This is a genomic window from Geminocystis sp. GBBB08 (assembly GCF_016743215.1).
In the GTDB taxonomy this organism is placed as follows: Bacteria; Cyanobacteriota; Cyanobacteriia; order Cyanobacteriales; family Cyanobacteriaceae; genus Geminocystis.
The window spans coordinates 1-57,671 of sequence record NZ_VRZC01000004.1 but is presented as its reverse complement, the minus strand read 5'-3'; the positions used below and the strand labels follow the sequence as shown (position 1 = coordinate 57,671).

The window sequence follows — 57,671 nt, the reverse complement described above, 5'->3', positions numbered from 1 at the left end:
GTGGTATTCAACAATAAAGTATATATTTTTTACATTGCTGAAGGAGATGATCAGATTAACTATATCACCCTTTCTGATCCTGCCAATGTGACGGAGTATGGTTATGATGAATTTAATCATATCAGTGGTCAACAATCTTATGATAAAGTTGGAGTAACAGTAATACCCAGCTCTGCCAATAATGGTGCAGGAAATCTCTTGGTGACGTATAAAGATAGTAGAGGAGAGTCTATTTATGTTACCACCTTTAATGGATCGAGTTGGAGTAGTGGTAAAACTATCCCCAATCAAGAAACCACTGATGGCCCTTCTTCCGTCACTGTAAACAATACAGTCTATGTGTTTTATGAGGCTACCAACCCCAACGATTTACGGTATGTCACTTCAACCGATGGAGGAAATACTTGGAGTAGTAGTGAAGCAATACCAAATCAGCTTTTAAATTTAGGTGCTTCGGCGGTTTTCTTCAAAGAAAATATTTATGTAGGATTTAGTTCACAAGCAGAAAGTAATAATCCCTTATCAGTGAGTGTCTCTAATCCTATTTATAACACTAACCAAACTCAACAATTAGGGCAACAATTACATAGTATCGGTGATTTTAATGGAGATGGTATCGAAGATTTTGCTGTACTTGCCTCTGGTTATATTGCAAATTTAGGCATTATGGAGAACAATGTACTAAAAAATAATCAGGGTGCAATTCTCATTTACTATGGTAACGTCAATGGTATTAGTAATTCTGCTCAACCTGATGTGGTTTTAGTCAATCCACCGGTTACGGATAGTAAATCTCTTTTCTATGAAATCAATAGTTTTACTCCCATAGGAGACATCAACGCTGACGGTTATGATGATATAGCTATTGCCTCTCCCACTACCAACAGTAACGAAGGTTCTATCTTTGTGGTGTTTGGAAGTTCAAATTGGCAATCCACTTATTCTGCTACTAATCCTTTTAACTTAGGCAGTCTTAGTACTAATCAGTCTAATGGTAGTAATGTTAATGGTTTTTTAATTACTGGTTTACCCTCATCTCAGGCGGGAATTTCCATGAGTGGAGGAGAAGATGTTAACGGTGATGGATTTAGTGATTTTACCATCGGTGCCCCTGGTAACAACGATAACTTAACCTATGTGATTTTTGGTAGCGATTTTAATAACACTGTCAATCAAACAGGTACGATCGGCAATGATAGAATGATTGGTACACTAACAGGAGAAAGTTTCTTAGGGGGTGAAGGGAATGATAAAATTTACACTAACGGCGGTATTGACGTAGTTTATGCCAGTCAAGGAGATGATTTCGTTACTGTCCATGATACCTATTTTCGGCGCTTAGATGGTGGCACGGGCATTGATACTTTAAAATTTAATGGTTATAACGGGCAAGACTGGGATTTAACTACCCTCTCCCCCAGTAGTCGTTTAGGCAACTTTGAGATTTTGGATATTGAAAACTATGGTGCAAATACCTTAACTCTCAACTCCCTTACCGTAACTCAACTTTCTTCTACTAACACCATCACTGTGTTAATGGATGAAAACGATATTGTTAATCTTAGTGCTGACTTTTCCTATAACGACACAATTTATCAAGACAATCAAACATTTTATCAATATACCTCCTCTCAATCCTCCGCAAAAGTACTCTTAAATCGTCATGTAGAGCAAACTAATACAGTTCAATTATTACTCAATGAAGAAGGTAGCCTCGTCTTACTATCTGAATCAGGGGAGCAAATTTGGACAGCAGAAAAAGATGGACAACAAGTTACAGATGCAGTTCAAGTCCTCATGCAAACCGATGGTAATTTTGTCCTTTATAATACTTTACAACCTGTTGACGTACCGGGTGACGCAGAATTTGCTTTATGGGCATCTGATACAGTGGGTAATCCGGGTGGATATTTACAATTAGGTGCTGATGGTGGTTTATACATTAAAAATTCAGCAGGAGAAATATTAACTACCCTCAATACTGGTAATGCTAACATCACTGATTTTGTGACTTTTAGTCAACAACAAGAGTTACTCAATAATCAATCTCTGATTTCTGAAGGAGAAGTGATTGCCAATGTGACTTTTAATGCACCTTTAACTAATACCCCCCAACCAATACTTAACCCCGAAGTTTCCTCTCAAATCTCCTCACAAAAACAAAATACTGCTTTATTCGCTATGGATGAATCAGGAAATATCGGCGCGGTTTCTACTTCCCTCTCCAGTAGTGATAATATTAATAATACTCCCACTCGTTTATCTGTATCTAATCCCATTGCTAACGAAGCTGATGGTAAGATAGAGTTTGTGATTCAACGCACGGGTAATTTAGATAAATATGTTCAATTTCACTATATCACTCAAGATGGACGAGGAAAAGCAGGAAGTGATTATCACCCCGTGTTAGGAAGGGCAGTTTTTCAACCAGGGGAAAGCAGTAAAACCATCTCTGTTGTTTTACCCTTAGATGATGTTTATACTGGCACAAGGGAATTTGGTTTACTCGTCACTAAGGAAAAAGAAAGCCATACCCCATTAACCGATGAATTTAATCTCTATGTTAATCCCAGTGATGGACAAATCCGTAATTGGAATCATATCATCAAAGAGCAACCCCATAGCATTATGGGAGGAATTTTAGAATTTCGTGTCACCACTACCGAAGGCAAAGGGGAGATAAAACTTTACTTTGAGGGAGAGAAAGAATTTAATAGTTATTACATCTTAAACAACGAAACCCAAAAATATGAGCCTTTCACCTTTAACGGTACAACAGGAGCAGAATTTTTCGATGAAGATGGTGATAATAAGTATGAGGGAGTAATTTTACATCTTCAAGATGGTGATAAATTTGATCTTGATGGAGTAGAAAACGGTTTAGCCTTTAAGCGAGGATTTTTCAGCAATGGGGAGACTCCAGAAATTTTGTTAGATACGCCTATGTATCGTTTCCGCAGTCTTGATACCCAAGGTAGTTATTTATATGTGGGTGAGGAAGAAAGAGAATCTATACTCAGTAATTACTCTAATAATTTTATTGAGGAGGGATTAGCTTTTTATGTGTCTGATACTCCAGAAGATGGTTTAATTGCCTTCAATCGCTTCCGTAATAGTAGCCTAGTAGGTTATATTTATGCCGGAGAGACTGAAAGTGAGTCAATTCGTGCTAACTATCCCCAGTTTATAGAGGAGGGTATCGCTTTTTATGCTTATGGTGCTGATTCTCAAATGGCGGATAATATTACCCGTTTTCAGAATAACACCGGAGGGGCTTATCTTTATACGGGGCAACCAGAAACAAATAATGTAATTACTAATTATGCCAATAGTTTTAATTTTGAGGGTTTAGCTTTTGAGAGTTTATTAGTTTAACGATGATTAGTCAATTCTCGAATTGAAAATAAGAAAATCAATTAAGATATATTTTTGATGAATTCTTGTTTCTTGGGGTTTAAACCCCTTGCCATACCCCAGCACTCCATACCGCAACACTTTTCCCCTACCCAAAATTTTACCTGAGTTCGACTCAGATCTTGCACCAATACAATAATACCAATAAAATAAAACGGGAAAAATCAATTTTAGGAGTTTTAAAATCAATTCTGATTACTTTTCCCTCTTCCCTCTTCCCTCTTCCGTATCCTCATCGAGAATTGATGATATAGATGCAAGATCTAAGTTCGACATAAAATTATCGGTGAAGATGAGACTAGGGGACTAGCGGACTAGAAGACTAGGAGAAAATTCACTTAAACATTATTAAAATTGATTTTCGACAATTATTTGCTAAATTTAATTCTTTTAGGTGGGTAAAATTTCGTCAACTAAGACTCTTAAACCCTGATTTTTAAAGGTTTCTGACATCGAACTGAGGTAAAATTTTATAGCTCTTAATGTTAATATTTAAGGCTTTTACTTCCAACTGTTTTTTTTTAGTTTTTATTTCAATTATGAGGTTAAATTAGGGCGTTTTGTATGCCAATTTGTCGCTTGTTGATAAGCGTAACCGACTTTAAATAATACATCTTCCCTTAAAACATTACTAATTAATTGCATTCCGATGGGTAAATTTTGATTATCAAAACCACAGGGAATACTCATACCGGGCAAACCAGCTAAATTCACGGGAATTGTCATTAAATCTGATAAATACATACTAAGGGGATCATCGGTTTTTTCTCCAGCTTTAAAGGCCGTGGTTGGTGCAGTAGGAGAAATTAACACATCAACGTCAGCAAAAGCGTTATCAAAGTCTTCTTTTATAAGAGTACGCACTTTTTGGGCTTTGAGGTAATAAGCATCATAATAACCAGCAGATAAAGCATAAGTACCTAACATGATACGACGTTTTACTTCTGCACCAAATCCTTGAGATCTAGTACTGGTGTACATTTTTAATAAATTATCAGCTTCGTTTCTAATGCCGTATTTAACACCATCATAACGAGCTAAATTAGCGGATGCTTCCGAAGGAGCAATTATGTAATAAATAGGTAAACCATAACGGAAACGTGGGCAAGAGATTTCTGTTACTTGTGCCCCTAATTTCTCTAATTCTTTGATACCTTGATTAACGCTTTCGGCAACGACGTTATCTAATCCTTCTCCAAAAGTTTCTTGAATAATGCCTACTCTTAAGCCTTTTAAGTCGGTGGTAAATAATTTTGTATAGTCGGGAATTTCTACTTTTAAACTGGTAGAGTCTTTACTGTCATATCCGGCGATCGCCTGTAATAAAATAGCGGTATCTTCGACAGTATAAGCAAAAGGACCAATTTGATCTAAAGAAGAAGCATAGGCAACTAAACCGAAACGAGACACTAAACCATAGGTAGGTTTTAAGCCCACCACACCACATAAAGAAGCAGGTTGACGAATTGAGCCTCCCGTGTCAGAGCCAAGAGATACTACACATTCATTAGCGGCAACAGCAGCGGCAGAGCCGCCAGAAGAACCACCAGGTACTCTTGTAATATCCCAAGGATTAGCAGTGACTTGATAACCAGAGTTTTCAGTTGAACTACCCATAGCAAACTCATCTAAATTAGTTTTACCTAAAATTACTGCACCTTGATCTCTTAATTTTTGGGTGACGGTAGATTCATAACTAGGGATAAAATTCTCTAAAATTTTGGATGCACAAGTGGTAGGAATACCTTTAGTGGACATATTATCCTTAATAGCAATGGGGATACCTTCTAAAGAGGTAATTTCTTCTCCTCTGGCAACTTTTTCATCGACTTTTTTCGCCGTTTCTAAGGCTAAATCTTTGGTGACGCACAAAAAACTCTTAATTTGTGGCTCTAATTTTTCAATAGTCTTTAAATATTCTTCCGTAATTTCTAAGGCAGAACGTTGTTTACTTTTTATCTGTTGATGTAACTCATTTATGGAGGTCATGAATTAATTACTTTTAAATTTAATTACTTTATTCTATTATTGAACGATTCTGGCAAGATGAAAACTTATAAGGTCTCAATTAGCAGAAGGTTAATTTTCCCATTTTAGTACAGCATGATCTTTTCCTTGTTCTTTTCTAGTTTTACTATCTTTTTCCATCCATCGAATAATATCATTGGTAGTTAAAGTATCTATAGAGACACTCAAATCTTGAGCGATAACTTGTAAAAGTCTTAAAGAAGAAATCGTTAAACGAGTCAAAAATTTTTCTGACGATGTAAGTAAGGCTTTTTCTACTTCTAAAGATTCTTCGGTAGTTAAATATTGTTGGTTATCCATAAGTAATTCAATTTAACACTTAATGCTCTTAATATATCAAGTAATTATAGTAATACCTGAGTTAAATGTAACAATGAAGCTGAAAACAATGTATATCAAGTCTTTTGACTTTGATGATAATTTTAAAAAACAAAATTGAAATTAATACTTCTCAAATTTTACCTGTTCATAAATACCGCCAATCTCCAACTATAAATTTAATGATTCTACAAATATACTTGCGTTTGCTGTTTCGTATTCTGTTAGTAGCCATTGCCCTTGACTATTTTTAGTAAACTGTTTAACCTTAACACTATATTAGTCAATAAGAATATACTCCTGTAGTTCAGGAATGGAGCGATAGTAACTAAATTTAGAGCCTCGATCGTAATCTTAGGTTGACTGAATTTTTTTATAGTGTACAAAAGTTACAAATGACAAAGTTGGCATATTTAGAACCAAAATTTAATACTCAAATTGCCCACGTCATTTTGCGCTTGAAAAGGAAATAAAAGATTGTATTTTAGGAGGAATTGTCTAATGGACATAATTTTATGCCATCAAACTGCAGATTTTGACGCTTTAGGGGCGGCGGTAGGTTTAACAAAATTATATCAAAGGGCAAAAATTGTCTTAACAGGAGGTGCTCATCCTTCCGTAAAACGTTTCCTTGCTTTACATCGAGATGAATTCAATTTAATCGAATTTCGTAGCGTTAACCCTCAAAAAATCTGCCGTTTATTTATTGTCGATACTCAAGATAGAGATCGATTAGGAAAAGCCGCACAATGGTTAGAGTTAAAAAGTTTAGAATCCATTACTATTTATGATCATCACCCTCAAAATGAGTCTATTAGTGAGGGTACTTTTAAATATATCGAAAAAGTAGGGGCTTGTTCCACGATTATTTGTGAACTTTTGCAACAAAACTTAATCACTCTCAATAAGATAGAAGCTACGGTTATGGCTTTAGGTATTCATGTTGATACCGGTTCACTTACTTTTGAACAAACTACCCCTAGAGATGCTTTAGCATTAGCATGGTTAATGAATCAGGGGATAAATATTCGTAGTTTAGGGGAGTATGTTGAGCCAAGTTTATCACCACAGTTACAGAAGTTATTTCCCGAAGTATTAAAAAATTTACAAACAGAAATGATTAATGGTAGTTGTGTTGTTTGGATTGTTTTAAAAACACCTAATTTCATCGCTGGATTGTCTAACTTAACCGAAAGAATTAGAAATTTAGTAGATATTGATGTCTTCTTATTCGGACATTTTTATCAAAAGGCAGGAGGTGAAGATGAGGATAAGTCAAGAAGTCAGGAAGACAAGAAAATAGGAAAATTGACGATAATTGGGCGTAGTAAGTTAGAATCTGTCAATTTAGGTTCTATTTTTACAAATTTTGGTGGCGGTGGTCATAGTAGTGCCGCTTCTTTTTGTTTACGCTGTGATAATCCTCAAAATGTGATGGATAATCTCTTAAATCGCATTAAACATTTAATTCCTCCTCCTCTTACCGCAACAGATTTAATGTCTTCTCCTGTGAGGACAATTCGCCCTTCTACTACTATAGAAGAAGCTCAACGAATTTTATTACGTTATGGACATTCGGGTTTATTTGTGGTGAATGGAGAAGGAAAATTACAAGGGGTTATTTCTCGACGTGATATTGATTTAGCTTTACATCATGGTTTTTCCCATGCACCTGTTAAGGGTTATATGACGAAAAATGTGCAAATAATTAACCCTGATACTTCTTTAAATGAAATTGAAAGTTTGATGGTAAATAATGATATTGGCAGATTACCTGTTATTGATGATAATGAGTTACGGGGTATTGTTACTCGCACGGATGTTTTACGGCATCTTCATCAAAATAGATTAAATTTTAGTAACTCCGATGATAAAGAAAATTTGCCCCTTTTGTCTTGTCTTTTTCCTTCCTTAGCAAAGCATTTACATCCGGCTGTCTGGAAGTTATTACAACAAGCGGCAACTTATGCCCAAAGTCAAGGATGGCATCTTTATTTAGTCGGAGGTGGTGTCAGAGATTTATTTTTGATAGAAGAATCAGAGACTCTCTCATTACAAGATATTGATTTAGTGGTAGATGGTTTTCATCGCACAGCCATAAGGGAAGCGGGGGTAAAGTTAGCCAAAGCATTACAAAGTTTTTATCCTCAAGTGCGTCTCAGTATTCATGGAGAGTTTCAGACTGCTGCGTTATTATGGCATAAAGATAAGTATTTAGGTTCACTATGGTTAGATATTGCTACCGCGCGCACAGAATTTTATCCTTATCCAGCCGCAAATCCAGAAGTGGAATCTTCCTCCATTCGCCAAGATTTATATCGTCGAGACTTTACTATTAATGCTTTAGCTATACGTCTGACTAATCCTCGTGGAGGTGAATTGTTGGATTTTTTCGGAGGTTTACAGGATTTACGATCGCATAATATCAGAGTTTTGCATCCTAATAGCTTTATTGAAGATCCTACCAGAATTTTTCGAGCTGTTAGATTTGCTGTGAGATTAAATTTCACTATTGAAGCACAAACGAGAGAATATATTAACTATGCTATTTCGAGCGGAGTTTATGAAAGAGTTTCCCTTGAAAAAACCTCTATTCCTGCTTTGACAACTCGCCTTAAAGGTGAATTAAGTTATATTCTCCAAGCCCAATATTGGAAACCTGCCTTAAAATTATTAAATGAAGTCGGTGCTTTAACTTGTTTACATCGTCATTGTCAATTAACTCCTCAATTATGGTGGCAAATTCGTTGTCTTGATCGATGGTTAAAATATTATTATTTAGATGAAGAAAATCAAAAAGCATCTTCTTGGTTAGTTAGACTAGAAATTATTTTAGCTTCTTTTGAGGAAGGCATAAAAGTAGCTGAAAATTTACTATTACCAAAAGAAAGTATCGAAAGATTAAAATATTTGTCAATTAATGAAAAAATAATTAAAAAGAAATTACCCTCTTTTCAATATATAAGTGAAAAGGTCAATTTTTTAGCATCTTATCAATCTATAACTTTATTACTTATCGCTTTAAAAAATAATAAACAAATCAGAAATATTATCTGGCAATATTTAATGAAATGGAGTAAGATTAAACCTCTTTTAAATGGTGATGATTTGAAAAAATTAGGCTATAAACCAAGTAAACAATATAAAGAAATGTTAACTATTATACAAGGTTTATATTTAGACGGAAAAATCAGTAATTCTCAAGAAGCAAAAGATTTTATTAGCAAAAATTATTCTATTTAGGGGCTACTGAATTAATCAGGAAGCTATAAGAATTTAGAATTTACGGCGTTGCTGATTTTGAGTATGAAAATGAGTTAAAGCACATCTTCTCTAGGAGCGAAACGGAATTGGTACATCTTTAAATTTTAGATAGTGAATCAATAGTGAAATAGAATACTTTAACATTTCCATTGATTTTGAATAACATAAGGTTTTGTAGAATCGTGGTCTAAATGTAAACTAAGCACCCTCAAATAATTACCGTCCCTTAAAGCCGTTGCCCTAAACTTTTGATTAATACGAAAGCTATAAATATTTTCGCCATTATTTCCTTTTTTAGAGTAGATTAATTCCCACTTTAACCCTTTACTTTTATAGAGACTATCCCAATCCATTTTAATTATTTTTTTTAAAGTATTTAAGACACTATAGGCATCTTCCTTACTCAAAGAAAATAAATCTTTTTGGAAAATAGGGGAGTTTAAATCCAGCAAAATATTAGCCATTCAATTAATATAAAAAAATCTTTAATCATTATCATCATTGACATTAAAGTGAGTAGATAAAGAATTTTCTAACTCCATTAAATCAGTGTGAGAGGGTTTATTTTTACTAGCCCAATCTAAAGCATCATCAAGTTTAGTGGCATTATCTTTTTCCAATAACCATTGTTCATTATGGGGAATAAATTTACCGATTTTAATAGTCCAAACACCATATTCAGGATTATCAATTAAAACATTTTCCCCTGCAAACTCTTTCCCTAAAGAAATTTGTCCATTACTCCCGATCGTCTTTATTTGTGCCATAAGAATATAATAAATTTGTGCCTTATGATTTTCATATTTTCATAATAGCAGTTTTTACTCCTCACTCAGTCAAGGCTAAATATATTAAGTCCTACATTATTCACTACTCAAGAAATAACTCTTTACTCCTAATTAGACGAGTTTGGGTAGCTTCTATAAACTGGGAAACCCTACTAGGATCAATCGTTTCATCAATCTTACCATGACGTTTCAAAGAACTTGAGACAATCACACCATTAGCAAAAGTCATCAAATCTGCTATATTTTCTGGTGTCGCACCACTACCTATTAATACTGGTGTACCTTTAGCTGCGGATTGTGCTAATTCTAAATCTTCTTTACTAGGTGGTAAACCTGTTGCCCAACCTGATAAAATTACTGCATCGGCTAATCCTCTTTCTATGGTATCTTGTACTGCTATAGTTAAATTTGGTGTCCCCAAAGGACGAGCATGTTTCACTAAAACATCCGCAAAAATAGCTATATCTTCTCCTAATTCTCGGCGATACTTTTGGATTTCTTGAGCTTTTCCTTCAATTAAACCTTGATCTGTTGCCATTACACCTGTATAGACATTAACTCGAATAAAACTTGCACCAACACAAGCTGCGATCGCCAAAGCACTTCTAGCGTCATTTCGTAGGACATTTAAGCCAATAGGTAACATAACTAAATTCATAATGCGATCAACAATCAAGGTAATAGAGCTAACTACAGCAGGATCTACATTATCCTTAGAAAAAGGGGCATCAAAAAAATTTTCGATAATAATACCATCAACTCCACCAGCGGCTAAAGCAGTAGCTTCTTGTTCAGCTCTTCGCATTACTTCCTTTAAACTACCTCCCCATCTAGCGGAAGTAGGTAAAGGTAATAAATGAACGACACCAATAATAGGATTTTGTTTCCCAAAAATTTTTTCAGTTATCATAAAAATTTAGTATATATTCTCTCAAAATAGAGAACTTAATCGATTTATATTATGCGAATTAGCAAGTTTTTATTTTATAGGTTTTGATAATTCTCTTCAAATATTTTACTACTCAAGTGTAGTTACTGATTTTGTAAACGAAAATACCTTGTATAATATTCTGATAGACAAAAAGTACCCCATTGCTGTGATGAACACTTCTAAACTATTTATTTTCAATTCTCGTATCTTCAAAAATACTGCCTTGATAACTAGCGGTAGTTTAACCTTGATAATTATTTTTGGTGTTTTGGGTGTAGGCAGAATAGTAAATAATATTGTACACGGGATAACAGAGATTTTTCATCAGGAAATTACGCCACCACAAATAAATAACCCTCATTTAATCGTTAAACAAATTCAAGGCGTTAGTGAATTAACCACCACAAAGTTTATCATGGATGCCATCGTTCCCACTTCTTCTAGTCGTAAACTAGGTAATATGGTCATCGGTGAAACAAATTTGCTTTATGTTGCCAGGGGAGAAGTAAAAGCAGGATTAGATTTAAGTAAAATCACCGCCGATGATATTGAGATAAAAGGGGATAAACTTCAAATCAGATTACCGGCACCAGAAATTTTAGACGAGAAAATCGACGTGAATCAATCTCAAGTATATGATTATGATCGAGGTTTTTTAAATTTAGGGCCAGATGTTGCCTCAGAATTACAGACTCAAGCGCAACGTCAAACTTTAGCAAAAATAAAAGAAACCGCCTGTCAGCAAAAAATATTAGATCAAGCTAACGAAAAAGCGGTAATTTTAATTAGCCAATTAATGCAAACGGCTGGTTATGAAAAAGTAGAAGTTTTAACTACAGAATCTCAAAATTGTTTATAACTACCTTAAAATCAATTTCACAGTGGTTTTAATTCCTAATTCTTCATTCCTAATTTTTAATTAAATTAAGCACTTCTTCGGCGGCAGTTAAAGTTTGTTGAATGTCAGCGTCTGTATGGGCGATCGAAGTAAAACCTGCTTCAAATTGAGAAGGTGCTAAATAAACGCCTCTTTCTAACATTCCTCGGTGAAAGCGTCCAAATTTTACAGTATCAGCTTGTTTTGCATCACTATAATTATGGACGGGATTACCTGTGAAAAATATTCCAAACATACCGCTAATATTACCACCTGTCACCTCATGACCTGCTTTTTTAGCGATGTCTAATAATTCCGTAATTAATTTATGAGTAATTTTTTCTAAATATTCGTAAGTGCCGGGTTTTTGCAATAATTCTAAAGTTTTAATACCTGCCGTCATGGCTAAAGGATTACCCGATAAAGTTCCAGCTTGGTACATAGGACCTGATGGTGCTACTAATTCGATAATTTCCTTTTTACCACCATAAGCACCAACGGGCAACCCACCGCCGATAACTTTACCTAAAGTAGTTAAATCAGGAATAACACCAAATTTTTCTTGAACACCACCGTAAGCAATACGAAAACCAGTCATTACTTCATCAAAAACTAATAAAGCATCATTTTCTTGAGTAATAACTCTTAAACCTTCAAGAAAACCAGCATCAGGAGGAATAAACCCAGAATTTCCTACCACTGGTTCTAAAATAACCCCAGCAATTTCCCCTTTATGTTCGGCAAATAGTTTTTTCACCGCTTCTAAGTCGTTATAGGGAGCGTTTAAAGTATCAGCAGTGACAGATTTAGGTACACCCGGAGAATCAGGTAAACCTAAAGTAGCAACACCAGAACCTGCTTGTACTAAGAACATATCACCATGACCATGATAACATCCTTCAAATTTGATAATTTTATTTTTGCCGGTATAAGCGCGCATTAACCGTAGCACAGATAAACAAGCCTCCGTACCTGAATTAACAAAACGTACCATCTCAATACTAGGCACGGCATCAATAACCATCTCAGCAAGAACATTTTCTAAGACACAAGGAGCCCCAAAACTTGTGCCTTTTTCTAAGGCTTCATGTAATGCACTAATAACTTCAGGGTGAGCGTGTCCACAAATTGCCGGTCCCCAAGAACCGACATAATCGATATATTGATTATCATCCACATCCCATATATAAGCTCCTTTCACTCTATCAAAAACAATAGGTTGCCCACCAACGGATTTAAACGCTCTCACCGGAGAATTTACTCCACCCGGCAGGAGTTTTTGAGCGGCGGCAAAAATTTGTTCAGACTTTGTCGTTTTAAATGATACGGTATTAACCAAAATTGTCTCCTTCTTTTTTTATTTTCATTTGATCAATCTATTTTACTTAAATCTTGCACTCCTATGGCATTTGTAAACAGGTTATTACCAAAAATGTTATTAAAAATAGGTTAAATTAAAAATAGGTAAACAAAATTATCTGTATGTTTGTAGTCTGTCTTTTAGGGCTTATTTTTGATTATTTTCCCCAAATACAATTCATGATTTCTTTTTAAATACAAAATCAAGCGCAGAATATGGGTTAAAATAGACATCTCGAGAAAATATTTATATAAGCTCCTAGTGAGGGCTAAAGCCCTTATTTTCGGAATTGTTGAAAAAGTATAAAATTTTTTTTGAAATTATATTTATGTCTTTAGCAAATTTTCAAAAAATTAACTTAACTTATTATAGATATAACGACTAAAACTACCTTCATTAAGATTATTCCAAGCATAAATACGATTGCGAAAAGTTTTCCATTGCTCATAAACAGTCTTAAAATCAGCATCTTTACCCGAAAATTCATCATATAAAGCAAAGGATGCCTTTTCTGCGGCCTCTAAAATTTCTTGACTATAAGGACGTAATTGTACTCCTACTTGTAATAAACGCTCTAAGGCCTCATTATTACGGGCATCATAACGGGCTAACATGGTGACATTAGACTCGAAAGATGCCACTTCTAAAGCACTTTGATAAGAAGGAGGTAATTTATTCCACTCATCTAAATTAATTTGTACCTCCAAAGTTGGTCCGGGTTCCCACCATCCGGGATAATAATAGTATTTTGCTACCTTGTTTAATCCTAGCTTTTCATCGTCATAAGGGCCAACCCATTCTGCCGCATCGATTGCACCTGTTTGTAATGCTTGAAATATTTCACCCCCCGGAAGATTTTGCACTGTTACTCCCAATTTTGCCATAACTTGACCTCCCAACCCCGGAATCCGCATTTTTAAGCCTTGTAAATCATTGACAGTATTAACTTCCTTCCGAAACCAACCTCCCATCTGTGCTCCCGTATTTCCTGCAGGAAATTGAATCACATTAAACTTAGTAGCATAAATTTCTTGTAACTTTGTCAAACCTCCCCCTTCGTATAACCAAGCATTCTGTTGTTGTGCCGTCAAACCGAAAGGTAAACCCGTACCAAAAGCAACGGCAGGACTTTTGCCAATATAATAATAAGCCGCAGTATGTCCACATTGTACTGCACCCTGAGAAACTACGTTTAAAACTTCTAATCCGGGAGCTATTTCCCCTGCCGCACGAGGTTCTATAATAAATTTACCATTAGTAAGACTTTTAACTCGATCGGCTAACACTTTCGCACCTCCAAAGATAGTATCTAAAGAAAGAGGCCAACTGGTTGCCATTTGCCAGTTTACATTTGGTAAATTGTTAGTGTCGGCGTTTACTGCCTGATTTTGTGCTTTCTGACAACCGCCCACAACACCCACAGTAGTAGCTGCGATCGCACCTTGAGATATACTTTTAATAATATTACGACGTTTCATTTTAAAAATTATTATTATTTTAGATCTTGATACCCAAAAATTATAGATGAAGTGAGGGAATTGAGAAAAATGATAATAGTTGAGTTATTATTAAATATCTCGAAAAGACTCAAAGGAGCAAAGTTTCTTTAATAAAAAATGGCTCACCGAAAAAGAATTTATTTAATTCAAAAATTATTAAAAATTTCCCAAATAATTGATAATTTTACCGATAAATTGGGATGGCTTAGTAACTGGCTAGTATTACTTACTGTTAGCGTTGGTTTTTTCAATGTCGTAGCTCGTTATGTAGGACGCTTTGTCGGAACACAATTATCTAGTAATGCTCTATTAGAGTTGCAATGGTATTTGTTTTCTCTTACTTTTTTATTCGGATTTGCTTATATTTTACGTCACGGAGAAAATGTACGGGTTGACTTTTTATATACGAATATGAGCGAAAAAAGACAGGCTTTAATTGATTTTATCGGCACAATTTTATTTTTAATTCCCTTTTGTATTCTCGGAATTTGGGTGACATGGAATCCTGTTTTACAATCTTGGGGGCTTCAAAATGACGGTAGTTGGGGAAATTGGGAAATGTCCTCTGATGCCAATGGATTACCTCGAGCACCGATTAAAACGATGATTCCCGTGGCGTTATTATTCTTACTTTTACAAAGTTTTTCTCAAGCCATAAAATATTTAGCAGTCTTATTAGATTATCCTGCAATATTAGATCGCTTACGTTTAGAAACATCAGAACATATTAACATTGAATAATATCAAGTTTGGATGATTACTGATAATAAAAATTGGCGAACTTCTTTGCGACACGAGCGCCTTTGCGTGAAATTTTACTATAACTATTTAATCGAACCTGATATAAGAGAAATTATGGGCTTTGAATGGTTAGCCATCTTAATGTTTGTTGGCTTTTTCTTTATCTTAATGAGTGGGTATCCTGTCGCTTTTTCCTTCGCAGGTACAGCCTTTGTTTTTGGCATAATTGGGATGTTAGTGGGTGCATTTAATCCCAGCCGTTTGCTATTGTTACCAAATATTTGGTTTGGCACGATGTCTAATTTTACTCTCCTTGCTATCCCCTTTTTTGTATTTCTGGGGGCTGTTTTGGAAAAATCAGGATTAGCAGAAGAATTATTAGAAACCATCGGCATTATTTTAAGTCGTATTCGAGGAGGATTAGCCTTAGCAGTGGTGTTAGTTGGTACAGTATTAGCCGCTACCACTGGAGTAGTTGCCGCCACGGTAATCGTTATGGGGATGTTATCTTTACCTTTAATGATACGTTATGGTTATGATAAACAATTAGCATCAGGAGTTATAGTCGCTTCTGGTACTTTAGCTCAATTAATCCCTCCTAGTTTAGTCTTAGTCATTCTCAGTGATCAAATTGGCGTATCCGTAGGAGATTTATTTTTAGGGGCGTTAATACCGGGGTTAATGTTATCAGGGTCATATATACTTTATATTTTAGGACTAGCTATTATAAAACCCGAAAAAGTACCTGCTTTACCTGCTGATATACTGATACCTAAAGGTAATAAATTAGTTAAACAAATCTTCAAAGCCGTTGTACCACCGATTATACTCATTTTTGCCGTATTAGGAAGTATCTTCTTTGGTATCGCTACCCCGACAGAAGCTGGTGCTGTTGGTGCTGTTGGTGCTTGTCTGTTGGCTGGATTAAATAAACGTTTGACACCACAACTAATTAAAGATGCTTCTCATTCCACTGCTGTAATTACTGCTTTAGTGGTAATGATTTTATTTTGTTCTTCTTTATTTAGTTTAGTCTTTGATGCTTTAGGGGGTAAAACTTTAATTACCAATTTACTCACTGGCTTACCCGGCGGTTACGTTAGCTTTTTAATTGTCAGTAACTTAGCCATTTTTGCGTTAGGAGTTTTTCTGGAATTTATTGAAATTTGCTTTATTGCCATGCCTTTATTTGTACCAGCGGCTCAAGCCTTGGGTATTGATATGGTTTGGTTTGGGGTAGTAATGGCAATTAATTTACAGACTGCTTTTATTTCCCCACCAGTGGGCTTTTCTTTATTTTATTTACAAAGTGTTGCCCCTAAAGAAGTTAGTACACTAGACATACATAAAAGTGCTATTCCGTTCATGATTTTGCAATTTATTGTGTTATTAATTGTGATTATTTTTCCTCAAACTGTAAGCTGGTTGATTAATGTTTCAAGCATAACTTAAAATTATGATGATTATTTTATGAATATTTTTAATAAAATTAGTCAATTTCCCCTCTATATACAAATTGTTTTTGCTCTTATTTTAGCTGTTATATTAGGAATTATTTTAGGTGCGGGAAACCCTATTATTGATCCTTCATTAATAGAACATTTAGCTTTACCTTGTACCTTAATTTTAAAAGCTCTTAGAACTTTAGCTACACCTTTAATTTTCTTGGCAATTATTCATACTTTTTTAACTGCGGAAATTCCTAGTCAATCAGGTAAAAAATTAGCAGTTTTATTAATTACTAATACTCTTGTAGCAATTATTATTGGATTATTAGTAGCAAATATTTTACAACCCGGTAGTCATGGTACTTTAGAGTTAGGAATAGATACAAAACCATCGGAAAAAACCTTAGATCCTTGGGGATTATTACAGGATCTTATTCCAGATTCAATAGTAAAACCTTTAGTAGATAATAATGTTATTCAATTAATTATTGTTGCTTTATCTTTTGCTATTGTTTTAAGGGGATTAAAAACTAAATTTATTGAAGAAAATAATACTGATTATTTCCCCATTGAAAAGTTAATAACGGTATTATTTGAAGCAGTTATTATTATTGTTCATTGGGTAATAAAACTTGTTCCTTTTGCTGTTTTTGGGATAGTATCACAAACGATCGCCCTGAAAGGATTTGCCCCTTTTAAATCTCTAGGATTTTTCGTAATTGCGGTAATTATTGCTTTAATTTTACAGGCAATGTATTATTTAACTCGTGTTTATTTTGGTTCGTGGGTACATCCTATTGATCTTCTCAAAAAAGGTTCAGATGCTTTAATTACAGCATTTTCTACGGCTTCTTCTACGGCAACCATGCCTATAACTTTCAAGGTTTTAATTGAGAAAATAGGTTTAAGAGAATCCTCTGCTTCTTTAGGGGCGTTGGTGGGCAGTAATTTTAATAATGATGGCACAGCTTTATATGAAGCAATGTCAGCTTTATTTATCTCCCAAATTCTCAATCAACAATTAACCTTAACTCAACAAATTATGGTGATGCTAACTTCTATTATCGCTTCAGTGGGTGCGGCCGGAATCCCTGAAGCTGGTTTAGTTACCATGACACTGGTGTTTACCTCCGTTGGATTACCTACGGAATATATCGCTATTTTAGTTACCGTTGATTGGTTTCTTGATCGATGTCGTACCGCTATAAATGTAATGGGAGATATGACTGTTAGTGCCTTAGTGGATGGTAAAACGAGGAAAGCAAAGTTAGAGGAAGCATTTATCGAAACAGAAATAACATAATTACTTAACTTAAAATGTAAAAAAACCATAAAAGTTATGCAATAGTAGTTAGTCTCAGAGTATTCAGTATTAAAAGTTACAAAATATTAAGAATTAAATTTATAATCTGTTTTGCATAAGATCTACTAATTTAATTCATAAATTAATTATTGAATCAATATCGTCAATTTATATTTAAAGAGATAACGTCATGATTATTGCTACTGATACAAAAATTAAATTAAATAAAATCGAAAAAGTTAAAGTTGCTAAACATGGTTTAGATGTAAAACAAGAGTTAGAAAATTTTGCTAATATCGGTTGGGAGGCTATGGAAGAAGATGATTTAATTGTAAGATTGAAATGGTTAGGTATCTTTTTCCGCCCAGTAACTCCGGGTAAATTTATGTTACGATTGCGTATGCCTAACGGTATTCTTACTAGCAAACAAATGCGGACTTTAGCGGAAATTATTGAACGTTATGGAGATGATGGTAGTGCTGATGTTACTACCCGTCAAAATATACAATTAAGAGGTGTACATTTACAGGACATTCCTGAAATTTTCCAAAAACTTGAAGCCGTAGGTATGACTTCCGTTCAATCTGGCATGGATAATGTGCGTAACTTAACCGGTTCACCTGTAGCGGGAATAGATCCTGATGAATTATTTGATACGAGGGAATTAAACCAAAAGTTACAAGATTTAATTACAAATAAAGGTCAAGGTAGTTACGAATTTAGTAATTTACCTCGAAAGTTAAATATAGCTATTGACGGTGCTAGAGATAATTCTATTCACGCAGAAATTAATGATATTGCTTTTATTCCAGCTTTTAAAGATGGTGAATTTGGCTTTAATGTCTTAATTGGTGGTTATTTATCCGCTCAACGTTGTGCAGAGTCTATCTCGATGGATGTGTGGGTAAAACCGAATGATGAAGTTATTGAGTTAAGTGCGGCTATTTTAAAGGTTTATAGTGAAAATGGCTTAGAGGAAGGTTTGAGGGAGAATCGGGGTAAATCTCGTTTAATGTGGTTAGTGGATAAATGGGGTATGAATCGATTTCGCATAGAAGTGGAAAAAATGTTAGGGAAATCTCTGTATTTTGCCGCTTCTAAAGATGAATATACCATGGAAAAACGAGATCATTTAGGTGTCCATCCCCAAATCCAAGAGGGTTATAATTATATTGGTATTCATATCCCCGTTGGCCGTTTAGATGCTCAAGGAATGTATGATATTGCTCGTTTAGCTGACGTTTATGGTAAGGGTGAAATTCGGGCAACAGTAGAACAAAATTTTATCATTCCTTTTGTCGCTGACGAGAAAGTAGAATCTTTTTTAGCTGATCCAGTATTACAAAAATATCCGATCAATCCTACTCCTCTTGTGCGATCGCTAATTTCCTGCACAGGTGCTCGTTATTGTAACTTTGCCTTAGTAGAAACCAAAGAAAGAGGCTTAAAATTAGCCCAAGAATTAGATGCCGAATTAAATATACCTGAAAGAGTTCGTATTCATTGGACTGGTTGCCCCAACTCTTGCGGACAAGCTCAAGCAGGTGATATAGGTTTAATGGGTACAAAAGCGAAAAAAAATGGACAAGTAGTAGAAGGAGTTAATTTATTTACTGGAGGAAAAGTTGGTAAAGATGCTCATTTAGGTGTTGTTGCTCAGAAAAGTATCCCTTGTGACGATCTCAAATCAGTATTGAAAGATTTATTGATTTCCAATTTTGGAGCTACACATAAGTAATTGCGAATAGAGTATAACTTAATTTTATTAATCTGAGATCTTGCTTACATCAATAAATAAAAACTAAATAAAAGGTGGCAGGTAGTAGGTGTTAGGTTTGATTATTTTTGATTATTTTGAAAGTTGAAACAATAATAGACACGAGTGCAAAATTCAAAGTAAAATCTGTTGGTGAAAAATGTTGATTTTTTAACTCATTACTTATTACTTATTACTCGACTTGGTGCAAGAAGTCTAATTAAGAGTGTTTTTTGCAGCGGGGGCTTTAGATTACCTGAAGTTAGACTTTAATAAGCTGATAGAGGCAAGACAGGAAGGAGGGGGGTGAGAAGGAGAGGGGGAGATTGTTGTCAAAATGACTCAAACATCTGAATTAAATTTGATCAATAATTATCGAAAATCAATTTTAATCATGTTTAACTCTCCTTATCTCCTAGTCTTCTTTAAGCTGATAGCTGACGGCTAATACCTACCTCACGAAAATACTTTTTGAGCAACCCATACTTAGGGTTTGCTGAATAACTCAGAAAGCTATAAAAAACAACGGTTTAGATACACTACATTGCTCATAAAATGAGTCTTTAGGAGTTATAATCACCAAAAAACCCCGCACTTTTATGTATCGCAAGACTGAACATTTACACAATACTATCAGTGATTTTCAATTTCCCAACGGTTTTCACTTGGATGAAAATAATCGTTAAAACAAAAGTAAATGAAGAAGAAATATTGTCAAGAAAAGAAAGAGAAAAAATAGAAGTAGTCAAAGAATTATATAGACAACAATTGCAAATGTACTCAGAAAATAAACAGACAATAGAAAATAGAATAGTAAGTATAGAACAGCCTCATATTAGACCAATAGTAAGAGGTAAAGCAAGAGTATCAGTAGAATTTGGAGCGAAAATATCAGTATCTTATGTAGAAGGATATATATTTTTAGACTATGTAGGTAGAATGGTCAAATTTTGCCTCGGCAAAATACTTAAAAAAGCAAGTAGAAAAATATTATAAAATGTGGGGATATTATCCAGAATCGATACATGTAGATAAAATTTATAGAACGAAAGAAAATCGAAAATACTGTCAAGAAAAAGGGATAAGAATGAGTGGGCCAAAATTAGGTCGTCCAAAGAAAAATATAAGTATTTAAACAACAAAGATCAGCATAAATAGTATATGATTTTTTCATTATAATTATTTCCCACTTCAATTTATTTTAATATTTTCTAACACTTTTTTAAGTTCATCTATAGCAATAGGTTTCCTTATATAATCATTCATCCCAGCATTTAAACATAATTGTCTATCGCCTTCTAAAGCATTAGCAGTTAAAGCAATAATATAAGGTTGCGGTTTTGACAATTTACGAACCATTTTTGTAGTGGTAATTCCGTCCATTTCTGGCATTTGCATATCCATTAAAATTACGTCATAAAATTGTTTTTCTAACATCTGTAAAACTTCTAAACCATTGTTAGCAATATCAGCAGTATAGCCAATTTTTTTGAGGATTAATAAAGCTACTTTTTGATTAACTTTATTATCTTCAGCTAAAAGAATTTTTAACAAAGAAATTTCTGAGTTTAATTGTGCTGATTTGAGGGAAGATTTTTCTGTGCTAATTTCACTATCAGTAACTACTTGAAGATTGACAGTAAAATAAAAAGTTGCACCTTTGTCTTGAGATTTAAAAATCCAATTTTCAGGAGGATTTCCCCCAATATTACCAAAACTTTCTACCCACATTTTACCCCCCATTAAAGCTACTAAATTTTTACTTATAGCTAACCCTAAACCAGTGCCACCATATTTACGGTTAATGGAAGCATCCGCTTGGGTAAAAGGTTGAAATAATTTATTAATGCGATCGCTATCTATCCCAATACCAGTATCTTTAATACTAATCAACAACTCATATTCTTCCTGTCTTCCATTACTTCCCATCCTTTGAGGGGAGGATTGAGGAGGATTTTTCCATTGATTCTCCTCTTTTAAGGGGGAGTTAGGGGAGGTAACATCCACACAAATCAAAATCTCTCCATTATCGGTAAATTTAAGGGCATTGCTTATCAGATTTAAAATGATTTGACGAAGGCGAGAAGCATCACCTAAAAAAGTTGTTGGTAAATTATTACTAATTTCGTAGTCAAGATTGATACTTTTATCTGTGGCTTGTTTCGAGAGTAAATTACACAAAGATTTAAGGATGTCTTTTAAAATAAAAGGATGTTTTTCTAATTCCAATTTGCCTGACTCAATTTTCGAGAAATCCAAAATATCATTAATAATAGTTAAAAGTGCATCGCTACTATCTTGAATGGTATTAAGTAAATCTTTTTGTTCATTATTTAAAGGTGTCATCGATAATAACTGTGCCATACCGATGACTCCATTCATGGGAGTGCGGATTTCGTGACTCATATTCGCCAAAAATTCACTTTTAGCTTTTGTGGCTTTTTCCGCAGTTTCTTTGGCAATAATTAGTTCTTTTTCTGCTAATTTTCGATCAGTTATATCAATAAAGGTGACGATTACTTGCTTAATTTCTCCATCATTATCAAACTCAGGAAAAGCATTAACTAAAACCCAAACCCTTGAATTATCTTCTCTATTGATACCGACAATATAATTTTTCAGAGGTTGTTGAGTTTTTAAAACTTGATGAACAGGATAACACTCTACAGGCATAATATCACCATTTTCTAAGAAAAAATGCCAAATAGGATCAATTTTTGATTTACCTAACATTTGTTCAGAAGTTAAGCCTAATAAGTCACAAGCCATAGCATTGCATAAAATTATACTACTATCTTCTGTATGAACAACTACTCCAGCGTGTAAATATTCGATAAGATGACGATATTTTGCTTCACTATTTTGTAACTCTAATTCTGTCGCTTTGCGATCGGTAATATCAAAAATGACACCATCCCAAAAAACATTTCCGGGAGCATCTTTGTAAGGTTGAGCGATGACTTGAATCCATTTTATGTGGTTATTAGGCATAATTAACCGATGTTGCGAAAAAAAAGGCTTTAACTCTATGACAGACATATTTACTTCTTTTTGTAATCCTGGTACATCATCTGGATGTATTTTTTCCCATATATAACCAGAGTTTTCTATTGCTTTTTCAGGCTCAACTTCATAAATTTCTAAGGATTTACTACTTACATAAGTAAATTTATCAATGCCATTTGTATCTCTTACATATTGATAAATCATACCGGGTATATTTTCGCTTAATCGACGGAATCTAGTTTCACTTTTTTGTAGTGCTAATTCGGTTTTCTTCCGGTTCGTAATATCTATATAAGCAATAGCTACCCCATAATGAGGTAGAGGAATAGGGGCAGCACTAACACTTAACCAGTGAATACTACCATCAGGTTGAACAATACCTTTTTCTACATCATGAATAAAGCAATTTTCCCTTAATGCTCTCACACTGGCAAATTCTGATATAGACATTATAGTACCATCTCCATGAATTACTTGCCAAGAAGGATGACTATTTTCTAAATTTTCCATATATTCTTGGGGAGAAACTCCTAAAATCTCTCCTAAAATCGGATTTCCTTCGATTAATTTACCATCTTCATCGGTAATTAAAATACCAATGGGTAAAATTTCAAAGAGAATTTGATATTTTTCTTGAGATTCTTGTAAAGCAACTTCAACTTGATCAAAAGATTGAGAAACTTGTGCTAACATCTGATTAAAAGATATTGATAAAGTCCGAATTTCAGTAATAATATTATCTTCTGATAAAGGTTCATTAAATTCTCCTTCTGCTAAAGATTGACTAGCTTTACTTATGTTTAAAATAGGACGATTAATACTACGAATTGTTAAAATTCCTATGACTATTGCCGTGATAAAAGTCATTAAAGATAATAAAATTGTCCGTTGATTATTTTCTATTATTTTTGCAGTAAAATCCCCTTCTGGTACAACTGTGACAATTAACCAATCTAATCCTAAACCACCGTGATATGGAACAACTTGTACAAATTGCCGACGTTGATCATCATCTTTTAAAAAATCTAATTGTAACTTTTGATTGAGCTTTTTAAAATCATTAAATTGACTCAATAAATAACGACTTGTAGCTTGAATTAACGGATCTTCACTTTCTATAGCTTTAATTTTTTCGAGGATAATTTCACCATTTTTTTCTTTTTTCCGAAAGGGCAAATTATGACTAGAAGTACCAATTAAAAAGCCATTTTTATCAACAATAAATACTCGACCATTTTTACCAATCTGTAAACTAGAAATAAAATGACGAAAAAAAGTTAAATCCACTGCGGCGGAAAAAACCCCTAATAATTTACCAGTTTTCTCATCATAAATAGGACGGCTATTATTAAGAGAAAAATCAGTATTATCTGCTAATTGAAAAATCGGTATTGATATTGGTTTGCCTGTTTTTACCGCAGTTTCATACCAAGGGCGAGATTTGAGATGAAAATTTTTAATAGTATCAATTAAAGCTAATTTTTCCCCCCGATAATTAACACTATAAATCTTAAGTTCGGAAGGATTATCCGTATTTGTTTCTAGGATAGTGGGAAAAGGATTACGATTTGCTACTTGAAAAACACCTTCTTCCGTACCTACCATAATATGACTAACCGTAGGAAACTGTTGTAATTGAAAATAAAGATATTGCCTTAATTGAGATGTATTCTTAAGATTCAGGTATCCTAAACGAAAAGCGTCAGCATTAATGCGATTTATCAACGTGGGGGTGGCTAAATAGTTATCTAAATACTGAACTACGTTATCAGTGGTTTGTCGGTGAATTTCTAGGATTAATTTTTGAAGGGATTGTTGTTCACTACGATATGACAAATAACCTACTAATCCCACTGCCCCGACAATTTGCACTACAAAGGGAACAATTAACACCCATTGCAGAGAGATACTCGGAAAACGAGGTTTTTTTGAATTATGATCTTTTGATGGTGATTGCATTGTGTAAAACCATAAAATTATCGCTGAAATAAATAATAAATATCAAGTTTGGTTAATTACTTATAAAATCAATGTTAGTAGTAATACTAATGCAAAATTAATTGTATAGAAGTAATATAAGGCAAAGGCTTGAAACTCTTTGTTATCTTTTTGTTACCTTTTTGTTACTTTTTTGTTACTATAGCTTTGAAAAAAAAATATACTTGTATTTTATTAAGTTTTTACTTTACTTCAATTAAAGTTATTTGTTAGGTGTAAAATTCATTTTACAAGATTTAATCATAATTAAATTTCTTCTCATTCCTATATTTTGACATTTTCTAACGCCTCTTGTAATTGTGCCATGGCAATAGGTTTGCTAAGATAATCATTCATTCCTACCTTAAAACATAATTGACGATCACTTTCTAAGGCATTAGCGGTTAAAGCAATAATATAAGGCTGTAGTTTTGAAGATTCACGGATAATTTGTGTCGCAGTGACACCATCCATTTGAGGCATTTGCATATCCATTAAAATCACGTCATAAAATTGTGTTTCTAACATTGCTAAAACTTCTAAACCATTATTAGCAACATCCGCTTTATAACCTAATTTTTTCAGGGTTAATAAGGCTACTTTTTGATTAACTTTGTTATCTTCAGCAAGAAGTATTTTCAGATTTGATTTTTTGATTTTGGGTTGGGTAAAAAGGTTTTCTGATATTATTTTTAGTTCTTTTTCATTATTAAAAACTTCTTTGATAGGAAGGGTAAAATAAAAAGTTGAGCCTTTCGTTGTCGATTTTAAAATCCAATTATCAGGAGGATTACCCCCAATATTGCCTTGACTTTCTACCCACATTTTTCCCCCCATTAATTCAACTAAGTTTTTACTGATAACTAATCCTAAACCAGTACCTCCGTATTGACGGTTAATGGAAGCATCCGCTTGGGTAAAAGGTTTAAATAATTTATTGATGCGATCGCCACTAATACCAATACCATCATCTTTGATACTAATAATCAACAATTTATCTTCTGTTTTATTACCTTCCCCCATTTTTAGGGGGGATTGAGGGGGGTTACTTCTTCTTTTGTGAAGGGGAGATAGAGGAGAGATAACATTCACAAAAATTAAAATTTCGCCTTTTTCCGTAAATTTAAGGGCATTACCAATAATATTAAGTAAAACTTGCTGTAAACGAGAACTATCTCCTAAAATCTGACTAGGAACACAATCATCAATTTCATAGTTAAGATTAACGCCTTTATCGAGAGCCTGTTTACAAAAAAGACGACTCACCGATTTAATTATATCTTCTAACATGAGAGGATGTTCTTCTATTTCCATCATCCCCGATTCAATTTTAGAAAAATCAAGAATATCATTAATAACAGTTAACAGAGTATCAGCCCTTTTTTTAATAGTATTAACAAAATCTGCTTGTTCATTGGTTAATTCAGTCAGAGAAAGAAGTTGCACCATCCCTACCACGCCATTCATCGGAGTGCGAATTTCATGACTCATATTAGCTAAAAATTGACTTTTGGCTTTTGTGGCAGCTTCTGCTTCTTTTTTGGCTTGTTCTAAATCAATTTCTATTTGCTTACGTTCAGTAATATTAGTAATATAGCCATGCCAAATGATACTGCCATCAATTTCTTTTTGTGGTATTGAATGCCCTAAAACCCAAATAACTGTACCATCTTGATGACAAACTCTATATTCACAATACCAAGGGGTTAAATTACTGGCAGATTCAAGAATACTATCTAAAATCATATTTTGATCATCGGGATGAAGTACTTCAAAAACTTTATCAGCACTATCTTTTACATCTTCAGGAGTAACTCCATAAATATCTTCAATACCTCGACTAGCATAAGGAAAAGATGACTTACCATCAACAGATAAACGATATTGATAAATTACCCCCGGTATTTGATTCGCTAGTTTTTCCAAGCGATATTTTGACTCAATGGTGTCGGTTATATCTAACATCACTCCCGCCCATGCTACATTACCATCTTTTCTTAATTCTGGTCGGTCATTGGCTTGTAACCATTTTAGTTTACCACTAGGAGTTATCATACGCCATTCATAATGAAAGGGTGACATAGTATGAATATTCTCTAATACTGCTTGTTCAAAACCAGCGATGTCATCAGGGTGAAATTGATTGAAAAAACTCTCAGGATTTCTTAATACTTCTTCTTGGGTAATTTCTAATATTTCTTCGACTACCGAACTAATGTACTCAAAATATTGTGAACCATCAGGACGTTGCACTACAATATAAATAATTCCGGGAGATGATACGGCAATTTTTTGAAATCTAGTTTCACTTTCTTGTAACGCTAATTGAATTTCTTTCAGTTTAGTAATATCCCTTCCAGCCGATTGAATTTCGATTAATTTTCCTTGTTCATTAAAAATACCTTGATTAATCCACTGGGTCCAACCTATCTCTTTATTGCTTCTTTGATCTCGATTTTCCGCCATAAAGTTATTATTTTCAGGAGTCAGTAATGATATTTGTTCTAAGATACTTTCTAAATCTTCTTCATCAGCAAAATTTACCCATTTTTGTCCCATTATTTCTTCTAATTTACAACCTAAAGCATGACATAAAGAATCATTGGCAAAAGTAATTGTCGTATCAGGTAGCGATCGCAAAATAAAATCTGTTTGTTGTTCAACTAATTGATGATAACGACTTTCACATTCGTTAACAGTTTGTTGAATTTGCTTTGTCATTAAATTAAAAGATTTTGCTAAAATATTTAGTTCAAGTATTTTTGTATCTTCAGATAAACAATAATTAAAATTTCCTTGGGCGAGAGATTCACTAGCTAAACACAGACGTAAAATTGGACGATTAATCCATTTAGTAGTCCAAATACTTATAACAATAGCAATGATTAAAGTTAAAAAACAAAATAAAATAGTATTTGTAATATTTTGTTTAATTTCTGCTGTAAAATCTGACTGAGGGATAGCAATAATAATTAACCAATCAATACCATAATTATTGTGATAGGAAATAACTTGAACAAAAGTATTATTATCAGCAAGAAAAATATGATTTTCCGCTCCAGAAATTAAGGCGATATTAGCAAATTGATCATTAATAATTTTCAGACTTTTTTTAAGTAAAGAATCATCAATTTCTTTAACAGAAAGACGCTCAGATTTACCTTTTATTGATTTATAAGGCTTTATGGTCGTAGAACTTGCTACTAATAAACCTGATTTTTCCACGATAAAAACTTTTCCTGTTTTTCCCACTTTTAATCCTTGCAAAAAAGTGTTTATTTTCGACAAACTTAAATCAATACCCACAACCCCCATAATCTGATTAGATGAATTATAAACAGGCGCACTAGCAGAAATAGCTACTTCTGTCGGTATATCAGCCCAATTATAAATATTACTCCAGATAGGTTTACCCGCTTTTATCCCTTGAGAATACCAGTTAGCATCGTTAGGATTTTGTCCTTTGAAGATCATAGGCGGATAAATTTTATTACCTTTTTCATCAGGTTTATAACTGTAAAGAATGTCAAGATTAGGCTGTTTTATTTCCGCTATTTCAAGATTACCCTCAGCATAACCAACACCAATAAATTCGCCCTTTTCATTACCATAATTAATATAAGTAAAATCATGATTTTGTAGTTGTTGCCAAAAATATTTACTTAATTTATCAAAGTCTTGAGGCGAAATTAATTCTGATTCAATTACTTGCTTATTAATTTGATTAATTTGTTGTGCAACATCTAAGTAATTATTGAGACGATGTTCTATTTTTTCCCCAATTTCTGTCATTAATTTATCAGTAATATTTTTTACCGCTTTTTGCCCACTAAGATAAGAAATATAACCGACAAAACTCATCGCAACGACAATTTGCACTACAAAAGGGATAATTAATACCCATTGAAGAGAAAGATTCGGAAAATGTATTTTTTTTAAATTATTACCGTTTGATAATGGTTGCATCTTTTAACAATTTTTTAACGGTATGATTATCAAGAGGGCTTTGACTTTCATCATAGGCTTATTAACTCACATTCTACATATTTTTATGATTTTTCGTAAATATTTTATGGTATTATGCGTAGATTTTATTCACTTCATTATAATCTAAAATTTTCAAATACGAGATAAATTTACTATTTTTAAACCAGATTTTGGATGCAAACTAGGAATATTATCTAAACTTAAATTTTGGTTTTTTGCTAATTGCCAAGTATAATTACGCAATAATAATGAAGCAAAAATTTTCATTTCCATCTGAGCAAAAGCATAACCTAAACAAAAACGTGAACCACCACCAAAACCTACTAAACTAAAGTCTATTTTTTTATGTTCTTCTCTTTCTTTATTAAAGCGTTCAGGATCAAAAAATAAAGGATCAGAATAGATATTTTTATCCTTATGAGTTGATTCAATTCGATATAAAACTTGCCAACCTTCAGGCACATAATAACCATTAAAAACAAAAGGTTTTACAACTCCTCTAAAACCACCACCAACAGGAGGATATAATCTTTCAACTTCCTTTAAAACTTGGTCTAAATAAGGCATTTGTTTTAGTTGATTTAAGTTTAAATTATCTTCTTGATTTAACTTATTTTGTTCTTCTTTAGCCTTACTTAAAACATCAATATTTTGGGATAAAGCTAAACACAAAGAAGTCAACATCGAAGTAGTAGTTTCATGACCAGCAAACAACATTAATAAGGCTTGAAGTTTAATTTCTTCTATACTTAAACCGTTACCTTCTTCATCTTTAGTTTGAATCAATAAACCTAAAGCATCATTCTTAGGTTTTTCTTGTCTTTTTAAGATTTCTTTTTCTAAATGAGATAATAATAAATCTCTACTTTTTAAAGCCTTATGATATTTTGTTCCTAAAATGTTAATAGGAAAACTAAATAAACCAGAACTTAATTGACTAAAAAGTTTCGATAAATAAGTTATATTTTCACCTCTTTCACTACCTAATAATAACACACTAGCAATTTCAAAAGTCATTTGTTTAAGTTCAGTAAACCATGTAAAATTTTTTTGTTTTTCCCATTTTTCTAAATAACTTTGAATAATATTTAACATCGTATCAAAATAATTATTTAAAGCACTTCCATGAAAACTCGGCATCAACAATTTACGGTTGCGTTTATGTTCATCACCATCTTGTAAAAATAAAGATCTTCCCAGTAATTCATGAAAAGTTTTAGGCCAACCTTTTTCCCACGAAAAATGATCAAAATGAGTTTGTAAAATAAAACGATTTGCTTGAGCACCGCACATCATTACCGTAGGTTTTCCTAAAATATTCGTCTTAAAAATTGAGCCATATTGTGCTTGTTTTTTATCACCAAAATTAGGATCACTAATAAAATTTAAAGTTTCTCCGATAATAGGTAAACCGAAACTTCCTGGTGGTAAAAGATAATTAGGAGGTAATTTTTTTGTCATGATATTTGTTTAAATAAAATAAAATTAGTTAAAGTTTATCAATATATTAATATAGTACTATGTTTAAACAGTATCAGAGTAACAGTAATAATAACATTGAATTGGTGTTTGATCCCAATGGTTCAGCCCGTTTGAGTGCCATGACTCCTGATAAGCAAGAGGAGAGGAATTATTTTTGGATGAATGAAGAATCACCGACTTTTTTAACGAATAATACCTCAGTAAAAAGGGGAGAAAAATGTTTTCAAATTGAGTTTTCGATCGACGGAAATAAACGATTATTAATTACTGCAAAAGATTTAAAAACAGGTAAATTAACCCATAAAAATTACCCTGTGATTAAACTTAGCTAATTCGTAGGATGGGCATTGTTCACCAAATTCAACAAAAGGAGTGTTAAATAACGTTTAATATAACTCCAAACAATGAAGGATCGGATTTTCAGATAATTCTTTAATTACTTCTATCCTAGAACGTAGAATAAACTCAACCTTATTTGTGGTAGTATTTCCACCTCTTAACCAAATTACTTTTGGAGGTGAATCGTAGAGACGACTTTTTTCAGCAAAATCAGCATCTTGTGTCACAATTATAAAACCTGACAATTTTGCTAATTCCCAAATTTCATTATCATTTGCAGATGTCATCTCTAAAAATTGAACATGAGTAGAGTTAGGAAAAATATCAGCCAGTCTTCCGACTAATTTTCTACTCAAATTTTGATCAAAAAGTAATCTCACTCTTTACCCTACCATTGATACTAAACGATGTTCTCGATCGGCGGCAAAAGCTAAACAAGCCTTAATATCCTCTTGGGTTAACTCTGGAAAATCATCGATAATTTCCTCTATCGTCATTCCCTCCGCTAACCAACCTAAAACATCATAGACAGTTATACGCATATTGCGGATACAAGGTTTTCCTCCTCGTTTACCAGCTTCGACGGTGGTAATATCTCTATAACTCATAATTTCATTTCTCCCATAAATTACTACCATTTTAGTGTAATGAAGGAATATTTCCTTGATTTAGCCACTGGATAGCTAAATAGGGATGAATAATATTAATATTATGATTTGGCGAATGATAAATTCCATGTTTTTGGGGAATAATAATTTCTACATCTTTATTGAGAAAATCTTGAAAATTAGCTGTGATTAACATATCCGCTTTTCCTGCTAAAGCTGTTTCTAAAACCATTTGATCTTCAATGTCATCGATCGCAATCACCCCAGTGCCTCCGAGGGTTAGTTGAGGTGCATAATTGGCGATCGCACTCACATAAAAAGAAGCATCTTTCGCCAGAGGAGTTAATCTTAATAGTACCTTTTCCAAACGATTTAACATCCCCCAAGAAATAACTAACTCTATTTTTCCTGAAGCATATTTGCCACAACGAACCAAATTTACTATGCTTTGACAAGCAGAATTTTTATTTCCTTTAATATCTGCTAATAGCGCAGCACACCAAATATTAAGATCAAGACATAATCGTAAAGGTTTACACATCACGAGTTAATTCAATGGAGGCTAATAAAATATCATCTTCTGTTTCTAAAGTATTTAACCAGTCTCGATCAATATTTTGACTGATTTTTTCTTCCGCTAGTTTATATTGATGATCTAACAATACTCTGGTAATATCTTGAGCAATTTCTTGCCATTGTGCTTTTGATGCAGTATTACTTAGTTGTAATAATACTGACCAAGCATTAGATGGTAAAATAGAACCCAACTTAATGGAAGCACTGGCAATTTGAGATAGAGATCGATTTTCCAGTTTAGAGACAGAAGTTATACGCTCTGCCGTTTCTAGATCAACGTGAGCCGAAAGTGTTTTACCTGCCATGTTTCTATTGTTTTTATAAGTTCTATAGAAATTATAGCTTTTAACATCGAATTTTATTATTTCTCTTAAAAGAGTTATTGATAAATGTATCTATAGTGAGGAAAATACAGATGAATTACTATGATTTTAGTTACATTTTTAATTTCAATATAGAAAAAAATATTGAAATGTATTTAGACGCATTATATGAAGCAGGATGCGGAGATGCTATAGTTGGCATGGGGCAGAAAGGATCGATCGTACTAGATTTTATGAGAGAATCAGAATCAGCTTATCAAGCCGTTTATAGTGCCATTCAACAAGTAAAATCGGTTATTCCCACCGCCTTTTTAATACAAGTTTCCCCTGATTTAGTGGGAGTACTAGAATTATCAGAAATTTTGGAATGTAGTAAACAAAATGTTCAAAAATACATTAATAAAGATACATTTCCTAACTCATTTTTTAAAAGCCATCAGGCTATTTGGCACTTAGATGAGGTGTTAGAATGGTTTTGGATTAAAAATGAAAAAAAAGTTGATTTTAAATTATTAGAAATAGCCAAATTATCCCGAAATATTAATCTCACCTTAGAAACAAAAAAAGCTAATGATCAAATTTTAAAACAAGCTCAAGAATTGGTAGCAATTTAATCACCCTTATTTTTCATAAAATAATATCCTCTCTTTTTAGTGTTTAAATTATTATTTTTTCTCTTAAATTCGATCGAACTCCTCTGGTTGTTGATCAGAAACTTTGCTAAGTACTTTTTGGAATTTTTTCCAACTACCTTTTTTCGCTCTTTCCGCTAAATAATTTTTCCCAATAGAAGATAATTGATTTGATAAAGCGATACTAACTCATCGATCGAGATATTTTCGTCATCAGATATAATTTGTATTTGTTTATTCATCATAGTTAAATTTCTCTTAATAACCTATTATTGCTTATTGTGCTATTGCTATACTTTTAATAGGAAAAAACACCGCAGGAGAAACATGGAAAAATTCAGCTAACTCTTGAATATGACGATTAGTTAATTGACGTTTTCCCTTTAAAATATCTGAGATAATAGACTCCGTTTTAAAAATAGAAACAAGATTTTTTTGTTTTAAATTATGCTCTTCCATAAGAACTTTTAACAAATCAACTCCATAAATATCGGGAATTAAATCCCCTTGTTTTTGCTCATAGTTATATACCAAAGTGCCTAAAACTTCCAAATAATCTTCTTCTGCTGGAGTAAGAGATGATTTATCAAGCAATTGATTCATAACTTCTTGAGTCATTTCTAAATCATCATCAGTGACAATGGGGCGAGGAGGAAATTGGTTAACAAGTTCGAGATATTTTTCTGTGACTATCATATATCTTAAATAACTTAAAAGGAAAATAAAATTAATTGAATAAAACCACCCTGAATTATGATGTAAAGGAAAACAAAATGATTGAAATGTATAACTTTATTATTAATCTAAGATTAAATCTAAACTAGACTATTACTTAGAAAACCAAGAGTCTTTTTTCCATTTCTTTTTATCGTACTCCAAATGAGTTAAAACTGCCCGAATATAGACTTTTCCCCTAGAAAAATTAATCTTCGTAATCAGTCTATAATTATTTCCACAAATGTTAAAAACCGTTAGTTGCCCTACTAAGTCAGCAGTAGGGAAAGTTAGACGAACATCATTAAAATGTTGCCATTGACTTTGGCTTGTAATCTTATAGAACCCATTTGGTATCTTTTTTAGAATGGTTACATAATAATGATTTCAGAAGAAATACTTTAATCTCGTCAAAGCCTTTTGTTATTTGGGTTACAGGCGTAAATATCAAATAGGTTCTATACCAAAATCTTAAACCCGTTTCTGCATAACGATCAATAAGTTAGTATTTTAAAGTCAAGAAAACTATCATTTAGGAAATTTGTTAAAATTATCAATTATAGTCAGTATTAATTTAAGCAAAAAATGGTTAGTACAATCAGACAAAAAGCCATCGTAGGCAAAAATGGCAAAATAGAAATTTCTCAAAGTCAATTTAAAGAAGGTGCTTCTGTGGAAGTTATCATTGTCAATAACTCTACAGAAATTGAAGATGAAACAACTTATTTATTAAAATCAGAAGCCAATAAAAAACAGTTATTAGAGTCGATCGAAAATGTAAAACAGGGTAAAATTGTGTCGATAAATTTAGAAGATTATGAGAAAAATAACCTTTGAAATTAACGCATTTGAACAATTTAATTATTGGGCAAATACAGACAAGAAAATATTTAAAAAGATTTTATTATTATTAAAGGATACACAAAAAAATCCTTTTACTGGATTGGGTAAACCAGAACCTTTAAAACATGAATTACAAGGATATTGGTCAAAAAGAATCAATCAAGAACATCGATTAGTCTATCAAGTTGATGATGATTCCATTATCATTATATCTTGTCGCTACCATTATGATACTAAACAGTAACTCCCTCTAATTCATCCTCCGTCATCTCATAAAGACTTCTAATTTTCTCCAATTTCTCCTCATCCGCATCCCAAAAACCGCGCCCATTAGCTTCCAACATTCTCCCCACAATATTACGGAAGGCTTCGGGATTCGCTTCCCTCAACTTATTCGCCATCTCTTGATCCAATACATAAGTATCAACCGCTTGATCATATACCCAATTATCGGTAAAATCTGTTGTGCCTCCCCAACCGATTAAAGCCGTCATTCGCTGAGAGATTTCGTAAGCACCGCCCGAACCTTGATCAGCCATAGCTTTCGCCCATTTGGGGTTAAGTAACTTAGTGCGGTATTCCATCCTTAAAACCTGCTCTAATTTACGGGGAGTGGTATCCTTAGAGAAACTTTCCACAAAACTAGCCGTTACCTTCCTACCACTTTGTTTCTCCGCCGCCCGTTTCAAGCCTCCCGTGTTAGCATAATATTCCTGAATATCCGTTAAGCCATACTCCACCGAGTCGATTTCCTGCACAACGGTTGTGCTAGTTTGTAATAGTTTATCTAAAATTTCGGGGCGCGTCTCTCCTTTATCCTTCCTACCGTAGCTGAAAACATTGCGACTCTTCCATGTATCTGCTAACTCATCACCAGAATCCCAGTTACCATCCACAACTTGATCATTTACTAACGAGCCAAAATCGCCGTTAGGATTAGAAAACAGTCGTGCGGAAGGATTATCTATTCCTTTTTCCTTTAATTCAAGATAATGTTTCCGAATAAAGTTATTTTCGGGAGATTCATCGACGATCGAAGCACGGTAAAATAAATCATCTAACAATTCGATAATATTCAAAAAAGTATCTCGGAAAATCCCTGATAAATTGCCTAAAACATCAATGCGGGGATGCCCTACTTTTTCCAATGGCATTAACTCATATCTTACTATGCGCCCTGTGCCTTCTTTCACAGGTTGAGCACCCACTAACTCTAGTAAAATACCAATAGACTCACCCTTAGTCTTAATAGCATCCAATCCCCATAACATAACGGCGACAGTCTCAGGATAACAACCATTTTCCGCCAAATTCTGCTCAATAATCTTCTTACCAATCTCTCTACCTCTTAGATACGCACCCTGAGAAGGCATCCGATAGGGATCTAATGCGTGAATGTTACGACCTGTAGGAAGAACTCCAGCACCATCTCTGAGTAAGTCACCTCCCGGCGCAGGGGGGATATATTCACCGTTTAAGCCTCTTAATAAGTTAGTCAATTCGTCTTCTGTCTGCATTAACAAGTCAGTGATTAGCTGTTGTTGTGCAAAACGTTGCTTTAATTCTTCCTCTTTTTCCGCTTTCTTCTCCACTCTGGCAAATAAATCACTATTGCTTAACTCTTGGGCGAAGTTTTGTTGACTATAAGTATCATTAAAATAAGCCTCAAGGTAAGATTGTAGTTGCTCTGGGGTGGGTTTTTCTCCTAAGATGTGTAAACCAGAGGAAAATAATCTTTGCTCGACAATTTGCAAATAGTCATAAATTTGGACAAAATAATCATTAAGGGCTTGGTTACTAAATAATTTAGCATTTTCATCGGTAAATTCGATACCTAGTTTTTCCCCTTCGGTAAATTTGCAGTCTTTATATAAGCCACTATCGACTATTTTTTGGATAATATCCCCTTTTAATAGCTGATTTTTCTCTGTATCTTCTCGATACTCGTTAATTAACTCTTTTAATGCCATTAACTCTTTATATAACCCTGCCCTACCGTAAGGAGGCACATTATGAGAGATAATCACACCATAACCCCTTCTTTTTGCTAACATGGATTCACTGGGGTTGTTGGCGGCGTAAATGTAGAGGTTAGGAATATTGCCTAATAGTACATCTGGCCACGAGTAACCAGTATTACCTAAAGGATTACCGGGCAACCATTCTACTGTGCCGTGCATTCCGAAGTGGATAATCGCATCGGCTTGAAAGTCGTTTTGCAACCATTTATAAAAGGCTGTATATTGGGGATGGGGTGTTAAATCCTTTTCAAACATGAGTCGCATCGGATCTCCCGCTATACCAAGAGGTGGTTGTACTCCAATCCAGACGTTACCGAGTTGAATACCGCCGATTTGGAATTTATCACCGATGGTTTTAATGCCTGTTTGAGTGAGATTTCCCCATTGTTTTTGGATTTTATTAATCAGTATATACCCTAACCATCGATCGAGGATTTTTACATCAACGGTATTAGAGTTAATAGTTAATAGTGACTTGTCAATAGTTATTGAATCACCTTCTGCCTTCTGCCTTCTGCCTTCTGCCTTTCCTGAATAGGAGATGAAATCATCGGCGGTTTTGACTTGTTTAAGAATTTCTTCGCCGTCTTCGGGAATATTATCAACGTTATAGCCTTCTTCTTTTAAGGCGTGTAAGAGTTTATGGAGGGATTTAGGCACATTTAATAAGGCGGCTGTGCCAGTTGCCCCGTATCCAGGGGGAAAACCATATAAGATAATAGCAACTTTTCGATCGAACTTCTGTTTTCTTCTTAACTTAATCCAATTATTGACTCTACCAGTAAGACGCTTAACCCTTTCAGGAATAAGGTATATATCTTCACCCACTAAACCACCCAATGGTATAGTATCGATCGCACCATCTAACTCAGGTAAAGCGTATAATACCACACTTTGCAAACCACCGATACCCTTTCTTATCCATGAATGAATATCTTCGATTAACAGAGGCGCAGCCACAATGTAAGGAATGTTTTTCGCCGTTAAGATACGTTTTGCCACTTCTACCTGTCTTCCTGCTTCCATACTACCAGCAGGTCCGCCCACTAACGGAAATCCGATGGTAGAGATAACCGCATCTACTTTAACCGCATCTTTTGATAAAGAGGCAATAGGTTTAGATAAAGAGGCAATGGGTTTAAACCGATTGTTAATATTTTCTTGCTCATAATCTGTTGTAATCCAATCCCTTACAGCAACATGACCTTCTACTCCATTAATAAAAATAGGTAAGGGAATCAATCCTGCTTCTTCAAAGTAACGAATCAGTTGAGGGATATAAGGTTGTTTGCTAATAACGTGCTTACGATATAACAATATACCAACAACAGGAGTTAATTGAGATCGCCCCTCCTTAGCAAAGGGGGAAGTATAATTTTCGTTAGCAAGAGGGGAAATACTATTTTCGTTGTCAACAACTTTCTCTTTGATTAAAGGTAATTTATCCGAATTTTTCTCCTGCCTTATTAAGGGGGGTTGGGGGGGATCATTCCTCAAATACCAATTAATATATTCCCTAGGAGAGGTAAAATAACCCTTATAGTCAGGATGGAGTAACCCCATATTAGGAGTTTCGATAAGAGGAGGAATTTCTGATACCTTTAAGCCGAGATAATTTTCTGCAATAAACCAATTCATAGAGGCAACATTTTCTACCCCTCCTGCATTCCAATAACCGTAAATAATCAACCAATTGCGTAAATCTTGAACTTTTTTGACAGGAATGTATTTTAATAATTTAGGTCCTGTTTTTAAAAAGCTAATATATCCTGCAAGTTTATCTTCTTCTTTACTATTGGTAAACTTACTCAAGATGAATTGTACAGGTTTAGGCATCCCTTGAGGCTTATCGCCAATCGAAAATTTGCCTATCTGAGTCAAACTCATTAATTCTAAAGCCGACTCGAAAACAAGACGAATGGGAATATGGGCAACTTTTTCCCTTAACCACATTACTTGATCATAATCGAAAAGCAGACTGGCAAAAAAAACATCAGCAGTTTTTAAGGCAGATTCGACATTTTCCCTTTGAGTATTAATATCCGCATCGGTAAAAACGGTAACTTCTAAACCTTCACAGCGAGATGTAGCGAGAGTAGCTGATTGACGATATAAAGCACTATTAAAAGTCTCAAATCCTGTAATTAATACGATACGTTTCATCGGCTTTGCTTTCTCAAGAATAACTTTTTGTTAAGTAATGTAAACCATTTTAACAGGTGATGAAAAAACTTCACTTAATACCAATCATGAGGATAACCAATAAACCTTTGCGTCTTTGCGCCTTTGCGAGAGAAAACAAAATCTTTACTAGGTAATAGAAAAAAAAGACAAGCCACCTCCCCCCGAGCGCTACGGCTCAAGAAAAGGTGGCTTTTATTTTATATCTTTATAATAACAAAAACTTTTAAAACTGTCAATAGTTTATCTGTTCTTTTTTAGATTAATTATTGGTAATGAGAAAGGTACATTAAATTTGTCAGTTTATAAAGTAATCTAGCACCAATATTTCCATCCCATTGATTTTCAATGTCTTTACTAGGAGAAACTTCACAAAGATCAAACCCAATGATTTTTTTCCCTGATTTAACCAAAGTTTGGATTAAATAAATAGCTTGATTAAAATCTAAACCACCAGCAACAGGAGTGCCAGTATTAGGGCAATATCCTTGATTTAAGCCGTCAATATCAAAACTAATATAAACTTTAGGGGATAAATTATTGATAATATTTTGACATTGTTTTTGCCATGATATTCCTTGATAAAGATTATTTTTTAATTGCCAATCATCGAATAAAATAAGACGATCATCGGTGTTAATTTTATCCATTTCTTCCTGACATAAATCTCTAATACCAACTTGCACTAATTTGCTGATATTTGGTAGTTGTAAAACGTTGTACATTATCGAAGCATGAGAATAAGTAAACCCTTCGTAAGCGTTGCGTAAATCTGCATGGGCATCAATATGTAAAATGCTCAATTGTTGATGATGTTCCGTAAGAGCTTTAATGTAACCGAAAGGCACACTATGATCACCGCCAATTAAAGCGATGAATTTTCCTTGGGATAAATAATTTTGGCATTGATCATATACCCATTCATTTAACTCTATACTTTCTTGATTAACCATTGCTAATTCTGAAACGATAGTTTGATCATCAAGATCATTTCCTAATTCTAAATAGTCTATCACTTTCTTGGCGATCGCCCGTGTGGTGTCACTTTTGCTTTGAATGTAGGTATTAATGGGGATAGTGGCGTATCCTTTTTCCCATGCTTGAGGTAAGTCGAAATCATACCAGTCTAATTGATAGGAAGCATCGAGAATGGCTTGAGGGCCGTTAGCTGTACCTTCTCCGTAAGAAACAGTAGCGTCCCAAGGAACAGAAAAAAAAACGATTTTGCTATCTTCAATAGTGGTAGGTAAACCAAAAAAGCAATTATTTTTTATGCTTATTTGATGAGGATTAAAGGTAGAATAATTCACTGTTATTTTTAGTAGATGTTATGATTTTTCTTGTTAAATTTAAGCTCAAAATAGTTGACTTTTTGAAGAGAATAAGTTACATTTATTTTCGCTGTTTTGCTTTTTGATAAGCTGGATCATGTTCTGCAAAACTAATAATGACAACTCTTTTTGGTGCTGGTTTTTCATAAATGCGATAAACTAGCCGATAACCAACATTATTCCACTCAATTTCTAAGGCTCGATAACCTTTTAATTCACCAATTAAATTATGACTAAAAATACCTTTAGTGTGATGAGGATCAAGAGATAAAACTTGTTGATATTTTATCAGATCTTTTCTCAATTCTAAAGGTAAATCTGGTAAATCATCTTGAGTTACTAAATTATGCAATTTGATTTGATAATGTTTTATACCCACGTTTTTCTAACCACTCCTCTAAAGCATTTTCATCAATTTCATCATCAACATCAATTACTATTTCCCATTTTGTAGGATCATCTATATCTTTTATACGTTCGATCGCTAATTGTTCTGCATATTTTTTCTTAGTATTTTCTCGTTGATATTTTATCATTAAAAACTCCACAAAATTTAAAATTTCTTGTTGTTTTTCAGGGGGTAACTCTTCCATTTTTTCCTTAACCAAATCAATAATATTCATCAGTAAAATATCTCCTTTTTTTAATAATTAGTAATAAAGAAAAGTAGTTTTTTGAGCTTATAAGCTAAGAGGTATTTAACTTACCATTTTTATTAATTATTAACAATGGGTAACAAGAGGTTTAAACTCCTTGCCTTGCATTACTTCTATACAATTAATTTTGCATGATCAATTATCAATAATTTTACCATCACCAAAACGAATTATTCTTTTAGTTTCTTGGGCGACATCATGCTCATGGGTTACTAAAATAATAGTCATTTTTTCATCATTTAAATCACGAAATATTTGTAAAACTTCTTTTGTAGTTTCAGAATCTAAAGCTCCTGTTGGTTCATCTGCTAGTAAAATTAAGGGATTATTAACTATAGCACGGGCGATCGCCACTCGTTGTTGTTGACCTCCCGAAAGCTGATTTGGTTTATTATTAAGACGATGAGATAAGCCAACTTTAGTTAAAGCAGAAATTGCTCGTTTTTTTTGTTGTGCATCAGAAACACCAGCATAAATCATAGGAAGCATGACATTTTCTAAAGCTGTTAATTGGGGTAAAAGGTGAAATTGTTGAAAAACAAAACCTATTTGTAGATTGCGCACAGAAGCTAATTTTTTACTGGATAAATCAGCAACATTTTTCCCATTAAGATAATAACTACCAGAAGTAGGGCGATCGAGACAACCTAAAATATTCATCATAGTAGATTTTCCCGAACCGGAAGAGCCCATAATGGCACAATATTCACCGGAATTAATGGTAAGATTTACCCCTGATAAAGCATGAACTTCAGTCTCACCACTACCATAAATTTTATAGATATTTTCTAGGAAAATTAAACTATTAGAAACAGAAATTTGTTCATTTTCAATTAAAGTCGAATTCATCAAAAATTTTATAATATTATCTATAGGTTAAGGAAAGAATAATCATACTTTTTAATCATTATTAATTACTACCCAAGAATTGTATTTATTTTCATAATAGGCTAGTATCCCTTTGACTTTTATTTCCGTGTCATGATTAGCAGAATATTCTAACCATAAACCACCTACTTGGCTTTGTAAATAATCAAATTCTTTAGAGGTTTGAGGCAATAAATCAGCATTTACACCTTCTATTTGTCTTAAATGAGATACTATTTCACGATACACAGCTAAAGGTAATCGTTCACAGGTTAGTTGTATTTTTTTTATTGATTGATTAATAACAGTATTCGACAATTTTTCTTAACCTCCTCAAAAATAAATTAATTGTTACTAGAATTTTTCTACTTATGATTTACCTAAATTTTCTTGAGCATTATTATCACCAATATTATCACCTATTTGACGAGTAACCCTTTGCCCAAACTGTTCTAAAATAATTACAGCATTATTATCGTTGAGATTACGCAAAACTATCTGATTATTGTCGAATAAAGCAATAGTATTAGAATAACCAAAATTAATATCTTTGACTCTGACACTAATTCCCGAACTGTTATCAGAAATTACATCACCAATACGCACAGAGCGAGTCGCATTATCCCAAGGAGTTTGAATCAATGCCACATTTTCACCATTTAAACTCAATATACCTGACAAAGTAATATTCCGAGCATCTTCAGGTTGAGGAGAGGTTGGAGGTTGAAAAGGAGATAATTTATTTCCCTCCCCAGTAACTTGATTAGAAGCCTGATTTTTTTCCCTAGGGGAATTATTTTTACCAATTTGATTATTGCCATTGACAGTTTTACCGTTTATCATCGCTACATCGTGATTAGCAGTTACCCTATTCAGATTACTTGTTTCCTCTTTAGTTACCGGTGGCTTCTTGATTATTGCATTATTACGGGTAAGAGATTCCGTAATGAATTGATCTGTTTTAATGGTAATAACAGGAGGAGGATTGATAGAATTAAAAGGATCATTTCTACCTTGATTAATTTGTTGTAATCTATCTTGGGGATTAGTAGAAGGAATTAACCCGCTAGAACTACTGATATTATTATTAATATTATTGTTGTTAGGAGTTTCGGGAGTAACAGGAGTAACAGGAGTGGGATTTTGTGGAGGAATAGAAGTATTATTAGCAGTGTCTTCACCACCACCACTACATCCTGTTAATAAAAGTAAGGCAGATATTACTGATAAAGATAATTTTTTCATTATTTAATAACAGTTAAATTAATAGATTCAAATAATTTAATTATAATAGGAGATTTTTGAACATCATCAAATATATTTAATTTGTATTGTTTAATTTCAATAAAAATATAGACATTTTTAGAATCACACCTAAAAAAGTAAGTTTATATAGCAATCCTAAATCATTAGACTTCTTGCACCAAGTCGAGTAATGAGTAATAAGTAATAAGTAATGAGTCAAAAAATGAACATTTGTCTATAAAATTAATTACCAACTCTTAATATCAACCTTAAGTAATGTTTTATCACTCTTTACTGATAAATTAAGGTCAGAAAAAAAATTAATTAACTTAACAGTCTAAAATGAGTATTCGAACAGTTAACACTCAACCTTTTAACGATCAAAAACCGGGTACATCTGGACTACGCAAAGCCGTTACAGTCTTTCAACAACCCCATTATTTAGAGAATTTTACTCAATCTATTTTTAATAGCCTCGAAGATTTACAAGGAAAAACCCTTGTTTTGGGAGGTGATGGACGTTACTATAATCGTCAAGCTATTCAAACCATCCTCAAAATGGCAGCAGCTAATAGTGTCGGCAGAATTTTAGTCGGTTTAAAGGGAATTTTATCCACCCCAGCAGCTTCAGCTATCATTCGCAAAAATCAAGCCTACGGTGGTATTATTCTTTCCGCCTCTCACAACCCCGGCGGAATTAACGGCGATTTTGGCATTAAATATAATATTAGCAATGGTGGACCAGCACCAGAAAAAGTTACCGAAGCGATTTTTGCCCACACAAAAACTATTACTCAATATCAAATTTTAGAATCAGCTGACATCAATTTAGATCATGTAGGTTCGTTTAAATTAGGTACCATGGATATAGAAGTCATTGATTCTGTTATCCCTTACCTTGAATTGATGGAATCTTTATTCGACTTTAACTTAATCCGAAATCTTCTCTCTAAGGGCGATTTTTCTATCTGTATTGACTCTTTACACGCTGTTACAGGTCCCTATGCTAAGGCAATTTTTGAAGGTAAATTAGGGGCAAAAACTGGTACTGTGATTAATGAAGTACCTTTAGAAGATTTTGGTGGAGGTCATCCAGATCCTAATTTGGTTTATGCTAAAAGTTTAGTCGATATTTTATTTGCCGACAATGCCCCTGATTTTGGTGCCGCTTCCGATGGAGATGGCGATCGCAATATGATTTTAGGACGTAATTTTTTCGTCAATCCTAGCGATAGTTTAGCAGTAATAACCGCCAATGCTCATTTAGTCAAAGGCTATAAAAACGGTTTAACAGGTGTAGCTCGATCGATGCCTACCAGTGGTGCGGTAGATAGAGTCGCCGAAAAACTCGGTATCAATTTTTTTGAAACTCCCACAGGATGGAAATTTTTTGGTAACTTATTAGACGCAGATCAAGCTACTATTTGTGGTGAAGAAAGTTTCGGCACAAGTTCAAATCATATCCGAGAAAAAGATGGACTTTGGGCAGTGCTTTTCTGGTTAAATATAGTGGCAGTAAGAGGGGAATCTGTTGAACAAATAGTCAAATCTCATTGGCAAGAATACGGGCGTAACTTTTATTCTCGTCACGACTACGAAGAAGTAGCCACCGAAGGCGCTAACGAGTTAGTTAATCATATCAGAAGCCAATTTGACACCTTAAAAGGCAAACAATTTGGTAACTATACCGTTAATTATGTCGATGATTTTAGTTATACTGATCCTATTGATGGTAGTGTAACCACAAATCAGGGTATTCGCATTATTTTCACCGACAAATCCCGAATTATTTTCCGTCTTTCAGGTACAGGCACAAAAGGTGCTACTTTAAGAGTATATCTCGAAAGCTATGAACCCGATGTAACCAAACAAGATTTAGACACTCAAAAAGCCTTAAAGGAATTAATCAATATAGCCGAAGAAATTGCCCAAATTAAGAAATTTACTAACAGGGAAATACCTACCGTTATCACTTAAATAGGTAATGAGGAATGAAGAATGAGGAATTAAGAATGAGGAATGAAGAATGAGGAATGAAGAATGAGGAATGAGGAATGAGGAATTAAGAATGAGGAATGAGGAATGAGGAATTAAGAATGAGGAATAAGGAATTAACAAGGGGTTTAAACCTCTTGTTCAGAATTAAAGAATGGGGGATGATTAATTGATAGTTGTGGAATAGGCATCTTGTGGCGTAATTGCTAATTTCTAATGATTAAAACCTATTACTTACTCTCATCAGAATATTTTTCGGCAACTTTTATCTAATTAATTCAGCATTAACCTCTTGTGTAAATTAATATTTTTATGATTCGTTTAAAATCTTGGCAGTGGCTTATTTTATCTCTACCTATTATCACAATAATATCTTTTTTTTCGATCGCCACAGGGTTACAAATCCATAGTTGGGATATTAATTGGATATGGGCAGTTTTCATCGCTTTGTTTGTTGGTTGGCGGTGGTTATTGGTAAAATGGACAAAACCTCTATTTCCTAATGTTGAGAATATTATATTAGAGGCACAACAGGATTTAAAAAATACACCTTCATCTTTTAATAATAATCCTGAGACAATAGTCAAACTAGAAGAAGTCTTACAAACTATTATTATTCAAACCAGAGATGATGCACCTATTTGGGAAGATTTACAGTTATTCTTTCAACGTTGCCAAGATTTAGTAACTGCCATTGCCAAAATATACCATCCTGAAGTCGAATATCCATTATTAAATATTTATATCCCTCAAGCCTATGGATTAATTCGAGGCACAGTAGATGATATGGATAAATGGATGAAAAATCTATCCCCTGCCTTAAATCAAGTTACCATTGCCCAAGGTTATCAAGGTTATCAACTATATCGCAAACTTGAACCATCTGCCCGTAAATTATGGCAAGTGTGGAATTGGGCACAATGGATTATTAATCCTACCGTTGCCGCCGCAAAATTAGCTAGTCAAGGAAGTAATAAACAAGCCAATCAAGAATTATTAATCAATCTCAGTCAAGTTTTAAGAGAAGTGGCTTTGCGTAATCTTGCCCGTCAAACTGCTTTACTCTACGGCGGTGATACCTTACCTGTGGATAAATTTAAACCTGATAATAATATTTTACCAACGGCAAAAACTCAGACTTTAAAGGAAATTCTCACCCAAGCTCAAAACCCTGAAAAAATTGAGCAAAAACCCATTAATATTTTATTAGTAGGTAGAACAGGTGCCGGAAAAAGCAGTTTAATTAATACCCTTTTCAATGCACAAACAGCAGAAGTTGACGTTTTACCAAGCACAACGGATATAAAAAGTTATCAATGGAAAGCCACCACCGGAGAAATTTTAAACCTCTTAGACACTCCCGGATATGAGCAAATTAATCGCCCTCAATATCAAGAAATGGTGCTAGATTATGCCTATAATGCTGATATTATCTTACTTTTAAATCCCGCTCTCGATCCTGCTTTACAAATGGATAAGGATTTTTTGCTTAAGTTATCTACAAATTTACCTAAAATTCCTCTTTTCACTATTATCACTCAAGTCGATCGCCTTCGTCCCATTCGTGAATGGCAACCGCCTTATAATTGGTTAACAGGGAATTTACCTAAAGAAATTTCTATCCGAGAAGCCGTCAAATATCGTCAAGAAAGTTTAGGAGAATTTTGCACTCACATTTTACCTCTGGTTACTGCCGATTATCCCACTTCTAGACAATCATGGCATGATGATATTTTAGCTATCAATATCTTAGAGGCGATCGCCCCTGCCAAACAAATAAGACTAGCTCGTTTTTTCCGTAACTTAGAAGCAAAAAGTCTTGCCGCCACTAAAATTATCGATAAATATTCCTTTCAAATGGCAACTTCTCAGGGATTAACAACATTATTAAAAAGTCCCGTTTTACAGTTTATTTCTACACTTACTACAGGATCCCCTCGTTTAGCTTTATTATTAGCAGAAAAAATACCCATTGAGCAATTACCAGTAGTTATTGGAAAACTCCAATTAGCCTATGATTTATTCTCTTTATTAAGCACAAACAATGAAGATAAAATGCAATTTGATTTATTGACTTTATGGACTTTATTAATTGAAACTAATGGTAATCCTGAAGATGATGCTTATGCTTTAGGTTATGCTTTAGTAGAATTTTGGACAAAAAATCTAACTTTTAATCAACTAGAAGAAAGATATAAATTTTATTTAAAATAATGTTTTAAAATTACTTACCATAAGTTCGATATACAATTTTCTGGAAAAACTGCGTTAGTTTTAAGAGGCGATCGCCCTAACCAAACCTGAGTTCGATATAACAGTGAGTTTATGTCCTCAATTATTTATATATATAAGGATAAAATAGTAATTTTTAGGGGTTTTGTGGATTGCGAACCTCATTAACTATTTACACAACTTTTTCATATACTTTGAGGGTATTAGTAGATAATTGGATAATTTTATCTTGTAGTTCTTGTGGCTTATGAACTTTAACTTGTCCTCCAAAACCGAGAATCCATCGCAGTAAATCATAATCTTGCAATGACCATTGTGGTAATGTTACTTGAAAACGATAGGGTTTTTCTATATCCTTACTTTTGTTAAGAGTAAATAATGATTGATGATGACTGAAATTCGATATTGATTTAGATGGTTTTGTCATCTTCATTCGTTGTGGAGGAAATCTTTTTGTCCCTTCAGCAATAAAGTTAAAAATATTTTCACTAAACCATAATTCAATAGTTATTTCTGCCGTTTTTTGTTCTTCTTTATTGCTACTTAAAAAGGCTTTTTGTTTACTAGCATCGTTCCCTAAAAATATTCCGGCACTAGCTGACAATAATTGAGTTAATTTTTTTAAGGCTTTTTCTTGTTCTTTTTTCTCTCTAGTTTCTGGTAATTCACTCTCTAAATAAAGTCGATCGAGTCTTTCTAAACGCAGTAAACCATCCTGTTCTCTTCCATGATATTCAAAGGCTAAATACCATGCAAAATTATAAAAAACTATCTGTAATAACCATGCTGAAAAAGAGCCGATTTTTTCTCCTTCATGATTAGGACGATTAGCAAATTTATTGAGTTTTACTAATTTTCTTTGTTCGATTATTTCCTCAATTCTATGAGTTTGATTAACTAAAGTTTTTTGATCTAAAGAATCAGTATCAATCATGGAATAATGAGCGATCGATCTCACAGGATAGCTATAATGTTCATCAAAATAAGCCCATTTCATTTTAGTTTCAAGTTTATTATATAAATCTAAAGCAAGGGGATCATCAAGATTTTTTGCTTGAGTTTGTAATAACCGAAAAGTTTGAATTAATTCATTTTCTGTGAGAATACCAGTACCAAAAAAGTAACCGTTACGCATAATATTATGGGGGAAAAGTTGATAAGGATTAAGGATAAATTCAATATCTTTTCTGAGTAAATCACGCCTAGTATTTAGATAACGTTCATTGCTATTTTCTAGGATAATTAATTCAAAAGCTAAATTAGTCAAAGTACCACTAGGAATATTATTTAGTTTATCTTTATTTCTGGTTTTAATAGGTTGAATTTCTTGTAATTGTTCAGGCTCAATTTTAGGAGAAAAAGGGTAATAAGTAATGGTTTTAATCGTGTTTAAAATTCGCTCAAAGGTATATTTGTCGGAAGCGTAATGAGTAATCAAATTTTTGTGAATATTAGGGGTTATTTCTTCTATATTAACTAAGAAATTACTATTTTTTAAGGGAGCATTATGATCTCGAATAAAACCATAATTAATTAAAAATTGTAAATCTTGTTGAATCAATATTTTATCAGCATAAATAGTACCTTTAAGTTTTGCCATTATCGCCGTAATTTCTGATAAAGAGTTATCAAAACTAATGGATTTACCAAAGATTTGCTCTAAAATATCAGGATTGGTAAACTGTAAATTACCTAAATCTGGATAGTTAATCAGTAAAGAAATGAGGTGCATTAATCGATCGAAATCTAATAACCTTGAATAAGAATGTAAAACTAAATTATTGTTGTTAGTACGGTTTTGTCGATTAATTAAACTACGATTTAAACAATTAATTTTTTGCTCAATAAATTCTTTTTGATACTCTTGAGGGTTTTTAATTACCTTAACATCAATAAATCCCTCAGCTACATGGGGAGGAAACTGTTTGAGGGTTTTTCTCATTTTATCAAGAATCTCCTCTGGCACTCGTCTTTTTCTTTGGCTATTCCATTGTTTACAAGTCTCTAGATTTATATTAAGATACCATGCTAACCAGTCAATTTTACCGATATTTCTTTCTAATTTCTGTGATAAATCCATCCGCCATGATCGTTGAGCGTTGGTAGCATCATATATAACTGGAGTATTAAGGGCGATCGCTTTTTGAATTTGGTTAATGACTTCAGCTTCAATTTCTAACCAATTACCCTGTATAATTTCATCTCCATAAAGCACCTTTCTAATATCATCAGTGGAGATAATTTGACAGTGATAAAGTTGGGCTAAAAGTTGGGCAAAAGTTGATTTACCAGCTCCCGGAATACCGATTAAAAAGTGACATAACATAATTAATTCTTTAAGAAAAATAACGATAAAATTCAGTACTTGACAATATTCAATTTTTAATGTTCTCCTCTAAAAATTTTAAAGCCTTTTCTCTGTCTAATAAAGGAGTTAATTTAGCCTCATCCATTGCTTTATTTAAACAATAATCTTCGATCAATTCAGCTAAATTATCGAAATTTATAGCATTATTAGAGAATAATTTTTGCCATAATTCAATAGGAATAACTACTGCTTTAGTTTTACCATTTTGATCTGTTAAATATTCGATATTAAGCATAGTTTTTCTATTTTTACGTCATCACTTTTGAAAGTATATTTAGAATTAATATCAACTATCATTTCTGAGCTTATTTATTATCCATTCTTTGACATCAGAATAAATATAATAAGACTGATCTAAAGCAATATAATTAGTTTCAGGAAGTTTTAATATCTTTCTCATTTCAATGGTAATGGTAGTCATTTTAGATAAAATTTCATCTCTTTTACAAGCATTTAGAGCATTTTCATCTTGTTGTTCTCGATCATTTTCTAATAATTTTGACATATTAGCTTTAGAAACTCCCTCAGCACTGTGAATTAACTTATTACGTTGATCAATCCAATAGTCTAATTTATTTAGCGAATCAGTAATTTTACCCCATGAAGTTTTTTCTTCATCATAATTTCTGTATCGAATTAAGGCACTAACAAAATTCCATTTACTAAAACGTCCTGATAATTTATATTTAGGCTTTAAATCGAAGTTCCAATTGTTAAATGTCCTACTTGTTTCTCTTTCTAATTGAGAAAAATATTGCCATAGCTGAGATGAATTATTAGTAAATTTTCTCTTATCTAAATACCAGTCATCAGGATATTGTTGCTTGTCAAAAAACTTTTCTCCATCTAACTTTTTGATTAGAAAATGTAAAATTTCTTCACAAAAAGATGTCATACGAGCTAAAAAATTAGCTACTTGATTTATTTCCCAATAAATTCGACATTGGGTATAAAGATTAAGAATACAATCATAATCATGTTTAATGTTATTTAAAACTCCTAAATCATCTTGAGGTTTAATTTTAAATCGTGATTGTCCAGAGCTATCTAAATTAAAATAGCCAACAGTTATATCTAAAACTTTAATTATTGATTCTAGGAAACTCTTATTATTTTTAATATCTTGATCAACAATATTTTGTCTGATTAAATTATTAATATATTTTTTCCAATCTTCAAGAATTGTCATCGCACCATCAAAATCCCATCTTGCTAATAATTGGCGGACAGATTCGTATTTTTGGGTTTTGATATAATTACAGTAAGAAGTAAAATAAGCAGGGGAAGGTTGACCAGAAAAAACACGTTTAATATATAATTCTGTATCAACTAAAATAATAGGTCTTTCTACAGAAATTGTGATTGATTGTGTTCTTAAAGCGGTTTGCATAGCTGGAGTACCACCTTTAAGACTGAGAAGAATTGTATAGTCTAAACTGAAGGATTTAAAAACTTTGTAATAGTATTCAAATAAAGCATCTTGATCTCGACTCAAATTAATATCCTGATCAATATATTTAGGAATTAACTGTATTTGATATTTATCCTGAAACCATTTTTGTAGAATATCAAAAAGATGTAAAGTATCAGATTCAAAAATGGGGTTTTGTTTAGAAACAAAAATAAGAATTTTTTCCAGTGCAAAACTATTTTGAACTTCTTGTACAATACCTAATAAACGACTAGCAAAAATCCGCTTTTCCCATGTTTCTTTATTTTGATTATATACTTCTTTTATTTTTTGAGTTAATTCTACAAATTCAAAAGGTAATCCTTTCCCTTCTCTGGTAGAAACATCCAATTCTCGACACAATATATCTTTTATTAGACTGGCTCGTTGATTCCAATTTTTAATTTCTTGTTCTGTTAATTCATGTTGATCTTCGGCGTTATTCGGTTGGTTGCGATCCCATAATGGAATATAACCATAATCTTGTTTTTCATCTTTTAAATAAATTTCTAGGTCTGAAGTACCAATATTAGCTACTAAAACTGCTTTATCTTTTTGTAAGTCTGTCATAATTTATTTCTCCTTAGTGATATTAATTAATATAAAAGATTTATTCTAAAATAGATAAATTTTGATGCGAATGAGGAAATTAAGCAACGCAAAGCCAGTTTCTTCCCTAATTTCAGGGGCATAAAACGCTAGAACAATCTTATTTTTGGGGATACCTGCTTCTAATAAATCTGTAGCGATACCTCTTTCTGTACCATCCCTTTGAATCCAGATTTTATCATCAATAATATCTACATGAATTAAACAACCATGCACTCTTTTAGTAGTCGGAAATGGATAATTAACTTGTTCGCTACCTACAAGCATTAATAAATAACGATCTTGCTCTGTATCAAAAACTGTTTCAAATTTAATATTAAGGTCATTGTAGGGTATTTCGGTATAAGAAATAAGAATTTTTTTAATTATTTGGCTATAGTTATTTCTGGTATCCATTGCACGATTTCCTCTGAATTAATATCAAAAATTAAAAACTCCCAAAATTAATTAACAGCAAATTCAGTTAAATGTCTAATTTCTGGGGGATGAAAAGCTAAAACAATTTCATGTTTAGGAATACCTGCCCTTAGTAAATCATCAGCAATGCCATCTTCTAAACCGTCTCGATGAATCCAAATTTTATCGTTAATAATTTCTAAATGAACAACACAACCATGAATTTTTACGTCATTTTTCCAGCCAATAGTCATCAATAAATAATCTTTATGATCATCACTAATAACTAATTTATGCTGAAGATTTTTGTCATAATAAGGTAAATCTGCATATTCTTTAATAATGGGATAAATAATATTATAAAATTCTGTTAATTTATCCATTGTAAAATCACCTCCTTATTTTCATCAAAAACAATTAATTTTAGTAACTTTCTTTTTATTAAAATTTTACCGATCGGTTCTTCAAAAATTTCTTCATAGGCTGATTTTTTTAGTGCTAAAAATAAAAGTCTATCCTCTTGATTTTCTAATAAAATTTCGTGATATAGAATATATTGCCCTAACGCATTTTCTAAGTCATTAACTTGGGATTTACCGATAAAACTTTTGATTTCTACGGCAATTTTTTGATTTTCTTTTTCAGCAGCAATTAATTTTTCTGCCCCTAAATCAACGAATACATCTTTTTTGCCAATGGATAATATTAAAGGATCATCGGTAATTGTCCAACCATCTTTAATTAAAGCATTTTTAACTGGATTATGGTAAATATCTCTAACAGGCATAGTTAATTTAATGGAAAAATTGGATGGTATTGAATGCTTTGTTCCCTTAATTTAGTCAGAAATTCTTGTCTTTTTCCACTTGTAGCACCAAAAACAGTAACAACTTGATAGTCAATTCCTTCAACATAATTTAATTGACGAATCCAAATAGGTGAAGGTTGACGGGTTGAACCACATAATTGAGGATCATAATCTAAATATTTTTCTTCTTTGCCATTTCTTTTTCTAGTTTTCTCAATTTTAAAATCTTCACTATGCAAAATAGATAAAGCAAAAGGTTTATGATTCCTAGAATTACCTTTACAAATAATGATAGAACAATTTTTATCGATTGCTTCCATCCAATCTTGTGATGAATTGACAGTTTTTAACTGAGAATGACTATAATTAATTGGTAAATTGCCAAAACTAGCTAAAGACTGATAAAAAGTTTTTAATTGCTGTCGAAATTGTGTTTGAAAATCTGATAAGTTTGCAGGTAAACTCCAAAAATTATCACCTTCTTTTATTTCTGAATTTGGAGGCATTAGATTTGAACCACGCCAAGGAGGATTACCATCTGTCCTTTTATAGCATGGTCTTCTCGCACCTTGTCCAATTCCGCCTAAATGAAACATTAACCAAGTGAGACTTTGCAAAATATTTTCTAATGCTTCTTTTTTATTTCTTTCTAAACGATATGAATAGGTATTATGACGAATACTTAATTTCCCATAAACAAAACCTGATTCTTTTTTAGTTGATTCTTTTTGTCCTACTTTTCCAGTTGTTTCTAAACGAAATAAACCAGTGGTGGCTCTTGCTTGGTTATCATTAGATTTTGGTTCAATATCCCCAAAAATTTCTATTTCTAAATCTTTTACCTGTGATGGATTTAAAACTCCTAAAGCTAAACAACGAAACCAATAACGTAACATTGATCGAAAAGCAATAGGACGAACTTCTGACTCAGGTTTGCCCGGTGGTTTCCAATTATTACCATTTTGAGTGAGATTCCAACCAATAAATTTTTGTCCACCATGAATTAATTGTCCTTCTAAATCAAATCCCACTTTGATAATAGTTTTTTTGGGAACAATTTTAGATTTCAGTTTTTCGTCAATAGCTTTCAATGTTCCATAACCACTATTAACCCTTGAGCCGATTCCTTGAGTTAATCCTTTAATCAATAAATCTCTTACCGTCTCAAAATCTTGATCTGTACAGTCAGAGTTTTTTCTTAAACCAATAACAAAAATTGTTTTTAAAAGAGAAAGAAAAGTATTTGAATTAGTATTATATTGTGGTGGACTATTATCATTCCACTTCCATATAGAATTAGCCATATCAACTGACAACCCACCTTTTTTATTACTTCCAGGCAGAGGGTAGGCATCTAAAAAAGTAACGTTTCCCATACAAGACTCGGTCTCAATATCTCCAAAAATCCTGATAATATCGCTATCGGTTAAATTTTTGTCTTGTTTCGCCATTTCCCGTGCAATTCCTTTGAGGGTAGTACTAGGAATATAAGGGATTCCCAAAGCGTCAAAAGCGGGTAAAAGCATGGATTCAACTCCTTTTGTACCCCCTACACGAATTCGCCAAGGGCATCCCACTTTTAAAGACAAATGAGCTAGTTTTTGAGTTCTTTTTGTTAATCTTTTTAAAGTCTCAGAATAATCGCTAGATTCTATTTTTTCAAACAATTGCAAAATTGTACCACTGTCTTCTGTTCCATTATTTGATTTAACTCGCATCCAGCGTAAATATTCAATAAAACTAGCATCTTTACTAGGTTCTATATCAACGCCTGTTCGCCACGGAGAAGGTTTATTTAGCATAATCAATATTCCTCAAAACTAATAAAAAACTAATAATCACAAAATAACTGCATTTATTTTTTTTTCTTTTTTTCTTTAGGATAAATAGCTTCTGCCCAAAATGCAAATTCACGAGCTACTTGTAAAGCTAATCCAGTTAATCCTAAATATTTGGAAGTATTCATTGTCGGACTGGAAAGATAATTTAAACCTGAATTGCTCGATAATTGTTGATTATTATTATCAGGGAAAGCTATTTGCTCTAAAGTTTCAAAGAAGCATTTAACTACTTTTTTCTTTTGTTCTTGATTAAGGGCTTTTTGTTCTGCTTTAAGACGAAATAATCCCCAAGTTGCAACGTAATTATATAGTTCTACACTTTGGCTTTTTTGTTCTTGTTGATCTGTTGCTGTTGGTGTTTGATCTTTTAAATTCTGTAGATTGTGATATACTTTGCTAGAAATACTGCGAGGATCATAAAACATAATTTTTACTCCTAATTAATTACTCCATAGTTCAACAAATCCACGACCTAAACTTTCTTGTCCGCCAAATTGCCAATCATTGTTTTGAATAATTGTTTGACAAGATGAAATAGCATTAGTAGCATTGCCATTAGCTACAGTCGTTAGACCCCAAGGAAAAAACATTAAAGTTTCTGGGGGTATAGCTTCTTCATAACGGAAACCACCATCAACTTGTTTATCGTTATCCAGTTTTATTTTTACCTGTCGCCACAAACTAGATTGAATTAAAATTTGGCAATCTTGATCGGAAAGTACTAAAACTTTAGAAATAGTCTCGACTTCATCATTACCATTGGGGATATATTGTTGCCAATTATGCCAACCCGTTAATTCAGAAGATTGAAAAACAGCATCTTTAAGGTAAAGATTTTGATTGTTTTCTTGATGACTAAAACTACCAACTGAGGGTAAGTTTAAATCTGTGTCAATTAATCTTAACCAACGTCTTAACAAAAAAGGTGATGTTATCCAAACGATGCCATGACTTAAAGAGGGAACGGGAAACCATAAAATTGAAGCGTCCCCAACCCATAATAACCCCTGAGTTAAATTACCGTCATTACCTGCGGTGACATCTTCAAGGGTATTACCCCAGAGTATATTTTTTTGATCATCAGGCGTAGTGGCTCTTAATCTTCCTCTCATTGTACTAGAAGGAGCGTAAGGTAGTTCTGTATGAACTTCTCTAGCAATGGCCACAACATTACCTTCTTGACTCGCTCCACCAGTGTGTAAAGGTGACAATAAATACAAATAAGCGACTTTTTTCATCAATTTAACTCCATAATAATTTACCGTAATTTAATTGTTGTAAGGTTGTTAACCAATCACCACCAGAAACTGGTAATAAATGCTCTGAATTGGGGGGTTTTTCCTTAAATAAATACACCGTACCAGCAGGTACATAAGCTCTTTGGGGCAGTAACGCAAATTCTGACTCTCCTTTTTGCCCTGTCATCGTTAATTTGCGTTTAATCTGAGAAACTCCCCCATAAAGTAACGGGCGATCGCACACACAACCTTTTAAGGAATTGTGCCAAGAATTAGGATAAACTCCATATAAAGAAGGTTCAATTTCTGCTAACCCCGGTGTTAATAAATAAGCAAAATCATGTTTTGAGCCTTGATAATTGATTAATTGATTTCCTTGAGGAAAGTTAGTTAAAGGGGTAACTAACACCCGATGACTTTCACCCCCTAGGCGCACTACTGTAGATTCAATAGAAACGCTTAAACCCGCCACTAAACGCCATGAAGGTTTTAATCGGATGGCTACTTCTGTAAAATAACCATCAGCATCACGCACCTGACGACTACCTGTTTCCATGTGAGTATGAGGTAAAATTTGCACATCCCAAGGATCTGCTGTAAAATCATCAGGATTAGTGGGATTATTCCCTTGTAAATAAGTTTGTAATGCTGACCATTTAATCCATGATTGAGGACGACAAATAAACTCTCCTTGATGCAATTTCGGGGCAACCATCGGCGGTAACACGGTATGATCAAAACAAAGATATTGCCATGATGGATCATTTTCAGTATCCGCTTGTATCAATCTATCGGTATGATGCCAAGTACCATCTTTGTTATCATAATCATCCTCTGGAGTATCTTCATCATCGCAATTATTGGACTTGATACCCACCGCAATCAAATCTTTAGGAGTTGGTAAATAAAGATTATCGTTACTGTCAACAAGAAAACAACCTAAAAATTGTAAGTTCCTTTGTTTATTTTGTTTAACCGTTGGTAAGGTAGAGCGTAAAGCCTGAAATACGGTACTAGGAGAGGGCGGAAACTGTCCTTTTGCCCATGAACCATCCTCCGGACTAAAAGGTTTTGCTTCCCTGAATAACAGCACATCTAAGGGATCTAAAGCATACCAATACATTTTTACTAAACTCCTTTTGTCCATTGTTGATGTTGTTGCATTTTATCTAACCAAAAGGCACTAAATCGCAGTATATTGGCTAAATCATTAATATCTGTACCGAGATGATCTTTTTTAGAGTTATTTGTTTTTGAAGTGGTAGAATTATTACACTCTTTTGATTTCGATGAGTATTTTACAGGATCATATGCCCATTTTTCCCATTCATCTAACCAATTGAAAAAAGATTGTTTCACTTCATCGGGAATTTTCTCCTCCCTTTTATTGATAATGACTTCGGTGGCTTTGCGTATTAAACGAGAATCTGGGGTGACACAACTATGGAGGGGTAATTCTTCCGCTAAACGGTACAGTAACGGGCTTAAATCAATATCAGCATAGGATTTTACCCAATTATACCACTGGGAAAGTAAACAACCTTTCATCACCGCTTCTAAGACATTGCCACCGCCATAAATCACTCGAAAACATAACCCGTCTTTACCCGGCAACTTTTTCGCCCTTTCTTTTTCTGCTACCCAAAGATTTTCTAAAACCGTTGGTAAGGGTACGCTTTTATGGGCAATCACTACCCCTAAACTCATGGTTGCATCTTTGCCCATCGTAAAATAAGGACGTTGTTGTAATCCTTCTAAGTCTTTAACAGGATGCCAATAACCGCTATCTCTACCTTCAAATTCGCCAAAAGGATCATCCGTACCACACCAAGCCGATCGCACCGATAAGAGATATTCTGGTAAATCGGGTAAAGGCAAAACCGCCATAACATCATCACCACCGCTATAAACCACCTTGCCACAAAAACGCTGTTGAGTAAGATAAGGTACAAGACGGTTAGAAAAATCAAGTAAGGCTCTGTTTAAACCAACATGGGTAGCAGGCCCCATTCTTTTCTTCGTATTTTCAGCTAAATGGCGATAGTTATCATCTTTAATGTTTTCGTCAATAGCTTCTTCATTCAAATAGTCTTTATAGAACCCATTTGGTATCTATTACAATAATAGAAGAAAATGGGAAGAACTTTTATCATGGTTTACTCTAGTAGTCTCACAGATGAAGAATGGGATTTAATTAAGACGCTTTTGCCACAAAAAAA

The 57,671-nt window shown here is 33.4% G+C and carries 47 protein-coding genes and 2 pseudogenes (1 of these 49 running past the window's edge); 14 read left to right on the top strand and 35 right to left on the bottom strand.

The features are described from left to right. Positions 1 to 3,375 carry part of the coding region annotated (locus tag FWJ34_RS01415) for a Calx-beta domain-containing protein (protein WP_308253521.1) on the top strand (this coding region is incomplete at its 5' end). The annotated region extends 7,320 nt beyond the left edge of the window, so 3,375 of the 10,695 annotated nt are shown. 576 nt (positions 3,376 to 3,951) lie between these two features. Here the strand turns inward: FWJ34_RS01415 and gatA are convergent. Both gatA and FWJ34_RS01405 read right to left on the bottom strand, forming a co-directional pair. Further along, entirely contained in the window at positions 3,952 to 5,403 is a 1,452-nt protein-coding gene (gene gatA / locus FWJ34_RS01410; protein WP_308253519.1) for an Asp-tRNA(Asn)/Glu-tRNA(Gln) amidotransferase subunit GatA, read from the bottom strand. A 90-nt stretch (positions 5,404 to 5,493) separates the two neighbouring features. Beyond that, positions 5,494 to 5,742 carry a hypothetical protein gene (locus FWJ34_RS01405; RefSeq protein ID WP_308253518.1) on the bottom strand — a complete coding sequence of 83 codons (249 nt, stop codon included), beginning with the start codon at positions 5,740 to 5,742 and terminating at the stop codon, positions 5,494 to 5,496. 519 nt (positions 5,743 to 6,261) lie between these two features. Between FWJ34_RS01405 and FWJ34_RS01400 the strand changes: the two genes are divergently transcribed. Further along, complete coding sequence (locus FWJ34_RS01400; protein WP_308253516.1) at positions 6,262 to 9,003, top strand: CBS domain-containing protein; 2,742 nt, start codon at positions 6,262 to 6,264, stop codon at positions 9,001 to 9,003. A 90-nt stretch (positions 9,004 to 9,093) separates the two neighbouring features. On the opposite strand, the pseudogene FWJ34_RS19505 reads toward FWJ34_RS01400, so the two are convergent. The 4 genes and pseudogenes from FWJ34_RS19505 to btpA form a co-directional block, all read right to left on the bottom strand. Next, a pseudogene (locus tag FWJ34_RS19505) lies at positions 9,094 to 9,198 on the bottom strand (IS1 family transposase); the annotation flags it as partial. Further along, a complete protein-coding gene (locus FWJ34_RS01395; RefSeq protein WP_308253514.1) occupies positions 9,162 to 9,488 on the bottom strand; it encodes a hypothetical protein in 327 nt (108 codons plus the stop codon). The pseudogene FWJ34_RS19505 and the gene FWJ34_RS01395, both read right to left, overlap by 37 nt. A gap of 21 nt (positions 9,489 to 9,509) precedes the next feature. After that, positions 9,510 to 9,791, bottom strand: coding sequence for a hypothetical protein (locus FWJ34_RS01390; protein WP_308253512.1), 282 nt, complete (start codon positions 9,789 to 9,791; stop codon positions 9,510 to 9,512). A 103-nt stretch (positions 9,792 to 9,894) separates the two neighbouring features. After that, positions 9,895 to 10,722, bottom strand: a complete 828-nt coding sequence (gene btpA / locus FWJ34_RS01385) for a photosystem I biogenesis protein BtpA (protein WP_308253511.1) — start codon at positions 10,720 to 10,722, stop codon at positions 9,895 to 9,897. A gap of 190 nt (positions 10,723 to 10,912) precedes the next feature. Here btpA and FWJ34_RS01380 point away from each other — a divergent pair, with 190 nt between their 5' ends. Continuing rightward, positions 10,913 to 11,602 carry a DUF4230 domain-containing protein gene (locus tag FWJ34_RS01380; RefSeq protein ID WP_308253525.1) on the top strand — a complete coding sequence of 230 codons (690 nt, stop codon included), beginning with the start codon at positions 10,913 to 10,915 and terminating at the stop codon, positions 11,600 to 11,602. A 49-nt stretch (positions 11,603 to 11,651) separates the two neighbouring features. Here the strand turns inward: FWJ34_RS01380 and hemL are convergent, their stop codons facing one another. Both hemL and FWJ34_RS01370 read right to left on the bottom strand, forming a co-directional pair. Continuing rightward, the gene (gene hemL, locus FWJ34_RS01375) at positions 11,652 to 12,959 is read right to left on the bottom strand and encodes a glutamate-1-semialdehyde 2,1-aminomutase (RefSeq protein ID WP_308253510.1); all 1,308 of its coding nucleotides are present in this window, start codon (positions 12,957 to 12,959) and stop codon (positions 11,652 to 11,654) included. Positions 12,960 to 13,333: 374 nt separating this feature from the next. After that, positions 13,334 to 14,458, bottom strand: a complete 1,125-nt coding sequence (locus FWJ34_RS01370; RefSeq protein ID WP_308253509.1) for a TRAP transporter substrate-binding protein — start codon at positions 14,456 to 14,458, stop codon at positions 13,334 to 13,336. 138 nt (positions 14,459 to 14,596) lie between these two features. On the opposite strand from FWJ34_RS01370, the gene FWJ34_RS01365 reads away from it, so the two are divergent. The 5 genes and pseudogenes from FWJ34_RS01365 to FWJ34_RS01345 all read left to right on the top strand — a co-directional run. Then, the gene (locus FWJ34_RS01365; RefSeq protein WP_308253508.1) at positions 14,597 to 15,220 is read left to right on the top strand and encodes a TRAP transporter small permease subunit; all 624 of its coding nucleotides are present in this window, start codon (positions 14,597 to 14,599) and stop codon (positions 15,218 to 15,220) included. Between the two features lie 114 nt (positions 15,221 to 15,334). Next, positions 15,335 to 16,672, top strand: coding sequence for a TRAP transporter large permease subunit (locus FWJ34_RS01360; protein WP_308253524.1), 1,338 nt, complete (start codon positions 15,335 to 15,337; stop codon positions 16,670 to 16,672). Positions 16,673 to 16,690: 18 nt separating this feature from the next. Then, on the top strand, positions 16,691 to 17,971 hold the full coding sequence (locus FWJ34_RS01355) for a dicarboxylate/amino acid:cation symporter (protein ID WP_308253507.1): 1,281 nt from the start codon (positions 16,691 to 16,693) through the stop codon (positions 17,969 to 17,971). Between the two features lie 190 nt (positions 17,972 to 18,161). Then, positions 18,162 to 19,709: a ferredoxin--nitrite reductase gene (locus FWJ34_RS01350; RefSeq protein ID WP_308253505.1), complete on the top strand. Its 1,548-nt coding sequence runs from the start codon at positions 18,162 to 18,164 to the stop codon at positions 19,707 to 19,709. Positions 19,710 to 20,438: 729 nt separating this feature from the next. Next, positions 20,439 to 20,856 (top strand): annotated as a pseudogene (locus FWJ34_RS01345) (transposase); the annotation flags it as partial. A 62-nt stretch (positions 20,857 to 20,918) separates the two neighbouring features. Here FWJ34_RS01345 and FWJ34_RS01340 read toward each other — a convergent pair. From FWJ34_RS01340 to FWJ34_RS01330, 3 genes are all read right to left on the bottom strand, one after another. Continuing rightward, complete coding sequence (locus FWJ34_RS01340; RefSeq protein ID WP_308253504.1) at positions 20,919 to 24,692, bottom strand: PAS domain S-box protein; 3,774 nt, start codon at positions 24,690 to 24,692, stop codon at positions 20,919 to 20,921. Positions 24,693 to 24,995: 303 nt separating this feature from the next. Further along, on the bottom strand, positions 24,996 to 28,676 hold the full coding sequence (locus FWJ34_RS01335; protein ID WP_308253503.1) for a PAS domain-containing protein: 3,681 nt from the start codon (positions 28,674 to 28,676) through the stop codon (positions 24,996 to 24,998). Positions 28,677 to 28,829: 153 nt separating this feature from the next. Next, positions 28,830 to 30,158: a cytochrome P450 gene (locus tag FWJ34_RS01330; protein WP_308253501.1), complete on the bottom strand. Its 1,329-nt coding sequence runs from the start codon at positions 30,156 to 30,158 to the stop codon at positions 28,830 to 28,832. A gap of 59 nt (positions 30,159 to 30,217) precedes the next feature. Here FWJ34_RS01330 and FWJ34_RS01325 point away from each other — a divergent pair, with 59 nt between their 5' ends. Next, a complete protein-coding gene (locus FWJ34_RS01325) occupies positions 30,218 to 30,511 on the top strand; it encodes a hypothetical protein (protein WP_308253499.1) in 294 nt (97 codons plus the stop codon). Between the two features lie 54 nt (positions 30,512 to 30,565). On the opposite strand, the gene FWJ34_RS01320 is transcribed toward FWJ34_RS01325, so the two are convergent. From FWJ34_RS01320 to FWJ34_RS01305, 4 genes are read right to left on the bottom strand one after another with little or no spacing between them, the layout of a single operon-like run. Further along, positions 30,566 to 30,898: a DUF5615 family PIN-like protein gene (locus FWJ34_RS01320; protein ID WP_308253498.1), complete on the bottom strand. Its 333-nt coding sequence runs from the start codon at positions 30,896 to 30,898 to the stop codon at positions 30,566 to 30,568. Positions 30,899 to 30,901: 3 nt separating this feature from the next. Beyond that, entirely contained in the window at positions 30,902 to 31,126 is a 225-nt protein-coding gene (locus FWJ34_RS01315; RefSeq protein ID WP_308253497.1) for a DUF433 domain-containing protein, read from the bottom strand. 31 nt (positions 31,127 to 31,157) lie between these two features. Then, positions 31,158 to 31,667 carry a PIN domain-containing protein gene (locus FWJ34_RS01310; RefSeq protein WP_308253495.1) on the bottom strand — a complete coding sequence of 170 codons (510 nt, stop codon included), beginning with the start codon at positions 31,665 to 31,667 and terminating at the stop codon, positions 31,158 to 31,160. After that, positions 31,660 to 32,007, bottom strand: a complete 348-nt coding sequence (locus FWJ34_RS01305; RefSeq protein WP_308253494.1) for a hypothetical protein — start codon at positions 32,005 to 32,007, stop codon at positions 31,660 to 31,662. Before FWJ34_RS01305 ends, FWJ34_RS01310 begins: the two co-directional genes overlap by 8 nt. 110 nt (positions 32,008 to 32,117) lie before the next feature. On the opposite strand from FWJ34_RS01305, the gene FWJ34_RS01300 reads away from it, so the two are divergent. Continuing rightward, on the top strand, positions 32,118 to 32,639 hold the full coding sequence (locus FWJ34_RS01300; protein WP_308253493.1) for a DNA-binding protein: 522 nt from the start codon (positions 32,118 to 32,120) through the stop codon (positions 32,637 to 32,639). Between the two features lie 294 nt (positions 32,640 to 32,933). Here the strand turns inward: FWJ34_RS01300 and FWJ34_RS01295 are convergent, their stop codons facing one another. Both FWJ34_RS01295 and FWJ34_RS01290 read right to left on the bottom strand, forming a co-directional pair. Further along, positions 32,934 to 33,353, bottom strand: coding sequence for a transcriptional regulator (locus FWJ34_RS01295; protein ID WP_308253491.1), 420 nt, complete (start codon positions 33,351 to 33,353; stop codon positions 32,934 to 32,936). 132 nt (positions 33,354 to 33,485) lie between these two features. Next, positions 33,486 to 33,707, bottom strand: coding sequence for a type II toxin-antitoxin system HigB family toxin (locus tag FWJ34_RS01290; protein WP_308253522.1), 222 nt, complete (start codon positions 33,705 to 33,707; stop codon positions 33,486 to 33,488). A 249-nt stretch (positions 33,708 to 33,956) separates the two neighbouring features. On the opposite strand from FWJ34_RS01290, the gene FWJ34_RS01285 reads away from it, so the two are divergent. After that, complete coding sequence (locus FWJ34_RS01285; protein WP_308253489.1) at positions 33,957 to 34,208, top strand: hypothetical protein; 252 nt, start codon at positions 33,957 to 33,959, stop codon at positions 34,206 to 34,208. Then, the gene (locus tag FWJ34_RS01280) at positions 34,189 to 34,458 is read left to right on the top strand and encodes a Txe/YoeB family addiction module toxin (protein WP_308253488.1); all 270 of its coding nucleotides are present in this window, start codon (positions 34,189 to 34,191) and stop codon (positions 34,456 to 34,458) included. Before FWJ34_RS01285 ends, FWJ34_RS01280 begins: the two co-directional genes overlap by 20 nt. On the opposite strand, the gene bchH is transcribed toward FWJ34_RS01280, so the two are convergent. From bchH to FWJ34_RS01245, 7 genes are all read right to left on the bottom strand, one after another. After that, on the bottom strand, positions 34,448 to 38,398 hold the full coding sequence (bchH, locus tag FWJ34_RS01275) for a magnesium chelatase subunit H (RefSeq protein WP_308253487.1): 3,951 nt from the start codon (positions 38,396 to 38,398) through the stop codon (positions 34,448 to 34,450). The two genes, FWJ34_RS01280 and bchH, sit on opposite strands and share 11 nt — an antisense overlap. Positions 38,399 to 38,682: 284 nt before the next feature. Further along, positions 38,683 to 39,726: an agmatinase family protein gene (locus tag FWJ34_RS01270; protein WP_308253486.1), complete on the bottom strand. Its 1,044-nt coding sequence runs from the start codon at positions 39,724 to 39,726 to the stop codon at positions 38,683 to 38,685. Positions 39,727 to 39,808: 82 nt separating this feature from the next. Next, complete coding sequence (locus tag FWJ34_RS01265; RefSeq protein WP_308253485.1) at positions 39,809 to 40,126, bottom strand: hypothetical protein; 318 nt, start codon at positions 40,124 to 40,126, stop codon at positions 39,809 to 39,811. Then, positions 40,092 to 40,370: a DUF2281 domain-containing protein gene (locus tag FWJ34_RS01260; RefSeq protein WP_308253483.1), complete on the bottom strand. Its 279-nt coding sequence runs from the start codon at positions 40,368 to 40,370 to the stop codon at positions 40,092 to 40,094. Before FWJ34_RS01260 ends, FWJ34_RS01265 begins: the two co-directional genes overlap by 35 nt. Positions 40,371 to 40,538: 168 nt before the next feature. Further along, entirely contained in the window at positions 40,539 to 41,264 is a 726-nt protein-coding gene (locus FWJ34_RS01255; protein WP_396231606.1) for an ABC transporter ATP-binding protein, read from the bottom strand. 39 nt (positions 41,265 to 41,303) lie between these two features. Further along, positions 41,304 to 41,588 (bottom strand): hypothetical protein, encoded by a 285-nt coding sequence (locus tag FWJ34_RS01250; RefSeq protein WP_308253479.1) that lies wholly within the window; start codon positions 41,586 to 41,588, stop codon positions 41,304 to 41,306. A gap of 51 nt (positions 41,589 to 41,639) precedes the next feature. Next, positions 41,640 to 42,515 (bottom strand): hypothetical protein, encoded by an 876-nt coding sequence (locus FWJ34_RS01245; RefSeq protein WP_308253477.1) that lies wholly within the window; start codon positions 42,513 to 42,515, stop codon positions 41,640 to 41,642. 342 nt (positions 42,516 to 42,857) lie between these two features. On the opposite strand from FWJ34_RS01245, the gene FWJ34_RS01240 reads away from it, so the two are divergent. Together FWJ34_RS01240 and FWJ34_RS01235 are read left to right on the top strand one after the other, a co-directional pair. Beyond that, on the top strand, positions 42,858 to 44,492 hold the full coding sequence (locus tag FWJ34_RS01240; protein ID WP_308253476.1) for an alpha-D-glucose phosphate-specific phosphoglucomutase: 1,635 nt from the start codon (positions 42,858 to 42,860) through the stop codon (positions 44,490 to 44,492). Positions 44,493 to 44,822: 330 nt separating this feature from the next. After that, positions 44,823 to 46,724: a GTPase gene (locus FWJ34_RS01235; RefSeq protein ID WP_308253474.1), complete on the top strand. Its 1,902-nt coding sequence runs from the start codon at positions 44,823 to 44,825 to the stop codon at positions 46,722 to 46,724. Between the two features lie 190 nt (positions 46,725 to 46,914). Here the strand turns inward: FWJ34_RS01235 and FWJ34_RS01230 are convergent, their stop codons facing one another. From FWJ34_RS01230 to FWJ34_RS01180, 11 genes are read right to left on the bottom strand one after another with little or no spacing between them, the layout of a single operon-like run. Then, entirely contained in the window at positions 46,915 to 49,068 is a 2,154-nt protein-coding gene (locus FWJ34_RS01230; RefSeq protein ID WP_308253473.1) for an AAA family ATPase, read from the bottom strand. Positions 49,069 to 49,117: 49 nt separating this feature from the next. Further along, entirely contained in the window at positions 49,118 to 49,345 is a 228-nt protein-coding gene (locus FWJ34_RS01225; protein WP_308253472.1) for a hypothetical protein, read from the bottom strand. Between the two features lie 51 nt (positions 49,346 to 49,396). Beyond that, positions 49,397 to 51,130: a hypothetical protein gene (locus tag FWJ34_RS01220; protein WP_308253470.1), complete on the bottom strand. Its 1,734-nt coding sequence runs from the start codon at positions 51,128 to 51,130 to the stop codon at positions 49,397 to 49,399. Positions 51,131 to 51,175: 45 nt separating this feature from the next. Further along, complete coding sequence (locus FWJ34_RS01215) at positions 51,176 to 51,565, bottom strand: XisI protein (RefSeq protein ID WP_308253468.1); 390 nt, start codon at positions 51,563 to 51,565, stop codon at positions 51,176 to 51,178. A 47-nt stretch (positions 51,566 to 51,612) separates the two neighbouring features. Continuing rightward, on the bottom strand, positions 51,613 to 51,948 hold the full coding sequence (locus FWJ34_RS01210; protein WP_308253467.1) for a XisI protein: 336 nt from the start codon (positions 51,946 to 51,948) through the stop codon (positions 51,613 to 51,615). Then, on the bottom strand, positions 51,936 to 52,352 hold the full coding sequence (locus FWJ34_RS01205) for an element excision factor XisH family protein (RefSeq protein ID WP_308253466.1): 417 nt from the start codon (positions 52,350 to 52,352) through the stop codon (positions 51,936 to 51,938). The genes FWJ34_RS01210 and FWJ34_RS01205 overlap by 13 nt, the downstream gene beginning before the upstream one ends. Positions 52,353 to 52,354: 2 nt before the next feature. Continuing rightward, positions 52,355 to 54,175: an RAMP superfamily CRISPR-associated protein gene (locus FWJ34_RS01200; protein WP_308253464.1), complete on the bottom strand. Its 1,821-nt coding sequence runs from the start codon at positions 54,173 to 54,175 to the stop codon at positions 52,355 to 52,357. 53 nt (positions 54,176 to 54,228) lie between these two features. Further along, a complete protein-coding gene (locus tag FWJ34_RS01195) occupies positions 54,229 to 54,639 on the bottom strand; it encodes a hypothetical protein (RefSeq protein ID WP_308253462.1) in 411 nt (136 codons plus the stop codon). A 15-nt stretch (positions 54,640 to 54,654) separates the two neighbouring features. Further along, positions 54,655 to 55,452, bottom strand: a complete 798-nt coding sequence (gene cmr4, locus FWJ34_RS01190; protein WP_308253461.1) for a type III-B CRISPR module RAMP protein Cmr4 — start codon at positions 55,450 to 55,452, stop codon at positions 54,655 to 54,657. 4 nt (positions 55,453 to 55,456) lie between these two features. Then, complete coding sequence (locus FWJ34_RS01185; RefSeq protein ID WP_308253459.1) at positions 55,457 to 56,599, bottom strand: type III-B CRISPR module-associated Cmr3 family protein; 1,143 nt, start codon at positions 56,597 to 56,599, stop codon at positions 55,457 to 55,459. Beyond that, entirely contained in the window at positions 56,581 to 57,537 is a 957-nt protein-coding gene (locus FWJ34_RS01180; protein ID WP_308253458.1) for a Cas10/Cmr2 second palm domain-containing protein, read from the bottom strand. The genes FWJ34_RS01185 and FWJ34_RS01180 overlap by 19 nt, the downstream gene beginning before the upstream one ends. Positions 57,538 to 57,671 lie beyond the last annotated feature (134 nt).

Bases quoted from the DNA above. Each gene is read 5' to 3' on its own strand.
- gatA (WP_308253519.1), bottom strand. From the start codon at position 5,403: ATGACCTCCATAAATGAGTTACATCAACAGATAAAAAGTAAACAACGT.
- FWJ34_RS01405 (WP_308253518.1), bottom strand. From the start codon at position 5,742: ATGGATAACCAACAATATTTAACTACCGAAGAATCTTTAGAAGTAGAA.
- FWJ34_RS01400 (WP_308253516.1), top strand. From the start codon at position 6,262: ATGGACATAATTTTATGCCATCAAACTGCAGATTTTGACGCTTTAGGG.
- FWJ34_RS01395 (WP_308253514.1), bottom strand. From the start codon at position 9,488: ATGGCTAATATTTTGCTGGATTTAAACTCCCCTATTTTCCAAAAAGAT.
- FWJ34_RS01390 (WP_308253512.1), bottom strand. From the start codon at position 9,791: ATGGCACAAATAAAGACGATCGGGAGTAATGGACAAATTTCTTTAGGG.
- btpA (WP_308253511.1), bottom strand. From the start codon at position 10,722: ATGATAACTGAAAAAATTTTTGGGAAACAAAATCCTATTATTGGTGTC.
- FWJ34_RS01380 (WP_308253525.1), top strand. From the start codon at position 10,913: ATGAACACTTCTAAACTATTTATTTTCAATTCTCGTATCTTCAAAAAT.
- FWJ34_RS01370 (WP_308253509.1), bottom strand. From the start codon at position 14,458: ATGAAACGTCGTAATATTATTAAAAGTATATCTCAAGGTGCGATCGCA.
- FWJ34_RS01365 (WP_308253508.1), top strand. From the start codon at position 14,597: ATGGCTCACCGAAAAAGAATTTATTTAATTCAAAAATTATTAAAAATT.
- FWJ34_RS01360 (WP_308253524.1), top strand. From the start codon at position 15,335: ATGGGCTTTGAATGGTTAGCCATCTTAATGTTTGTTGGCTTTTTCTTT.
- FWJ34_RS01355 (WP_308253507.1), top strand. From the start codon at position 16,691: ATGAATATTTTTAATAAAATTAGTCAATTTCCCCTCTATATACAAATT.
- FWJ34_RS01350 (WP_308253505.1), top strand. From the start codon at position 18,162: ATGATTATTGCTACTGATACAAAAATTAAATTAAATAAAATCGAAAAA.
- FWJ34_RS01340 (WP_308253504.1), bottom strand. From the start codon at position 24,692: ATGCAATCACCATCAAAAGATCATAATTCAAAAAAACCTCGTTTTCCG.
- FWJ34_RS01335 (WP_308253503.1), bottom strand. From the start codon at position 28,676: ATGCAACCATTATCAAACGGTAATAATTTAAAAAAAATACATTTTCCG.
- FWJ34_RS01330 (WP_308253501.1), bottom strand. From the start codon at position 30,158: ATGACAAAAAAATTACCTCCTAATTATCTTTTACCACCAGGAAGTTTC.
- FWJ34_RS01325 (WP_308253499.1), top strand. From the start codon at position 30,218: ATGTTTAAACAGTATCAGAGTAACAGTAATAATAACATTGAATTGGTG.
- FWJ34_RS01315 (WP_308253497.1), bottom strand. From the start codon at position 31,126: ATGAGTTATAGAGATATTACCACCGTCGAAGCTGGTAAACGAGGAGGA.
- FWJ34_RS01310 (WP_308253495.1), bottom strand. From the start codon at position 31,667: ATGTGTAAACCTTTACGATTATGTCTTGATCTTAATATTTGGTGTGCT.
- FWJ34_RS01305 (WP_308253494.1), bottom strand. From the start codon at position 32,007: ATGGCAGGTAAAACACTTTCGGCTCACGTTGATCTAGAAACGGCAGAG.
- FWJ34_RS01300 (WP_308253493.1), top strand. From the start codon at position 32,118: ATGAATTACTATGATTTTAGTTACATTTTTAATTTCAATATAGAAAAA.
- FWJ34_RS01295 (WP_308253491.1), bottom strand. From the start codon at position 33,353: ATGATAGTCACAGAAAAATATCTCGAACTTGTTAACCAATTTCCTCCT.
- FWJ34_RS01285 (WP_308253489.1), top strand. From the start codon at position 33,957: ATGGTTAGTACAATCAGACAAAAAGCCATCGTAGGCAAAAATGGCAAA.
- FWJ34_RS01280 (WP_308253488.1), top strand. From the start codon at position 34,189: ATGAGAAAAATAACCTTTGAAATTAACGCATTTGAACAATTTAATTAT.
- bchH (WP_308253487.1), bottom strand. From the start codon at position 38,398: ATGAAACGTATCGTATTAATTACAGGATTTGAGACTTTTAATAGTGCT.
- FWJ34_RS01260 (WP_308253483.1), bottom strand. From the start codon at position 40,370: ATGAATATTATTGATTTGGTTAAGGAAAAAATGGAAGAGTTACCCCCT.
- FWJ34_RS01245 (WP_308253477.1), bottom strand. From the start codon at position 42,515: ATGAAAAAATTATCTTTATCAGTAATATCTGCCTTACTTTTATTAACA.
- FWJ34_RS01240 (WP_308253476.1), top strand. From the start codon at position 42,858: ATGAGTATTCGAACAGTTAACACTCAACCTTTTAACGATCAAAAACCG.
- FWJ34_RS01235 (WP_308253474.1), top strand. From the start codon at position 44,823: ATGATTCGTTTAAAATCTTGGCAGTGGCTTATTTTATCTCTACCTATT.
- FWJ34_RS01230 (WP_308253473.1), bottom strand. From the start codon at position 49,068: ATGTTATGTCACTTTTTAATCGGTATTCCGGGAGCTGGTAAATCAACT.
- FWJ34_RS01225 (WP_308253472.1), bottom strand. From the start codon at position 49,345: ATGCTTAATATCGAATATTTAACAGATCAAAATGGTAAAACTAAAGCA.
- FWJ34_RS01220 (WP_308253470.1), bottom strand. From the start codon at position 51,130: ATGACAGACTTACAAAAAGATAAAGCAGTTTTAGTAGCTAATATTGGT.
- FWJ34_RS01215 (WP_308253468.1), bottom strand. From the start codon at position 51,565: ATGGATACCAGAAATAACTATAGCCAAATAATTAAAAAAATTCTTATT.
- FWJ34_RS01210 (WP_308253467.1), bottom strand. From the start codon at position 51,948: ATGGATAAATTAACAGAATTTTATAATATTATTTATCCCATTATTAAA.
- FWJ34_RS01205 (WP_308253466.1), bottom strand. From the start codon at position 52,352: ATGCCTGTTAGAGATATTTACCATAATCCAGTTAAAAATGCTTTAATT.
- FWJ34_RS01200 (WP_308253464.1), bottom strand. From the start codon at position 54,175: ATGCTAAATAAACCTTCTCCGTGGCGAACAGGCGTTGATATAGAACCT.
- FWJ34_RS01195 (WP_308253462.1), bottom strand. From the start codon at position 54,639: ATGTTTTATGATCCTCGCAGTATTTCTAGCAAAGTATATCACAATCTA.
- cmr4 (WP_308253461.1), bottom strand. From the start codon at position 55,452: ATGAAAAAAGTCGCTTATTTGTATTTATTGTCACCTTTACACACTGGT.
- FWJ34_RS01185 (WP_308253459.1), bottom strand. From the start codon at position 56,599: ATGGACAAAAGGAGTTTAGTAAAAATGTATTGGTATGCTTTAGATCCC.